Source organism: Aeromonas sp. OTU364 (genome assembly GCF_038440395.1).
Lineage (GTDB): Bacteria > Pseudomonadota > Gammaproteobacteria > Enterobacterales > Aeromonadaceae > Aeromonas.
This window is the reverse complement of the sequence record NZ_JASATR010000014.1, coordinates 53,670-109,667: the sequence shown is the minus strand read 5'-3', so window position 1 is coordinate 109,667 and position 55,998 is coordinate 53,670. Positions and strand designations below refer to the sequence as shown.

Here is a 55,998-nt window from a genome sequence, read left to right as displayed (position 1 = left end):
AGGCCAAGCTGCTGCTGCGCACCACCCGTCAGGTGCGGCTCACCGAGCTCGGCGAGATCTACTATCGTCACTGCCGCCAGCTGCTGGACAACCTCTACGAGGCGGAGCTGGCACTGGGGCGCCATCAGGCGGTGCCGCAAGGGTCTTTGCGGATCACGGCCCCCGTCTCCTATGGCGAGAGCCGCATCGCCCCCCTGGTGAACGACTTCATGGTGCGCTTCCCCCAGCTGGAGGTGACCCTCAACCTCACCAACCAGCTGCTGGATCTGGTGCATGAAGGCTACGATCTGGCGATCCGGCTCGGCCACCTCAAGGACTCGACCCTGGTGGCTCGCAAGCTGGCCCAGCGGGTGCCCTATGTGTGCGCCTCGCCGGCCTATACCGCCCGCCACGGCATGCCCAACAGCCTCTCGGAGCTCTCCCGCCACCACTGTCTGGTGGGCAACGGCGACGACTGGTTCTTCACCCTGGACGGCCGCCCCCATAGCGTGCGGGTGCACGGCCTGCTGCAGTGCAACAGCGGCCACGCCCTGCTGGACGCGGCGCTCAAGGGGATAGGCATCATCCAGCTGCCGGACTACTACGTGAGCGACCACCTGGCCCGGGGGGAGCTTGTCGAGCTGTTGCCGGAGCTGCGGGCGCCAGAGGAGGGGATCTGGGCCCTCTATCCCCACAACCGCCACCTCTCCCCCAAGGTGCGGCTGCTGGTGGACTACCTCGCCGAGCGGCTCAGCGATCCCGCCCAGCCGGCGCTGGTGCGCCCCATAGGCTGACGCCCGGATGACAACAGGCACCTCATAAAAAAGGTGCTGTCCTCACTGGGTATTGGAGGCCAGTCCAGAGGCTGGCCACCGCCGTGAGGGGCGCCATCATGGCTGCACCCTCGGCTATCCGCACCGACATGGCACAGCTTGACTCCCTTTGTCAGCCCCCCAGCCTGGGCTGTCATCGTCCTGTCCGGCGGGCACGCCCTGTGGAACCCCCTCGCCAGCACAAAGCTCCGTCCGCTCCCATGATACCGGCGCAGTAGACAGCAGATCCTGCAGCGGCCCCCACCGGACGGGGGGGCGGCCGCGCCAGATGGGCAAAATCGCCGGTCAGCCTCCTTGGCTAGACTGGACCGGTCGTCTTATGACACCCATTTGGCACTTTTGCCCGCCACTCTATCTGGAAGGATCCGATATGAAACCCTTGTTGACCGCCCTCCTGCTCCCCCTGCTGCCCCTCGCCGCACAGGCCGCCGACCCCGTCTGGATCACGGTCGGTGCCGACAGCGGCGTCGAACTCAAGCAGGTCAAGGCCAGGCTGGCCCCCCTGTTCAGCGCCAGCGGCGCCCCCATCCAGCTGGCCCAGGTCGAGGCGAGCGAACTCGGCACTCTCTCCCACCTGATGCACGAAGGGCATCAGCGCTGCGGCGGCTATGTGGTGCACAGCACCCTGGCCGACGCCCTGCAGAGCATGGCCCAGCCCATCAGCCAGAACCTGTTCAGCGCCCCGCCGCTGACCCAGGGGGCCAGCGTCAACCGGCTGCTGCCCCATCTGGATCAGGGCAAGATAGTCGGCACCATCAGCCAGCTCTCGAGCTGGCGCAACCGCTACTACACCACCACCACAGGGGTGCAGTCGGCGGACTGGGTAGCCGGCCAGTGGCAGAGTCTGAGCGCGACCCTGCCCTGGGCCAGCGTCAGCCGGGTCAAGCACAGCGGCTATCCGCAGCAATCCGTGGTGCTGACCCTCAAGGGCAGCCGCTACCCGGACGAAGTGGTGGTGCTCGGCGGCCACCTCGACTCCACCGCGGGATCGGCCCCCAACAGCCGTACCCTGGCGCCGGGCGCCGACGACGATGCCTCCGGCATCGCCACCCTGACCGAGGTGCTGCGGGTCATCGCCGAGCAAGGTCGTCAGCCGGAGCGCACCCTGCAGTTCATCGGCTATGCGGCGGAAGAGGTGGGGCTGCGCGGCTCCAAGGACATCGCCACCCGCTACAAGGCGGCCAACACCAAGGTGCTGGCGGCGCTGCAGCTGGACATGACCAACTACCAGGGCTCGGCGGAAGATATCGTCTTCATGACCGACTACACCGACCAGGGGCTGACCGGCTATCTGGCCCAGCTGCTCGACGCCTATCTGCCCCAGATCCGCTACGGCTATGACAGCTGCGGTTACGGCTGCTCGGATCACGCCTCCTGGCACAATCAGGGCTACCCGACCGCCATGCCGTTCGAGTCGCGCTTCAACGACTACAACCCCAAGATCCACACCGCCCAGGACACCTTGCAGAACTCGGATCCCTCGGCCGCCCACGCCCTCAAGTTCGCCCAGCTGGCCACCAGCTTCGCCATCGAGATGGGCAAGATAAACTGAGGCGCCAGGGGGATGAAGCACACAAAAAAAGGCCCACATTCGTGGGCCTTCTTGCATTTTTGGTATGGGCGAAGCGCTATTCCCGCTCCTTGACGTAGGGGGTGCCAAGGGCCTTGGGGGCCACCGCCTTGCCGATGAAGCCGGCCAGCAGGAAGACCGTCAAGATGTAGGGCAGCGCCTCTATGGCCTGCACCGGGATCGGGAAGTCGCCTATGCTGACCCCCTGCAACCGGATGGCGACCGCATCGAGGAAGCCGAACAGCAGGCAGGCCGCCATGGCGTTCCAGGGCCGCCACTTGCCGAACACCAGGGCCGCCAGCGCCATGAAGCCCTTGCCCGCGCTCATGTTGGGGATGAACTGGGCGGTCTGGGCCACCGCCAGATAGGTGCCCCCGATCCCCGCCAGCAGGCCGCCGATGATGAGCGCCGTGTAGCGCATCCGCACCACGGAGATACCAGCGGTATCCACCGCCGCCGGGGCTTCGCCCACCGCCCGCAGCCGCAGGCCGAAGCGGGTGCGGAACAGCACCCACCAGGCCAGGGGCACGGCGGCAAACGCCACGTACTCCAGCAGGGAGTGACCGCTCAGCAGCTCGCTGTAGAGCTGGCCGATGACGGGGACGTCATAGAGCTCCTTGGCGAAGGGCAGGTCGATGGGGGCGAAGCGGGCATCGCCGGAGAGCGCCGGGGTCTGACCCCCCTGATCGAACCAGTAGCGGCCCAGGGTGACGGTCAGACCGGCCGCCAGTATGTTGATGGCCATGCCGCTCACCACCTGATCCCCGCGGTGGGTGATGGTGGCGAAGCCGTGCAGCAGGGCGAACAGGATGGAGACACCCACCCCGGCACCCAGCCCAATCCAGGCGGAGCCGGAGACGGCGGCCGCGGCCGCACTGGCGAAGGCCGCCGCCAGCAGCTTGCCCTCCAGGGCGATGTTGACCACCCCGGAGCGCTCGCAAAACATCCCCGCCATGGCAGCCAGAATAAGCGGCGGCGCGGTACGTATGGTCGCATCCAGCATCAGGATCAGCATTTCGAACATGATCAGACTCCCTTCACTTGTGCGGTTGAGCGGTTGGCAAACGCCAGGTAGGCCTGCTCGATGCGCGGACGCAGCATGTGCTCAAGGGCTCCGCAGAACAGGATCACCAGACCCTGCAGCACCACCACTATGTTGCGATCCACCCCGAACTCGAAGCTGAGCTCGGCGCCACCCTGATAGAGGAAGCCGAACAGCAGGCTGGCGATGATGACGCCGACCGGGTGGTTGCGACCCATCAGGGCCACCGCTATGCCGGTGAAGCCGAAGCCTTCCACGAAGTTGAGCTTGATCTGGTGCAGCTCGCCCTGCAGCACGTTGAGGGCGAAGAAGCCCGCCAGCATGCCGGAGATCACCATGGCCAGGATCACCACCTTGGGGTAGGAGATGCCCGCATAGGCGGAGGCGCTCTGGCTGGCGCCCACCGAGCGGATCTCGTAGCCCCAGCGGGTATGCCAGATGAAGACCCACACCAGGGCCGCGCAGATCAGCGCCCAGAAGAAGCTGATGTTGAGGGGGCTGTTCGGCATCTCCACACCGAAACCGGCGGCCAGCTCGCTCATCTTCGGCAGCCAGCTCGCCACGGCGAACACCTTGCTCTCGGTGGCCATGGATCCTGGCGGCTTGAAGACGTCGACCAGCAGGTAGGCCATCAGGGAGGCGGCGATGAAGTTGAACATGATGGTGGTGATGACGATGTGGCTGCCCCGCTTGGCTTGCAGCCAGGCCGGGATGAAGGCCCAAGCCGCACCGAACAGGCCACCGGCTATGATGGCGAGCGGCAGCAGCAGCGCAAACGGCAGCACGTCCCCGAGCAGCAGACAGACCAGCCCCACCCCCAGGCCGCCGATATAGGCCTGCCCCTCACCGCCGATGTTGAACAGGCCGGCGTGGAAGGCCACCGCCACCGCCAGACCGGTGAAGATGAAGCCGGTGGCGTAGTAGAGGGTGAAGCCTATCCCCTCGCCGGTGCCGAAGGCGCCGTACCACATGATCTCGGCGGCATCGATCGGGTTGATGTCGAGGTAGTAGAACAGGATGGCCGACACCAGGAAGGCCAGCAGGATGTTGACCGCGGGCAGCACGCCCACGGAGATCCAGGCAGGAATACGTACTTGGCTCATCAGTGGGCCTCCTTGGCAATCTCGTCAGGCACGGGTGTGTTGACCATCATCAGACCCCATGTTTCACGGCAGGATACCTGGTTCATGATGTGGCTCCTTCGGGTTGGCTTGCCGCCACCTCGTCGGGAACGATATTTGCCATCATCAGACCTATGGTGCGCTCATCCGCCCTGGCGCCGTCCAGCTCGCCGACGATGCGGCCGTCGGCGATGACCAGGATGCGGTCGGACAGGCTCATGATCTCGTCGAGCTCCACCGACACCAGCAGCACCGCCTTGCCCTTGTCGCGCATGGCGATGATCTGCTGGTGGATGTACTCGATGGCGCCGATGTCGACGCCCCGGGTCGGCTGGCCGACCAGCAGCACATCCGGGTCCTGCTCCACTTCCCGGGCGATCACCAGCTTCTGCTGGTTGCCGCCGGAGAAGTTCGCGGTCTTGTGCTCCGGGCTCGGCGGGCGCACGTCCCACTTCTCCATCTTGGCCTGGCAATCCTGACGGATCGCCTCCTTGTCCTGCAGCCAGCCCTTGTTGTACTGGGTGCGGCGGTGATAACCGAGGATGAAGGCCTCTTTCGCCTCGAAGCGATTGATGAGCCCCATCTTGTGGCGGTCTTCCGGGATGTGGCCGAGGCCGAAGTTGCGCACCCGCTCCGGATCGGCCGGATGGCTCAGGCTCACCTCGTGGTTCTGGGCTCCGGCGATGGTGAAGCTGCCCTTGCTGGGCTTGAGGATGCCGCCGAGCAGGCTGAGCAGCTCGGACTGGCCGTTGCCGGAGACCCCGGCGATGCCGACCACTTCCCCGGCGCGCACCGCGAAGCTGACGGACTTGACCCGCTCCACCCCGGCGTCATCGACGTAAGAGAGGCCATCGACCTTGAGCTTGGCTTCGCCCGGCTGGGCGGTGCCCTTGTCGACCTTGAGGCGCACCTTGCGGCCCACCATCAGCTCGGCGAGCTGCTCCTTGTCGGTGTCCTTGGTGGCGACGTGGGCCACCATCTCCCCCCGGCGCATGATGGAGACCTGATCCGTGATGGCCAGGATCTCCCGCAGCTTGTGGGTGATGAGGATGATGGTCGCGCCCTGATCCCGCAGCTTTTTCAGCACCTCGAACAGGTGATCCGCCTCCTGCGGGGTCAGCACCCCGGTGGGTTCGTCGAGGATCAGGATGCGGGCGCCGCGATAGAGCGCCTTGAGGATCTCGACCCGCTGTTGCAGGCCCACCGGCAGATCCTCGACTTTCTCGTGCAGCGGCACCTCGAGACCATAGTCCCTGGCCAGCTCGCCGAGCAGTTTCTCGGCCGCAGCCAGGCTCTTGCCCAGGTGCCAGCCGTTTTCCGCGCCGAGGATCACGTTTTCTAAAACAGTAAAATTGTTCACCAGCATAAAGTGCTGGTGCACCATGCCCACCCCTGCGGCAATCGCATCTTGGGAGCCATGGGGTTTGAAGGGGTTGCCGTCGATCAGCATCTCGCCTTTGTCGGCGTGGTAGAAACCGTAGATGATGCTCATCAGGGTCGACTTGCCGGCGCCATTTTCGCCGACGATGCCGTGAATGCTGCCTTTACGAACCTGAAGGTCGATCTGCTTGTTGGCGTAAACCTCGCCAAAGCGCTTATCGATACCTCTTAATTCGATGGCATAGCGATCTGTCTGGTCCATGATGCAGTCCTTGCGGGTCATGAAGTAGAGACTAAAAACCGGCCCGTGCGGGCCGGTCTGGGTTGAGAGTCGTAGCAGAGACTCGGTACTCGCAGTATCAGTACTTACAGGAGTTGTCGCTCATGTAGTCGTGCACCTTGATCTTGCCGGCGATGATGTCGGCCTTGATGCTCTCGACCTTGGCCTTCATCTCCGGGGTGATCAGCTTGGCGTTGTTTTCGTCCAGCGCCCAGTCAACACCGCCTTCCGCCAGACCCAGGGTCTGGATGCCCGGCTTCCAGCTGCCCTTGGCGGCGTCATCCCAGGACTTGTACGCGGCCAGGCCAACATCCTTGACCATGGAGGTCAGCATGGTGCCAGGTTGCAGGTGGTTCTGGTTGGAATCCACGCCGATGGCCAGCTTGCCTTCATCCTTGGCAGCCTGATAGACACCGATGCCGGTACCGCCGGCGGCGGCATAGACCACGTCGGCGCCCTTGGCGAACTGGGACTTGGCGAGCTCCGCACCCTTGGCCGGGTCAGCAAAGGCCGCCGGGGTGGAGCCGGTCATGTTCTGGTACACGTCGATCTTCGGATTGATGTACTTGGCGCCCTGCTCGTAGCCGCACTGGAATTTGCGGATCAGCGGGATATCCATGCCGCCCACGAAGCCGACCTTGCCGCTCTTGGAGGCGATGGCTGCCAGGGCACCCACCAGGAAGGAGCCTTCATGTTCCTTGAAGATGAGGGACTGGACGTTCGGCTTGTCGACCACCATGTCGATGATGGTGAACTGGGTTTTCGGGAACTCGGTGGCGACCTTCTCTACCGCGGAGCCCATGTTGAAGCCGACGGCGACGATGGGACCGTTGCCACGGCTGGCCAGACGACGCAGACCCTGCTCGCGCTGGGCTTCGTTCTGGGGTTCGAACTCCTTGACCTTGACGCCTTTGTCCTTGTTGTAGACTTCGACGCCGTTGCGGAACACGGCTTCGTTGAAGGACTTGTCGAATTTGCCAGCGGTGTCATAGATGACGGCGGGCTCGGAGGCTGCCTGGGCAGAAAGGGCAGCGAGGGTGAGGGCGGCCACGGTGGCCAGCTTGAGCACTTTAGTCACGATCGTATCCTTGATTGTTATGTGAGGGTCCACAACCTGTCTTGGCAGGTCATAAAGCACGCTGGCTAACTGTAAGTGAGCCAGCCTGTGGGTCAAGGGGATCATAGAGGAAAAACGTTTGCGTTAACGGTTTGAAATATAAGCAAATTGCTTTATAAGTGTTTGTTTTTAGGTTTGTTTGCAGAGTTAAATGCTGCGATTAATAGGCGCCAAATGACATTTGTGTTTCTATTCATGAGGTTATACGCAAGCGTTTTCCTCCGGCGATGAAAAAAGAGGTGTCCATCGGCACCAAATCCGGCGGCCAGAGCGCTTCTCTCGGCAGGGGCGCGCAGGCGCCGCACCTCGACTTGGTCTCTGGCCGCTCAGGCCGTATAATCCCCGCCTGTATAAATAAACAGGAGTGGTGATGGACGTTTCAACCCTGCTCGACGGGCTCAACGACAAGCAAAGAGACGCGGTGGCGGCCCCTCGCAGCAATCTGCTGGTGCTGGCGGGCGCCGGCTCGGGCAAGACCCGGGTGCTGGTGCACCGTATCGCCTGGCTGATGCAGGTGGAGCGTTGCTCACCCTTCTCCATCATCGCCGTGACCTTCACCAACAAGGCGGCGGCCGAGATGCGCGGCCGGGTCGAGAAGGTGATAGGCGACGGCGTGCGCGGCATGTGGATAGGCACCTTCCACGGCATCGCCCACCGCCTGCTGCGGGCCCACCATCTGGATGCGGGGCTGCCCCAGGATTTCCAGATCCTCGACTCCGACGACCAGTACCGCCTCATTCGCCGGGTGCTCAAGGCGCTCAACCTCGACGAGAAGCACTGGGCCCCCCGCGCGGTGATGGGCTACATCAACGGCAAGAAGGACGAAGGCCTGCGCCCCGGCGACATCGACCTCTACGGCGACCCCGTCACCCGCACCTATCAGCAGATCTACAAGACCTATCAGGAGACCTGCGATCGCTCCGGGCTGGTGGACTTTGCCGAGCTGTTGCTGCGCGCCCACGAGCTGTGGCTGAACAAGCCCCACATCCTCGAACACTACCGCGACCGCTTCCAGAACATACTGGTGGACGAGTTCCAGGACACCAACGGCATCCAGTACGCCTGGCTGCGGATGCTGGCAGGGGAGTCCGGCAAGGTGATGATAGTCGGCGACGATGACCAGTCCATCTACGGCTGGCGCGGCGCCAAGATAGAGAACATCCAGCGCTTCCTGACCGACTATCAGGGGGCCGAGACCATCCGTCTGGAGCAGAACTACCGCTCCACCGCCAACATCCTCAAAGCCGCCAACAGCGTCATCGCCAACAACGCCGAGCGGCTCGGCAAGGAGCTGTGGACCGAGGGGGCCGAGGGGGATCCCATTTCCCTCTACGCCGCCTTCAACGAGGTGGACGAGGCCCGCTTCGTGGTCGGCCGCCTCAAGGACTGGAAGGAGAAGGGCGGCCTGCTCGCCGACTGCGCCATCCTCTATCGCTCCAACGCCCAGTCCCGGGTGCTGGAAGAGGCGCTGATGCAGGACGCCATGCCCTATCGCATCTACGGCGGCCTGCGCTTCTTCGAGCGCCAGGAAATCAAGGACGCCATGGCCTACCTGCGCCTCATCAACAACCGTGGCGACGACGCCAGCTTCGAGCGGGTCGTCAACACCCCGACCCGCGGCATCGGTGATCGCACCCTGGAGATACTGCGCAACAACGCCCGGGATCAGGGCCAGAACCTGTGGCAGTCGGCCAAGACCCTGCTCAACGACAAGGTGCTGACCGGTCGCGCCGGTAACGCGGTGCGCGGCTTCGTGGATCTCATCGATGCCCTGGAAGAACAGGTCGGCATGCTGCCCCTGCACCAGCAGGCGGATATCGCCATCCAGAATTCCGGCCTCAAGGCCATGTATCTGGCGGAAAAAGGCGAGAAATCCCAGGCGCGGGTGGAGAACCTGGACGAACTGGTCACCGCCTGCCGCCAGTACCAGCGCCCGGACGAGCTGGAGGAGATGAGCGATCTCTCCGCCTTCCTCGCCCATGCGGCGCTGGAGTCCGGTGAGAATCAGGCGGACGAATACGCCGATGCGGTGCAGCTGATGACCCTGCACAGCGCCAAGGGGCTGGAGTTCCCTCTGGTGCTGCTGGTGGGCGTGGAGGAGGGGATGTTCCCCAGCCAGCAATCCACCGAGGAGTCGGGCCGGCTCGAAGAGGAGCGCCGCCTCTGTTACGTGGGCATGACCCGCGCCATGGAGAAGCTCTACATCTGTTATGCCGAGAGCCGCCGCATCTACGGCCGCGAGATGTTCCACAAGCCGAGCCGCTTTATCCGCGAGATGCCCGCCGAGTGTCTGGAAGAGATCCGGCTGCGCACCCAGGTGAGCCGCCCCACCCAGTACGGCCGCTTCAGCCAGAACGAGGTGCAGCAGAGCTTTGACGCCAGCGGCATCAAGCTCGGCCAGCGGGTGCTCCATCCAAAATTCGGGGAAGGCATAGTGCTGAACTTCGAAGGGGTCGGCCAGCAGAGCCGGGTGCAGATCCAGTTCGACGACGTCGGCGCCAAGTGGCTGGTGACGGCGTATGCCAGATTGGAAGCGTTGTAATCCCCTCACCCTGACCCTCTCCCAACGGGAGAGGGGATCATCCCCGAGATAGCCTTTGCCTCCTTCTCCCATCGCGGGAGGGGAGCTTGCTCCCGAGATCGTCTTTGAGCCCTTCCCCCCTTGCGGGAGAGGGGCTTGTTCCCGAGATAGTCTTTGCCCCCTTCTCCCATGGCGGGAGAGGGGCCTGTTCCCGTGATCGTCTTTGCTCCCTTCTCCCCTTGCGGGAGAAGGGTTGGGGATGAGGGGGTTCGTAAATGGCTTTGTATCTTGGTACGGCTGGCGCCGTGCAGGACGCGAGGGCATGGCCCTCGACAGGGTTTCGCCCGCCCTTCGGGCTGGGGCGAGTGACTTTGGAAAGACCCGCTCTTTTCAAAAAATGCACCAAAGGTCTTCTCCCCCGCCAATCCGCTGGCTTCGCCAGTCCCCTCGGGCCTGAGCCAACGTCGGACGGGCCGCCGCAGACGGCACTTTGGCCTACGCCAACCATGGCTTCGGCCAAAGCCCGCTTCGAACATCCTTGTTCTCGCGCCAAATTGGGGTCGAGCTGTGCTCACCCTGACCCGATTTGGCCCCTGTCCGCTGCGGCTACGCCATCATCCCTGATGGCGTCCCTGACGTTGGCTCTGACCCTCGGCGGGTTGGAGGGGGGAATCAATACCGTGCCCACCTGCGGCTTGGGTGCTTAATACGAAATTCGGGCATGGGGTGGAACTCAACTTCGAAGGGGTCGGCCAGCAGAGCCGGGTGCAGATCCAGCTCGACGACGTTGGCGCCAAGCGGCTGGTGACGGCGTATGCCAGATTGGAGGCGCTCTGATTATCCCCTGCCTTTTAGTTGTATCAACCCAGCTTAGGTCGGGTTGTTTTTATAACTGTTATCAAAAATCTTTAAGGGGGGGGCCGTCTGTGTTTCACTATTCGAATCGAACCTCTCACTCCCAGTACGAGGCGTGACACAAATCACGGTCTAGATATTAATCTGTGTCCATAAGCATGATAAACATCTTATTATGATACAACCATCGTCTATTGCTTTATATAGAGTGTTGAGCCAAATTATTGCAAACCATTTTCGAATGATAACTGCGGCTTTATCATCTAGAGGATATATATGAGTAATAATGTCACTTCTAAATCAAATCCATTTGGTGATACTACAGCAGAAAATGATAGACCAATGCTGAGTAGTGCATTTATCGAGACCGCAGATTTTAGAGCATTAATCGAGACAGATGATAGAACAGTAGTGGTTGGAAGACGTGGGACAGGCAAAAGCGCATTGTTCATTCAGTTACATGAGCATTGGAAAAAAGATAGAAAAATATTGGTGTTAAGCTTCTCTCCTGATGACACACAAATAATCGGTTTTCGATCTATGTTAAAACCATTTACTGGGTCATTTAATTTAGCTCGTGCAGCAACTCGGTTATTATGGCGTTACGCTATATTAATGGAGATAGCATCACATATATCATCGCATTATAAACTTTCATCACACATTGCATCAGATGTAGTACTAAGTGAACACACTAAACGATGGATATCAGTGCATGGTGATATATTAAGGCGATGCAGGGTTATTGCGAAAGAATATTTAGATGAAACAAACCCAGAGGAATCCATTGGGGATTTGCAGTTTAATTTAAAAATATCTGAAATTGAAGCCAGTATTATAAAGCTTCTTACTGGTGCTGATCGGCGAGTTATTATATTAATGGATAAACTCGATGAGGCTTATGAGCCAGACAACCTAGGAATTGGAATCATTGCGGGACTTACATATGCCTCAATTGAATTAAACCAGAAAACCAATTGTATCAGACCAATTATATTTTTAAGAGACAATATATTTCGAGCCTTATCAAAGGAGGATCCGGATTACTCAAGAAATATTGAGGGGCAAGTTATTCGATTACACTGGGACTGGGCACAGTTATTGATGCTCTCTGCAAAAAGAATGAAGGTTGCATTTTGTCTAGATATTGAAAAGGATCAGCGAGTTTGGGATAGATGCGCTGCTGATGACCTAAAGGGGCGAAATGGATTTAAAAGATGTCTTCAGTTTACGCTGTACCGGCCAAGAGATTTACTTTCATTACTAAATGAGGCATTTTTTTCAGCCTTTAGAGAGGGGCGGCAAATAATTATAAGTTCTGATCTAGAATATGCCGCCAAATCTATTTCAATGGCAAGGTTGGAAGATTTGTGGAAAGAATATCAAAAAATATTTCCATCTATTCAGCTAATAACTAGCCTATTCAGAAATATTGAACCGGAATTAACCGTTTATACATGTTTAAAACGAATTGAAGCATCTCAAGAAGTAATTGATGATTGTGAAGATCCCAAAATAATTTCCGAGGTGAGATTATTAAAGTCAAGTGGGATACTACAGAGCCTATATAGTGTCGGATTCATCGGTATATATGACAAAAACACATCCTCTTTTTCATTTTGTCATGATGGCAGAACTCCCGATAAGGGATTCGAGAATGATGATCGTCTATTAATTCATCCATGCTATTGGCTAGGGTTAAATCTAAATAAAAATGCGCTTACTCCGGAAGAAGCTGAGGAAATAAATGATGAATATGATATCAGTGTGGTGTCTGAGAACTCAGCTATAAGAAATAAAACCATTGGCCAAATAACTACGCATTTAGATCAGATTCCTCATGGTGTTGAAGGTGCTGTTGAATTTGAACAGTGGTGCTTGGATGCATTAAGGATTGTATTTGCCTCGCACCTGACAGATATAAAAAAACATCCAAATGGTAGCGCGGTTCAAAGAAGAGACATTATAGGGACAAATGGAGGGAAATCTGATTTTTGGAAGAGAGTTTTAGAGGACTATAAGGCTAGGCAAGTTGTATTTGATGCAAAAAATTATTCTGATTTGGGCGCTTCAGAATATAGGCAATTACAATCATATTTGACTGGTGTCTATGGAAAGCTTGGATTCATAATTAATAGGGATGATGATGAAGTATTGAAAGCAGGCAAAGATTTAGACTGGACAAGAGAAATGCATCAGTCACATCAGGCTTTGATAATAAAACTGCCCGCTAAATTCATATCTAAATTATTACAGAAATTAAGAAATCCAGAAAAACATGATGCGATTGATAGCCAAATGGGGAAATTGCTTACTTTATACGAAACCTCATATATGGCGATAAAAAGTACTCAAAGAAAAAGAAGATAACAAACTCCGCAAGTTGTAGATTATTGGCCGTAGGTTCGATTTGTTAAGTAACACTCGAACATTGCGTTATGAGAGGTTTACTCCAGCATATCTACGGCCCATCTTCTCACCAATCCTGCGGATAGATGCTGCTTGCCACATAGAGATGGAAGGTGGAATACGGCCAATCGGCCACCCGGGTGACATGACCATGCTTGAGCGGGTTGATATGGGCGTCATCCATATGGAGGATTCTGCTCATCCTGGGTCAGGTGTTCCCAATAATGGCGTTGCCAGATGCCCCGCTCCCCGTGGCGTAAACGGGTCTGGCTTACCTCAACTGAAACGCCTTGACGATAAATTCGATAAAGAGCCGCACCTTGGGGGACTGCTCCTTGTGGAAGGGGTAGACGGCGAACAGGGCGTGGGGGTCGGGTTGCCAGTCGGGGAGCAGCTTCACCAGGGAGCCGTCCGCCAGTTCGCTCGACACGAACTCTTTGGGCACCAGGATCACCCCAAGCCCCTGCACGGCCGCCTGTTTCAGGGCGATGCCGTTGTTGGCGCAAAAGCTGGCGGGCTTCAATTCCACCGCCACGCTCTCCGCGTCCCGGGTGAAGAACCACTTGCGGGGGGAGGACGAGAGGCTGTAGAGCAGGCAGTTGTGGCCCTTGAGATCCTCAGGGCGGGCGGGCTGGCCCACCTCCTCGAGGTAGTCGGGGGCGGCGCAGAGCACTCGCCGCACCTCGCACAGGGGTTTGGCGCGCAGGGTGGAGTCATCGAGCGCAGCAGCCCCCCGGATCACCACATCCAGCCCCTGATCCACCAGGTCCATGTAGGCGTCGCTCAGGATCACCTCGATGCTGATCGCCGGATAGCGGCGCTGGAACTCGCAGATCAGCGGGTTGAGCCGGATCAGCCCGTAGGACATGGGCACGCCGACCCTCAGCCTGCCCCTGGGGGTGAAGGAGGCGGCCATGATGGACTGGTCGGCGGCCTCCAGGCTGTCCAGCACGCCGCATATCTGGCCGTAGTAGGCCATGCCGGATTCGGTGACGCTCAGCCGCCTTGTGGTGCGGTTGATCAGCGCAATGCCGAGAAAGGCTTCCAGCTCGTTGATGTTCTTGCTGACCGCCGCCTGAGAGAGGTGCAGGGCATCCGCCGCCGCCTTGAAGGTGCCCATCTCCACCACCCGGCGAAAGACGTTCAGCGCCGTGATCTTGTTCATCCTGCCCCCGTTAATTCACCACTGGTAAATGATGGTGCCATCATTGCGCACTTTAATCGCGATAGTGCGAATTGCAAGGGGGGCCATCGGCAGCCCGCCATCATGGAAACGCGGGGCATGACGAGGCGGCCGGGCTGCTGCCCGACCGCCTGCTCCATGGAGGAGGCTTATTGCGCCTTGCCCGGGGCGGGGGGCAGGGTGATGCCGACATCGGCCCAGGGGTTGGTGCCGAGCAGTTGGGCGTGGGGCACGTCGGCCTGGTAGCGCATGGTGAACGCCTCGGGGCCGTGGGCGAAGGCCACCAGCAGCCCCTGTTTGGCGTCCATCAGCCCGGCGTGCATGCCGAGCCCGTGATAGCTGACTCGCACGGCCTTGTCCTCCAGGCCCACCTTGTCTATCTGGAAGCGGGCAATGCTGCCGTCTTTGAGGGTAAAGCCCCAGCGGAAAGGCCCGCCGCTGACCACAGTCATCACCTCGTCGATGTCGGTGCCGTCCTCTGCGGAGTTGACGTGCATGCGGCCATATTTGCCGAGCACGGCGCTGCGGGTGTGCTCGTCCAGCGCCATCAGGTCATAGACCTTGGGGTAGGGGCCGACGCCTGTCTCTTCGGTGGCGACGCCGCCCCCTTGCACCGCGGGCTCGCGCCCTGCGAGCCTGGCCTGCTCCAGCAGCTCGGCCTGACTCAGGTTGAAGGCCGCAATCAGGGCGCCGTGCTCAGCCTTGGTCAAGGCGCGGCGGTGGGAGGCTTCGAGCAGCGGCCTGGCCGCGTCGGGAATGTCGACGGTGACCACGTTGACGCCTATGGGGTTGAGCACCCCGTTGACCGCCTCGACCCCGCTGACGGCGGGGCGGCCATCGCTGAACTGCACCGAGACAAGGTCGCTGGCGAAGGTGTTGAAAGAGAGGGCCGAGGCGATGGCGCCGGCCAGCAAAGCGACTTGGGGGAATTTCATATCAGACTCCTCGTTAAGGTTCGAGAAGCAGTCTAGGGCGCTGCAGTGTTCACTGAAATGGCACTCTGTTGATATGAAAATTCACTAGAAGTAATGAATGGCAGGGGGAGAGGGGGCGGGAGCTGCCGGCATGTGAGCGAGGCGCTCTCTGCCGGCGTGGGGGGGGCAGGAAGGGGGAAGGGGAGGTCTGCCGTCCATGCCGTACTACCGCCTGGGCAAATAAAAAGCAAAAGGTGATGATCCAGTCATTAGCGAGCTGCATATGCCCGTGGGGACCAACCAATGGAGAATGACCAGATGAAATGGATTCAACGTTGTGCCGCACTGGCTATGGTATTGGGTCTGGCCGCATGCGGAGGCAGTGAAAATGACAGCAGTCCGCCCAATGCCGCCATCAGGATCAGCCACTTAGCCCCGGATGCCCCCAAGGTGAATGTCAATGTCGACGGTGCGCCTTTGCTGACGGCCGTCGACTATGGCGCAAGCAGCGGGCTCAAGGCGGTTGCCGCTGGCAGCCACGAGGTGGCGGTAGACGGGATCTTGCCGAGCGGCACCGCGACCGTCATAGGGCCGGTCTCCCTCGACCTCAAACCCGACACCCAGTACGACGTGCTGGCAGTGGGCAAGCTGGCTGGCAGTGGTGATACCGCCTTCGGCCCGCTGGTGATTGAGCGACCGAACCAGGGGCCAACGGGGGGCGATATTCGCGTGCAGGTGCTGCATGCCGCACCGGGTGCTCCGGCCGTCGACATCCATGTCACCGCGCCGGGGGCCGCCCTGACCAGCCCGACGCTGGCCAATATTCCGTTCAAGACCCATAGCGACCCCCTCACTCTGCCGGCAGGCGAATACCAGATCAGGCTGACCCTGCCGGGGACAGTGGATGTGGTTTATGACTCAGGCCCACTGCCGCTCAATGCCGGGGCTGATCTGCTGATCGCGGCGATCGACAACCTGGGGGCGGGGCCAAGCCCGGTGCAGCTGCTCGCCATAGACGGTGCTGGCGCCACCCCCCTGCTGTCTGCCGATGAGCAGGCTCAGTTGAGGGTGGTCCATGGGGTTGCCGACGCCCCGGCCGTGGATATCCGGGTCAATGGCGTGGCGCCGACCGCAGCCCCGCTGCAGGGATTGGCGTTCAAGGGGAATACCGGCTATCTGGAGCTGGCCGCCGCCGATTATGACTTTGTGGTCACGCCAACCGGGGCCGCTACGCCGGAAGTCATCAATGCCGGCGACGTGCCGCTCAAGGCGGGGGTTCGCTACTCCCTGTTTGCCGTGGGCCAGTTGCTGGATCCTGCCGGTGAAACCATAGAGCCCTTGCTGCTGACCGACAGCGGTCGCGCGGTGGCGACGGAGGCACAACTTCGCGTGCTTCATGCGGCGCCCACGGCACCGGCGGTGGATGTCTATCTGACGACGGGGTCGGACATCAGCAGCGCCACCCCAGCACTCAAGGCGGTGCCCTTCAAGGGGGACAGCGGCTATCTTGCGGTTGCCGCCGGGGATTACCAGGTCACCGTCACCGCCTCGGGTGACAAGAGCCCGGTCATCGGCCCCCTGCCGGTCACCCTGGCCAATGGTCAGGTGCTGACAGCCGCGGCCCTGTCTGACAGCGTCGGTGGCGTGGATCCCGAGCTGCTGATCCTGGACGACGTCAGCAGCAAGTGATGCTCCTCTGCGAGCCAGCCGACTCGCAATCTGACCCAGACTGAGCCCTTCAGTCTGGGTCTTTTTATGGCCTGTCGACATCCTGGCGGAGCTGGAACCCTGGCTATCCGGGGTCGCGATCCAAAAGATGCTGCCAGCATCGAGCCGCAAGGCCCGGGTTGTGGTATGACTCGGGGCGTCACCAAACAGAACCTGTCGGAGGAAGAGACAATGCTGGCGTTGATCACCCAGGCTCACCAAACCTGTTATCCCAATCCCATCGCCTTTCGGGCCGGGGAGCGGGTGCGCACCGGCCACGAGGATGACGAATTTCCGGGCTGGGTGCGCACCTTTACCGCAGATGGCAACGAGGGGTGGGCGCCCCTGACGCTGCTGACCCCGACCGGCGCGGGGGAGGCGCTGGCGCGCCAGGACTATAGCGCCCGGGAGCTGGACGTGGCGGTGGGGGAGCGGGTGAGGGTGGAGCGGGAGCTGGCAGGCTGGCTCTGGGTTCACAACGACGCGGGGGGCTCAGGCTGGATACCGGCAAGCTGCATCGCCTCGCCGTCATAAGGTGGCGTCTGCTCAGGATATGGCTCGAGCCGAGAGAGGAGGGAGAAACCCGGCCACCGGGAGGGGCGCGGCGGCAGGGTGAATTGTAAAGAGTAGGGTGACGAAAAACGGGATCAGCCTAGTCTAATCAACTCGATGGGGGCGTAACGCTCCTGGCTGTTCGCCAGCAGCACGCACTTCTCGTGCTCCGCCTCATAGGGGGTCAGGTTGTCGGTGTGCGCCTCCTTCAGGGTGTCGACCGCGCCGGTGGCGGCAATCATCACCCGTTGGCCCAGGGTCAGCACATTGCGGTTTCTGTCGTAGATCTTCATGGCATTCTCCTTGTGGGATGGTCGCCCCGGCCCGTGCCGGGGCAACGGGCCCCAGACTACGCCCCTCGAAAAACGGGATGCCTGTCACAGATCAAAAAAAGGGGAAAGAGGGACTCGAAGCGGCGCTGGCGCGCTGGCAAGGGGTCGCCGAGGTCGCCACTGCCTGTCGCAGGGCGGGGAGGGCGCCCCCGCTTTTCATCCCCCCGGGCTCGAACTGCAAGGGGGATGCGCTATAGTGGAGCCGCTCGTTTAACTGCCTTCAACCAACCGAGAGTGCATTATGAATCGTGAAATTGCCGCCCAGTTCATCAAGATGCTGACCAACCTGGACCAGTGCCTGGCCAAGGCCGAGGCTCACGCCGAGGCGAAGAAGTTCAATGTGGAGAACTTCTTCAATGAGCGCCTCATCGTCGACATGCTGCCGCTGAGCAAGCAGGTGCTGATCTGCTGTGACAGCGCCCGCGCCCTGGTGGCCACCGCCAGTCTGAGCGAACCGCCGGTGCTGGGGGATGATCCCAAGACCATGGCGGATCTGCGCGCCCACGTGGCCAAGACCCTCGCCTATCTGCAGAGCAAGCTGGAGGCCGACTTCAGCCAGTATGCGAGCGGCCACTACTACCCCTACTGGGCCGGTGGCAAGGGAATGGACGGCCACAGCTGCGTGCACGAGTATGGCATCCCGAACTTCTACTTCCACCTGACCATGACCTATGCCCTGCTGCGCCAGGCCGGGGTGGATCTGGGCAAGCGGGATTACCTGGGTGGCCTGAACCTGCAATAAGAACCCATCCCATCGGGCTAGTTAACTCGCCATGTTGAACCCAGGCAGTGCTCGACATCCTCAGGTACTCCAGTACGCTCCGGTTTCTGCGCGCTGGCTGTGTCCAGACGGCCTTCGATAATGACGCCTATCGGGATAGGTGGTAAGCCGCTGCCCTGCCGGAATAAAGAGAGCCTGCCATCCGGCAGGCTCTCTGCTTTTTGGGGCTCCCGCATCCCCGGGATGGCGCCGGCTTATTCGCTCGGGAGCTCCGGCTCCACCAGGGCGGCGAGCTGGGTCAGGGACTCCTGCCAGCCGAGGTAGCACATCTCGACCGGGATGGCCGCCGGGATCCCCGCCTGTTCGATGGCGAGATCGGTGCCGCACAGCACCTGGGTGAGGGTGATGGTGACCTGCATCTCCCCGGGCAGATTGGGGTCGTCGAAGCGGTCTGTGTAGCGGATGCGCTTGCCCGGCTCCAGCTCGAGATACTCGCCGCCGAAGGCATGGCTGTGGCCGGTGGCGAAATTCGAGAATGCCATGCGAAAGCTGCCGCCGACGCTGGCCTCCAGCTGCGCCACCTTGCAGGTGAAGCCATGGGGCGGCAGCCATTTGGCCAGGGCGTCCGTCTCGATAAAGGCTCTGTATACCCGCATCGGCGGGGCCTTGAGTACGCGGTGCAGTGTCACGGTTCCAGTGGTCATGAGGGATACCTCCTCGGTGGGTCCGCAGCAAGAATAGTCGCCCACGCCGGAGTTGGCCGCTGCCGGGCTTTTTCAGCCGCCGAGGGCTATGGTGGCCAGTACTATGGCGACGCCTGCGGCGGCGAAGAGCACGCCTATCAGCATGGGGCGGGGGGAGCCGGCATAGCGGGCGAGTCCGTAACCAATCCCCATCAACATCAGCAGGGCGATGGCGTGGGAGAGGCGCAGGGCCGGAACGGGATCCTGCATGAAGATGAAGGGCAGCAACACGGGGAAGGTGGAGAGGAACACCATGAGGAAGACCCCCAGGCTGTTGAGCAGATCATTCCAGCGCCAGATGCCCCCCTGACCCAGCTCGGGGCGTTGTTGCAGACGCACCTGCCACTCCCTGAGTTCAGGGTCGCGGCAGATCGCCGCCAGCGGGCCGGGCAGGGCGTCTCGCAGCGCCGCTATCCCCCTCTCGTCACCGGGTGTCAGCAGGCGCAACTGCTGCAACAACCGCAGGGCTCGGCTTCGTTCGGTCAGGGTGGTGATGAGGTAGACGATGGCATCTATCATGCCCCAGGCGATGTTGCAGCCGATGCCGGCGATCAGCAGATCCCTGATCTCGGTGCGCCCCGCCTCGAGCGCGTTGAAGCACCCTGTGAAGGTGAGCACCATCAGCAGGCCGAACAGGATCTCCGAGTAGCGGGAGATGGGGTCTATGGGGGAAAAACGGGGTGGGTTCATGGGGCTGTCTCTGGATGGACGTTGAGACATGAGCATGGAAGCGGCCCACGGCAAGATCAAGGAGACCCGGTGCGCCAGCCAGGTGCCGTCAAGCCTGGCGCAGCGGATGGCCCCTGCTGCGGTCATGATCCCTGTCCTGCGTCGTACTTCTTCGCTAACACAGTGATTTTTCAGCGGATTGGCGAGGAGTTGATCAAGGTAGAGGTTATTGCCGCCGTTCGCTCATATAATCGCCGCCATGCAAGCGACTCGGAAGGATTCGATGACAAAGCTGATGGTGGCCCTGCTGGGGTTGTTTTACGGCTGCCTGGTGTGGGCCAACCCCGTTCCCTTCGTGGCCAGTCCGTCACCGGTGCAGGGGAAGATGGAGCCGCTGCTCTCCTGGTTCACCGGCGAGTTCTCCAGCCAGGAGCAGGCCGGTTACGACCCGCGTTTCACCAGCGCCGAGCTGCGCCTGGTGGAGATCTGGCCCGGAGAAGGCCCCTTTCGCTGGGTCTATGCCGAACAGTTCCTGACCGAGCGGGCGGTGCGCCCGTTCCGTCAGCGCATCTACCGTTTCTCCCCGCTGCCCGATGGCCGCATCCTGATGGCCGAGCTGACCATGCCGAGGGCCACGGATTTCGCCGGCGCCTGGCGTCAGCCCGAACTGCTCGACTCCCTCACCCCGCAACAGCTCTCCCTGCGCCAGGGCTGCGAGATCTGGCTGACCCGCCAGGCCAGCGGAGAGTACGCGGGCCACAGCAAGGTCGGCAGCTGCGCCACCGACTTTGGCGGCGCCACTACCCTGGTGCAGTACCTCTGGATAGGCCCCAACAGCGTCAGGCTGCTGGACAGGGCCTATGACAACGGCGCCCGCCAGCGCTGGGGCAGCCCGGGGGAGGGGTATCTCTACCTGCGCAAGGTAAAGCAACGGGGGGAGTGACCCGGGCGGCGCCGCATCACGTTGGCATCTCCCGCTGCTGGCGGTGCTCGCTGAGGTCGCCGCTTCGCAGCCGCTCGCCCGCCCAGCCCCGTTTATGTCGCGAGCCCGGGCCAGTGCGCCTGGAGGTCGATGAGGATGGAGAGGCTGACCGCCCCGAACAGCAGACCTGTGACCAGGTTCAGGGGCCGTTGCACCCGGCCGATCAGCCGCTGGGCCCGGGCGGTGGAGAGGCTCCAGGCCAGCAGCCCGAACCAGGCCAGGGAGAGCAGGAAGAGCTCCAGGATCAGCAGGCCCCGGGTCAGGCCATCCACCTGGGGTGTCACCATGGCCGCCAGCAATCCCATGAAGAACAGCAGCGCCTTGGGGTTGAGCAGGTTGGTGGCGATCCCGGCTCTTAGCCCCCGATTCCAGCCCTGCAACTCCCCGCCAGCCCGCAGTGCCTGGGTGGCGGCGCTGCGGCGCGCCGCCTTGATGGCCCCCCAGCCGAGCCAGCCCAGATAGAGGGCACCCACCACCTTCACCGCCAGGAACAGCCAGGGCTGGCTCGCGATCAGCAGGCTGATGCCGGTGAGGCTGAGGGTGGCGTGCAGCAGGATGGCGATGGCGATGCCAAGCGCGGCCCCGAGCGCCGTGGGCCTGTGCAGGCTGGTGCGCAGGATCAGCGCGAAATCCGGGCCCGGGCTCGCCAGGGCGATCAGGTGGATGAGACCTATGGTCAGAAACAGGCTGGTGAACATGGCATACCTCGCTACAAAGATGAGGCAGCAGCATGGGGGATGGGGGCAGGGGCTGGCTTGTAAAAGATTGCAGCGGGATCGGTCAGCCGGGGAGCATCTGCTGACGGTAGTCCGCCGGGGTCAGCCCGAAGGCCTGGCGGAAGCCGTGGTGGAAGTGGCTCTGATCGAAGAAACCGACCGCCAGCGCCACCTCGCTCACCGGCAGACCGCGGGCGAGCAGGTGCTTGCCGCGCTCGAGACGCAGCCGCTTGAGCCAGGCGTAGGGGGTCATGCCGGTCTTTTTCTTGAACTGGCGCAGGAAGGCGAAGCGATCCAGCCCGAACAGGGAGGCCAGATCCTCCAGGCTGTGGTGCCCGTCCAGCTGGCCCAGCAGGTAGTCGCGCAGGAATCTTATCTGGGGATCCGCCAGGGCATGGCGCTCCGGTGCCAGGTGCAGCAGCTCGCCGAGCAGGGCCAGGAGCTGGCTTTCCGCCAGCAGGGCGTCGGGCTCGGGCTGATCCAGATACATGTGCAGCCGGGCGAAGCCCTGATAGAGGTCGGGGCGGCTCTGCAGCCCCTTGTCGAAGAAGGGTTCCGGCTTGTCTGGCAGCCAGCGGGCCAGTTGCTCGGGGGCGATGGCGAACACCCGCACCTCGTACCCTTCCGGCAGCAGGCTGAGGCCGTCGTGCATCTCGTCCGGGTTGACGGTGGAGAGCTGGCCGCGCACCAGGTTGTGGCTGCTGCCCTTGTGGATGAACTTCTGGCCGCCCTGCTGCACCAGACCAATGTGGTAGTCCAGGTGCACGTGGCGGCCATAGCTGAACTCCCTGTGATGGGAGTGGGAGAGTTCAACCCCCGGCAGCAGCCGGGATTGCCAGTAGTGGATGCGGGATTGGGGGGCGTTCATCCCCTATTGATAACCCGAAAGCCGCCCCTTGGCTTGTAGATTATTGCGCCGGCGTCTCAGCCAGCCTCCTGGCGCCGCTTGCCGCTGCGCAACCCGTCCAGGCTGAACAGCACAAGGGCGCTCCAGATGCAGCCGAAGGTGATCATCTTGTCCAGCGCCAGCGCCTCCCCGTAGAGGGTGACCGCCAGGATGAACATCAGGCTGGGGCCTATGTACTGGAAGAAGCCCAGGGTGGAGAGCTTGAGCCGGGTGGCGGCGGCGGTGAAGCAGAGCAGGGGCGCCGTGGTCACGACCCCGGCGGCGATCAGCAGCAGGTTCAGGTGCCAGTCGTTTTGCGTGAGGTGGCTGGTGGGGCTGTCGGCGAATCCCCACAGGTAGATGGCCGCCGGCGGCAGCATGATCATGGTCTCGATCAGCAGGCCGGTGAGGGCATCCAGGGCCAGCTTCTTGCGGATCAGGCCATAGATGGCGAAGCTCGAGGCCAGCACCAGGGCTATCCAGGGCAGGGAGCCGAAGGCGATGAGCTGGACGGCAACCCCTATCACCGCCAGTCCCACCGCCCACCACTGCAGGCGGCGCAGCTTCTCGCTCAGAAACACCATGCCGAGCAGCACGTTGAACAGCGGGTTGATGTAGTAGCCGAGGCTGGCATCCAGCATGTGACCGTTGTTGATGGCCCAGATGAACAGCAGCCAGTTGCCACCGACGGTGACCGAGGTGAAGGCCAGGGTGAGCAGCACTTTTGGCTGGCGCAACACCGCCTGCACCTTGTGCCACTGGCGGCCGAGCAGGGTCAGCACCATCAGCAGGACGCAGGACCAGATCATGCGGTGGGTCAGGATCTCGGCGGCCGGGACGGCGGAAATGGTCTTGAAGTAGATGGGCGCCAGGCCCCAAAGGGTATAGGCGCACAAGGCATAGATGATGCCCTGACGCTGGATCTGTTGCTGCATGCGTGAATGTTGCCTTATGGCTTGTTGGGGGTGATGGAGATCACAAGGCAATGAGTGTAACGAGTACCGTAGCGGGATCAAAGAACCATGTTTTAATGTGAATTATTTTGCTCAAAATAAACTGAAGGATCTCTTTTTGAGTAATATAATTCTCAAAATATAAAAGATGTCATAGTTTTGAGCAAAATAACTCACATGGCGAGGCGTGATGGAACTGACTATCCAGATTTATGGTGACAAGGGGTGGTGTGATGCAGCCCGTTTGCGGCTGAATGAGGGAGGGAAGCGCTCGGTCCGGCTCGCCTATGAGTTTGATTATGCCCTTGAACATCTGCATCAAACACAGGGATGGCACGCCTGTGCCTTGAGGTACCCCATTGAGCTGATGATCCCTCATGATGGTGGCTGGTTTCGTTTTCTCGATGACATTATGCCAGCGGGCAGTGCGCGCCGTTACTGGGTCAGGCAGCTCGACATCGGACATTTGGGTGAAGAGGGACAAGACCGTACCCTTCTGGCTCTCGGTACTATTGCTCCGATCGGAAACTTGCGCATCAAGGAGGCTGTAGAGAGAGTCGCGACTCAGATACCCGAGCAGAGCCGGGTCACACAACTGCGCTTCCCTGTGGCGATGGTATTGGAACGTGATACCGACTTTCTGGAATATGCCCAGCAGATGGGGGCCGCCAGCGGTGGTGCGACTGGGGCCGGTGGAGAGGCTCCCAAGCTGTTGTTGCGACAAAATCGCAATCAGGAGGTGTGGATAGACACTTTTCAGGATGACCCCTACTGCCTGGATGAGTTCTATCTGGTCAAGTTCCCGCGTAACAATCGCAGCGCCATTGACCAGGATATCCTCAGAGCTGAGTATCACTATTATCAAGAACTTAATGCTTTGGGGATCGATACGATACCGATTCATGGCATGCGTCTTGACGAAGGGAGCAAATACCCTTCGTTGTGGCTTCCCCGCTTTGATGTAGCGGTGCAGGAGCAAAAATTGGTTCGCTTCGGAGTGGAATCTGTCTATAGCGTGATGGACGCTGCCCCAGGCTCGGACCTTAACCATCTGGATATTCTCGATACCTTGCTGCCCATGCTGGAGGGGGAGGCCCGACAGCGTAACACTCGTTTCAACAGCGCTGCATTTGTGATCGAGTGGGTCAGACGCGACTTGCTCAACGTGGTCTTTGGAAATTCGGACAACCATGGCCGCAATACGGCATTGCTCAAGAGCGACGAGGGGATCTGGCTCGCGCCAGTCTACGACTTTGCCCCCATGAAAGCCGATCCAGAGGGGATCCGTCGCACGACACAGTGGGGGTTGGGGCTCGAAGAGGGAGGGCAGTTTGATTGGGTGGCCATTGCGCAACGCCTGTCACACAGGGTTGAGCCTGACATCTTGTTGGCATCGTTGACCGAGCTGGCACTAAGGCTCAAGGGGTTACCGGAACGCTTGGCTCGACGTGGAGTGCCCGTTTCCATCCTGAATATGCCGACATTCAATTTCAATACGCTCGATGAAAGACTGACGGTCTGGATTGAGCAGTGGGGGGCATGAGGATGAAGAAACTATCTATAGAGGAGCGTGAGGAGCTGCTGCGTGAACTGTTGGTCAAGTTGCATCGTGGCGTCATCCACGAAGGCGACTTGCTACGCAAGTTGCGCAAAGAGATGCTAGGGATGGATCAGGAGGGCTATGCCAGTCTCATTGGAATCAGTCGACGCACCTTGTCAGCAATCGAACGCAATACTGCCACTCCTTCAATGAAGACGGTCGATCAAGTATTCCGGCCATTTGGATTGAAGATGAGGCTGACACCATTGAACTTGGGTTTGCAAAAACAGATTGCCGAACAACTGGTTGATGATGAGTAGGAATGATCAACGTCCACGGCGGATCTTCTCTACATCCATGAGCAACCACAGCATGAGCGCGATGGCGGAGATCCAGGGACCCCAGGTCACATAGGCCTCACCCTGCCCCAGCATGAAGAAAAGCAGCGGCAGACCCACTACCAGAAACAGTACACTTCCCAGAAAAAACAGCATTTTTATCTTTATATTTAAGGGCTTGTCTATTTGATGATTATATCGATTGAGGCCGTTGAGGAAAGGGTAAAAATGAAAAAGGGGGATTTCTCCCCCTTTGTTGTCTGATCTCGTCATATTCGACGCTAATCGAGCTGGATCCAGGTGCTTTTCAGCTCGGTGTACTTCTCCAGGGCGTGCAGTGACTTGTCGCGGCCGTTGCCGGACTGCTTGAAGCCGCCGAACGGCATCGTCATGTCGCCCCCATCCCAGTTGTTGACGAAGACGGTGCCGGCGCGCAGGGCGCGGGAGCCCTTGACCGCCTTGTTGAGATCCGCCGTCCAGATCGCCGCCGCTAGGCCGTAGTCGGTGTCGTTGCCAAGGGCGATGGCCTCTTCGAGGGTGTCGAAACCGGTCACCGCCAGCACAGGGCCGAAGATCTCCTCGCGGAAGATGCGCATCTTTGGGATCACGTCGTCAAAGATGGTGGGCTCGATATAGAAGCCGCCACTCTCTGTGTGGGTGCGCTTGCCCCCCAGCCGCAGTCTGGCGCCCTCCTGCTGGCCGATGGCGATGTAGTTCAGCACCTGCTCCATCTGGATGCCGTCCACCATGGCGCCGATGCGGGTGGCGGGGTCCAGCGGGTTGGCGGCTATCCACTCGCGGGCATGGGCCAGCAGGCGCTCCATGAACTGCGGCTTGATGCTGTTTTGCACCAGCAGGCGGGAGGCGGCGGTGCACACCTCGCCCTGGTTGTAGAAGATGGCTCCCACGGCACTCCTGGCGGCGGCGTCCAGATCAGGCGCATCCGCCAGCACTATGTTGGGGCTCTTGCCGCCACACTCCATAAAGGCGCGCTTGAGGTTGGACTTGCCGGAGCACTGCACCAGATGCTTGCCGATCCTGGTGGAGCCGGTGAAGGTGATGCAGTCCACGTCCATGTGCATGGCCAGCGCCTCGCCCACTGTGTGGCCAAAGCCCGGCAGCACGTTGAAGACGCCGTCCGGGATGCCCGCCTCTTTCGCAAGGCCGGCGATGCGCAGGGCGGTGAGGGGGGATTTTTCGGACGGCTTGAGGATGACGGAGTTGCCGGTGGCCAGCGCCGGGCCCAGCTTCCAGCAGGCCATCACCAGGGGGAAGTTCCAGGGCACGATGGCGGCCACCACCCCGAGCGCCTCCCGGGTCACCAGGGCCAGGGCGGACTCTTCCACCGGGGCGACCTGATCGTAGATCTTGTCGATGGCCTCGGCGTTCCAGGCGATGCAGTTGGCGGCGGCCGGGGCGTCATAGCCCATGGCATCGCCGATGGGCTTGCCCATGTCCAGGGACTCCAGCAGGGCCAGCTCCACCTGGTTGAGGCGCATCAGTTCGGCGAAGCGCTGCATGACGAGCTTGCGCTGTTTCGGGGAGAGCCCGCTCCAGCGCTTGTCATCGAAGGCGGCGCGGGCGGCCTGCACCGCCAGTTCGGCGTCGGCGGCGTCGCAGGAGGCTACCTTGGTCAGCAGCTGGCCGTTGGCCGGGTTGATGCAATCGAAGGTGGCGCCGTTGACGGCATCCCGGTAGCTGCCGTCGATAAAGGCTTGCGAGGGCAGGGTCAGATGGGCGGCCTTGTGTTGCCACTGGGCCAGGGTCAGGTCACTCATGTTCACTCCTTGAACCGGCAAAAAACGTCTTCGCGTATCAATATGCTAAACATCCTGCCGCTTGTAAATCCATCTTGTAACAATTCATTAAACACTTGCCGCTCGGTGCCCGAGGAAAGGCCCCGATCTGCGGCGGACCTTACCCAGGCAGCAGGGCCGTTTCGTGGAGGGGCAAGCGGCCCTGACCACCCATGGGGATCAGAAGCTGGCCGGGGTGTTGGCCGAGATCAGCATGCACTCCTGCTCCCCCACGTTGCGGAAGCGGTGCGGGGTGCGGCTGTCGAAGTAGTAGCCATCCCCGGGGGCCAGCAGGTGTACCTGCTCGCCGACGGTGACCTCCACCTGTCCCCTGATGACGATGCCGCACTCTTCCCCCTCGTGGCTCAGCATGTCGTCGCCGGTGTCGGCCCCCGGGGGCAGTACCTCCTGCATCATGCCGATGGCGCGGTTGGCCCGGCTGTGGCCCACCAGTCGATAGCTGATGGGGTGGGTGCCGAGATCCGGCATGTCGTCCGCGCGGAAGATCACCTCGGAATCCATCTCCGTCTCATCGGTGAAGAAGCTGGCCAGCGACATGGGGATGCCTTCCAGCACCTTGCGCAGCGACGCGACCGAGGGGCTCACCTGATTTTTCTCGATCTGGGAGATAAAACCGTTGGTCACACCGGAGCGCTTGGCCAGCTCGCGCTGGGAGAGGGCCGCCTTGGTGCGAACCGCCTTGAGGCGGTGACCGATATCCATCGATAGACACTCCTTGACTGTTTACTATTATTAAAATTGTGTTAAATATCTTATACCACCCCTGGGGGGTGACACCAAGCAGGGCGATGAAAGGCCCTTTTTTATGGATTCAGGTGTTTAATTTAATAGGCATCAGCCAAGTGTTACTAAACGCCTTAAGGATGAGGTGACCATGAAACCGATTAGCGACATCAATACCCCTTCCGACATGTCCGCCTTCTGGATGCCCTTCACCGCCAACCAGCAGTTCAAGGCGGCGCCGCGCATCCTGAAGTCGGCAGAGGGGATGTATTATCACTCAGAGGATGGCCGCAAGATACTGGATGGCACCGCCGGGCTCTGGTGTTGCAACGCGGGCCATGGTCGGCGTGAGATTGCCGAGGCGGTCTCCCAGCAGATCTCCCACCTCGATTTTGCCCCCACATTCCAGATGGGCCACCCTCTGCCGTTCGAGCTGGCCAACCGGCTGGTGGAGATAGCCCCCAAGGGCTTCGGCCACGTCTTCTATACCAACTCCGGTTCGGAATCCGTCGACACTGCGCTCAAGATAGCGCTGGCCTGGCAGCGGGCCCGCGGTCAGGGCACCCGCACCCGGCTCATAGGTCGCGAGCGCGGCTACCACGGGGTCGGCTTCGGCGGCATCTCGGTGGGGGGCATTCCCGGCAACCGCAAGTGGTTTGGCTCCCTGCTTGGGGGGGTGGATCACCTGCCCCACACCCTCAACATTGGGAAAAATGCTTTTACCAAGGGGCTACCGGAGGAAGATCTCACCCTGGCCGACGAGCTGGAGAAGATCGTCTTCCTCCATGATGCCAGCAACATAGCGGCCGTCATCGTCGAGCCCATCGCCGGCAGCACCGGCGTCATCATGCCCCCCAAGGGCTACCTCAAGCGCCTTCGGGAGATCTGCACCAAACACGGCATCCTGCTGATCTTCGACGAGGTGATCACCGGCTTCGGTCGCCTGGGCTCCCCCTTTGCCGCCCAGGAGTTCGACGTCATCCCCGACCTCATCACCTGCGCCAAGGGGCTCACCAACGGCGCCATCCCCATGGGCGCCGTGCTGGTCCAGAACCACATCTATGACGACATGATGGCCGCCGGCAAGGGCGCCATCGAGCTGTTCCACGGCTACACCTACTCGGGTCACCCTGTGGCCGCCGCCGCGGGTCTGGCGACCCTGGAGATCTACCGCAGCGAGAACCTGCTCCATCGCGCCGCCGATCTGGCGGGCTACTGGGAGGAGGCGGCCCATTCGTTGAAGGGCTGCAAGCATGTGAAGGATGTGCGCAACTACGGCCTGGTGGCGGGCATAGAGCTCGAATCCATGCCGGACGCGCCGGGCAAGCGCGCCTACGAGGTGTTCGTGCGCTGCTTCGAGAAGGGGGCGCTGATCCGGGTGACCGGCGACATCATAGCCCTGTCGCCACCCCTCATCATCGAGCGCAGCGAGATTGACGACCTCTTCACCCTGCTGCAGGACGTGTTGCAGACCCAGGAATAACGTTTCACCCGATTGCATGGCGCCCGCCGGGCGCCCTCTTCCTGTGCCTGATGCCCACGGCCGCGCGCAAGGATGACGCGAATGACCCATCACGGAGGATTTATGAGTTACAGGATCGACAACTTCATCGACGGCGAAACCACAGAGAGTCGCAGCGAGCGTTTCGGCGCCATCTTCGATCCGGCCACCGGCCAGCAGCAGGGCACTGTGGCCCTCTCCACCGCCGCCGAGTGTCTCGATGCCATCGCCAGCGCCGAGCGCGCCTTCGCCGACTGGTCCCAGACCCCGCCGCTGGTGCGGGCACGGGTGATGTTCCGCTTCAAGGAGCTGATGGAGCAGCACAGGGACGAGCTGGCCCGCCTCATCAGCCGCGAGCACGGCAAGGTGTTCTCCGACGCCCAGGGGGAGCTGACCCGGGGGCTGGAGGTGGTGGAGTTTGCCTGCGGCATTCCCCATCTGCTCAAGGGGGAGCACTCCCTCAACGTGGGCCGGGGGGTGGACAGCCACTCCATGATGCAGCCGGTGGGGGTCTGCGCCGGCATCACGCCGTTCAACTTCCCGGCCATGGTGCCGCTGTGGATGTTCCCGGTGGCGCTGGCCTGCGGCAACAGCTTCATCCTCAAGCCGTCCGAGAAGGATCCCTCGCTGGCCCTGCGCATGGCCGAGCTGCTCAAGCAGGCCGGTCTGCCGGACGGGGTGCTGAACGTGGTCAACGGCGACAAGGAGGTGGTGGACGTGCTGCTGACCGATCCGCGTGTACAGGCGGTCTCCTTCGTCGGCTCCACTCCCATAGCCCAGTACATCTATGCCACCGCCTCGGCCCACGGCAAGCGGGTACAGGCCCTGGGCGGCGCCAAGAACCACATGCTGGTGATGCCGGATGCGGATCTCGATCAAGCGGTCTCCGCCCTGATGGGGGCGGCCTACGGCGCGGCCGGTGAGCGCTGCATGGCGATCTCGGTGGCCCTGGTGGTCGGCGATGCCACCGCCGATGCCCTGGTCGCGAAACTCTCGCCCCTGGTGGCGGCCCTGCGGGTCGGACCCGGCCTCGGCCAGAGCCCGGAGAACGAGATGGGCCCCCTCATCAGTCGCGAGCACCTGGCCAAGGTGCGCGGCTACGTGGATCAGGGGGTGACAGAGGGGGCCGAACTGGTGGTCGATGGTCGCGGTGTCAGCCACGGTGAGGGCTACTTTATCGGCGGCAGCCTGTTCGACCGGGTCGGCCCCGAGATGCGTATCTACCGGGAGGAGATCTTCGGCCCCGTGCTCGCCATAGTGCGGGCGCCGGACTACGAGACGGCGCTGCGCCTCATCAACGAACACGAGTACGGCAACGGCACCGCCATCTTTACCTGCGACGGGGATACCGCAAGGGACTTCACCACGCGGGTTCAGGTCGGTATGGTAGGGGTGAACGTACCCATCCCTGTGCCCATGGCGTTTCACAGCTTCGGTGGCTGGAAGCTATCCATCTTCGGGCCGCTCAACATGCACGGGCCGGACGGGGTGCGCTTCTATACCCGGATGAAGACGGTGACTGCCCGCTGGCCCCAGAGCCTGCGGGCCGGCGCCGAGTTCTCCATGCCGACCATGAAATGATCAACATGCAGCAGCTAGCCCTGGCATGGCCCGGCGGAAGGAGTCCGCCGGCGTGTCCCGCTATCCCTGTGAAGGAGTGACAGATGCGACTGGGAATTCTCGATTGTGACCGGCTGGACCCCGACTTGGTTGGGAGTTTCGGCCCCGTTTACTCCGAGATGTTTATCAAGGGATTCCGGGCGCTGGCCCCGGCGTTGGAATACAGGGTCTGGTCGGCGCTCGACGGCGAGCTGCCGAGCGACTTGAACGAATGCGATGCCTGGCTCATCACCGGCTCGCGCCACGATGCCTACAGCGACATCCCCTGGATCCTGGCGCTGCGCGACTGGATCCGGCGGGCCCACGATGCCAACGTCAAGCTGGCCGGCATCTGCTTCGGTCATCAGGTGATCGCCCAGGCGCTGGGGGGAGAGGTGGTGAAGTCCACCAAGGGCTGGGGGCTGGGGGTCTCGGTTCACCTCATGCAGGAGGCGAAACCCTGGATGCAGCCGGGGCTCGAGACCATACGGATCCTGGCCAGTCACCAGGATCAGGTGGAGCAGCTGCCACCGGGGGCGACCCTGCTGGCGGGCAACGACTTCTGCCCGAACTTCATGTTCCTGCAGGGGGATCACATAGTCGCCATCCAGGGTCATCCGGAGTTTTCGGTGGAGTACAACCGGGCACTGATAGAGCGGCGGCGAGATCGGTTGCCCGACGAACACTACCAGAGCAGCCTCTCCTCCCTGGAGGGAGAAGTGGACTCGGCCACCATGATGCAGTGGCTGCTGCAGTTCCTCGGCATGCTGCCGGTCGGGCCTGCCGTGCGCTGAGCGTCCGTTTGTCATATCCACCCTGCAGATGCTAGATTTTGTAGCAAAATGAAGGATCAAGCGGTGATATGCCGAGCTCGGATGGTACACTGGCCGCCATTTGTGGCGGCCTTGTCCATCTGACGACAGCCGCGCCAGCCTGTGAGGGTGCAACCTTGAAACTACAGCAGTTGAAGTATCTGATCGCGGTGCGGGACCACAATCTCAACGTCTCCGTCGCTTCCGATGCGCTCTATACCAGCCAGCCTGGGGTGAGCAAGCAGATCGGCTTGCTGGAGAGCGAGCTGGGGGTGCGCATCTTCGAGCGTCGCGGCAAGCACCTGCACAGGATCACCCCTGTGGGGGAGGAGATCATCAAGTGCGCCGAGGCCATGCTCAACATAGAGAGCAAGATCAAGGCCATCTCCCGGGAGTATCTGGACCCGACGGTGGGCACCCTCAACATCCACACCACCCACACCATAGCCCGCTACCTGCTGCCGAAAAGCGTCACCTATTTCACCAAGAAGTACCCCAAGATCTCGTTCCACCTGCACCCCGTGATGTCGGCCACCAAGGAGCAGATCAGCAAGGGTTACTCGGATTTTTCCATCGTGGCCCACGAGATAGGCTTCGACAAGGAGCTGATCGCGCTGCCCGCCTATCTCTGGACCCTGTCGCTGGTGGTGCCCCAGGATCACCCCCTGGCCAAGGTGAAGAAACCGACCCTGGAGCAGCTCTGCCAGTACCCCATCCTCAGCTACGAGAGTGGCGCCACCGGGCGTCAGGTACAGGACAGGGTGTTCCAGGCGGCCGGCCTCAGCCCCAACTACTACATGACGGTGATGGATGCGGGGGTCATCAAGCGCTACGTGGAGCTGGGCTTTGGCATCGGCATCATCTCGTCGCTGGTGGCCAACGACACCGATGCCCCCGGCCTGGTGGCCATCAATCTGGAGCACCTGTTCGAGCCCTGCCCGGCCCAGCTCTGCTTCAGCAAGAGCATCCTCTTGCAGAACTATATGTATGACTTCATCAGCTCCTTCTCCCCCCATCTCACCAAGGAGATGATCCAGAACGTGATGCAGCAGCCGACCCAGGCGCGCATCGACGAACTGCTGGTCGGTGTGGAGCTGCCCGTCTACTGAGTCGTCTTCCGTGACAGATCCGGTGCCGCTGGGTGCCGGATCCTGCCCGCCCTGCCGAGGTCCCCATGTCCCGCATCCTGCTGCTTGCCAATCTCAACTGTGATCATGTGCTCTCCCTGGCCGAACCCCTGGTGGCCGGGGCGCGCCTGCAATACGTGGATCAGGGACGCAGGCTCGGCGGCGGCGCCGCCAACACCGGCATAGGGCTGGTGTGGGCGGGGCACGAGGTCATCATCGCCTCCCGCATCGGGCTGGACGAGACCGGCGACTGGCTGCTGGAGCAGGCGGCGGGCCATGGGCTGGACTGCTCCCACGTGGAGCGCTTCGGCGGCGAGACGGGGGAGCTGCTGGTGCTGGTGGACTCCACCGGGGAGCGCACCATTCTGAGGCGGCCGCGTCGCCCGGATCTGCCCGGCGACCTGCCGCTGGAGGGGGTGGACTGCCTCTATGTGAACTACCCCGGCACCGCCATCATCGGCTACATGCGCCAGATGCTGGGCAAGAGTTTCGTGGTGGCCCAGTATCCCAAGGGCGGGCAGGCTCGCCGCCCCTGCCACGTGCTGGTAGCCTCCCGCGCCGATCTCGCCGAGGTGGACGACCCCTGGCAGCATGCCCGCCAACTCGCAGGGGATCAGCTCGAATGGCTGGTGCTGACCGAGGGCAAGGCGGGGGCCGTGGCCATCCACGGCGAGGAGCAGGTGCGGGTGGCGGCGCGGCCTGTGTCCGTGGTCGACACCACGGGGGCGGGGGATGCCTTCGCCGGCGGCCTTATCCACGGTCTGGCCCGCGGCATGGCGATGAGGGATGCCCTGCAGTGTGCGGTGGACTGGGGCGCCTTCGCGGTCGCCTCCGAGAGCTCCATCCCCTCCCAGGCCCTGAAAACCTGGCTGAAGCATCCCCACTGACAGCCGCGAACCGGCCCGCTCGCCGGCCTGTGGCCCCGTACCTGCCGATGGAATTTAGCCGCCGGAAATGGCCAAAACCCCGCCCCGAGCCGGCAAGTTTGCGATCAATCAAAGAAAGTGTCGATTTATGTACATCTTCGTCGACACCCGCCAGAGCTGCTCTTAACCTTGTCACTCCACGACCCGGCTGAAGACGCGACACCTGTGCGGGCGCACGTGCAGTCTCACCTCTCTGGCCACTGGCTGTCGTCCTGATTTCTGGCTTGTAGTAAGAGGCAAGTGCGACCATGCAACTCACACGATTTACCGACTATGCCCTGCGTACCCTGACCTTTCTGGCCATCCAGCCCGGTGATCGCCTGTCGACCATCACGGAAGTGGCCGACACCTTCGCCATCTCCCGCAACCACGTGGTCAAGATAGTGCATCAGCTCGGCATCAAGGGGTACATCGAAACGGTACGTGGCAAGCATGGCGGCATCCGTCTCGGCCGCTCCGCCGTCTCCATCAACCTGCGCGACGTGGTGATGGACATGGAACACGTGCTCTGCCCGGTGGACTGCAAGCGCGAGAACTGCCGCCTCTCCGGCGGTTGCCGCATCCAGGGCATACTGCGCCGCGCCATGAACGCCTTCCTCGAGGTGCTGGGGGAATACACCCTGGCGGATGCGGTGCGGGATCCGACCCGGCTGTGCCACCTGCTGGGGATAGAGCAGGACAATATCCTGACCATGGCCTGAGGGTCAGGTGAAAGGGCCCCGAGGGCCCTTTTTGCTGTCTGGCATGCATGCTGGGGACGGATCTGGGGGCGTCGGGATGCCGGAGCCGTCAGAGCTGGGGGATCAGGGTGATGGCGCCGTGCAGGCAGGCGAGGCCACAGGCACCGCAACCGTCGCAGGCCGCCATGTTGACGCTCACCCCCTCGCTGCTGGCCTTGATCGCCTGCTGGGGGCAGGCATCCTCGCACAGCAGGCAGTAGAACCCCTGACGGGCCTGACAGCTCGCCTCTATCCTGACCCGGGTCTGTACCTGACGGCCGAGCCTCAGATCCAGCGCCCCGGTGGGACAGGCTCTGGCGCAGCTGCCACAGTAGCTGCACTGGCCGCAGGCGAGATCCAGCACTGGGGTGCCGGCGATGGGGGTGCCGACATATTCGGGCTGGTCGGCGGGTTTGAGCAGGCTGTTGGGGCAGGCCTTGAAGCAGTCGCCGCAGCGGCGGCACAGGGCGAGGAATTGCGACTCTTCGATGGCCCAGGGCGGGCGCGCCTCGTGGCAAACCATGTCCGGTTTGCGGGTGCCCCCCAGTGCGTGTGTCAGCCAGCGACAGAAAAAATGAGTCATGCCCACCCCTATACCTATTAGGGGTTAATTTTATCCAGTTTTCCGTCGGCAAGCCAGAGAATAGCGCCGGCCAGGATCGCAAGCCGGGTTGCCCTTGTGTAAGCTAGGCGGGTCTTTTTGCGGGATCTGATGAACTCATGTGGTTATTTCTGTGGCGTGCTTCTCTGCTGTATATCTTCCCCCTGCTGATGTGGGCCTACTGCCACATCAAGGAGATCGAGTTCACCGAGCTCGACACCGGGGTCAACAGTCACAAGTGGGTGGTGCTGGCCGCCTACCTCATCTATGTCCTGTTCTGGTTGCTGCTCAACCGTTACCTCGAACTCTTCCTGCGCCAGCGGAGTCGCCGATGACAGGGTTGTCTGCACGAGTTGATCTCCAGCGCTTCCTGCGTCGGCGGAGTCGGCGATGATCCCGATGACGACCTGGCTGCCTGCCGTGCTGGCCGGTCTGCTGGCCCTGCTCCTCGGCTGGCTGGCGGGGCGTCGCACGGCCCGTGAGGAGGCACTGCTCATTGAGGAGCGCCATCAGGCGTTGCAGGACAGGTTCGACGAGCTGCAGGACGAGAAGATGCTGGGCCAGCAGAAGCTGGAGCAGCAGCAGGCCCTGTTGCTCAAGCTCACCGCCCGCCTCAAGGATGCCGAAGCCACCCTGCGCAGCGAGCGCATCGCCAGCGCCGAGAAGCTGCAACTGCAACAGCAGGCGGAGGCTCGCCTCAGCCAGCAGTTCGAAAACCTCGCCAACCGTATCTTCGAACAAAACTCAGGTAACTTCCGCGAACTGAACCAGAACAGCCTGGATCTGCTGCTGACACCCCTGAAGGAGCAGCTCGAGGGCTTTCGTCGCCAGGTGGGGGAGACCCACGCCCAGGAGACGGCCCAGCGCCACAGCCTCAGGTTCGAGCTGGAGCGCCTCGCCGAGCTCAATGCCCGCATGACCGAAGAGGCCGCGGCCCTGACCCGGGCCCTCAAGGGGGACAGCAAGCAGCAGGGCAACTGGGGGGAGGTGGTGCTGGCCCGCATCCTCTCCGAGTGCGGCCTGCGCGAAGGCCACGAGTACCACACCCAGGTCAATATCGAGGTGGACAAGGGCAAGCGCTATCAGCCCGACGTCATCGTCCACCTGCCCCAGGACAAGGACATCATCATAGACGCCAAGGTGTCGCTGACCGCCTACGAACGCTGGTACAACGCGGGGGACGAACTGGAGAGGGCGGTGGCGCTCAAGGAGCATGTCGCCTCGGTGCGCAACCACATCCGCGAGCTGGGCCGCAAGGATTACCAGCAGCTGCCCGGGGTGCGCACCCTGGATTACGTGCTGATGTTCGTGGCGGTGGAGCCTGCCTTCCTCACCGCCCTGGAGGCCGACCCCTCCCTGGTGCGTTACGGGCTGGATCACAACATTCTGCTGGTGAGCCCCACCAACTTGATGGTGGCACTGCGCACCATAGAGAACCTGTGGCGCTACGAGCGGCAGAACCAGAACTCGCGCCAGATAGCGGAGCGGGCCGGTCGCCTCTACGAGAAGCTGCGGCTGTTCGTGGAGGAGATGCAGCAGATGGGGGGCAGCCTGCACAAGGCGCAGGAGAGCTACGACAAGGCGATGGGGCGACTGGTCAACGGCCGTGGCAACCTGATCGCCCAGGCCGAGCGTTTTCGCGAGCTGGGGGTCGAGGTCACCAAGCCCCTGCCGGAGCCCCTGGTCAACCGCGCGCTGGAGCGGGAAGACTCCGCCGACTGACGCAACGGCGACGGTCGAACTCAGACAAAAAGGGCAGCCCGCGGGCTGCCCTTTTTGTCATGGTGATCCGCCACGCCGGCCTCATTGCCGCCAGAACGAGGGGAAGCAGATCACCGCCACCGTCAGGATCTCGAGCCGCCCCAGCAGCATGCCGAACGACAGTATCCACTTGGCCGAGTCCGGCAGGCTGGCGAAGTTGGTGCTGGGCCCGATGACGGGGCCCATGCCCGGGCCCACGTTGGCCACCGCGGTGATGGAGCCCGAGATGGCTGTCAGGGGATCCAGGCCGATGGCGGCAAGCAGGGCGGCGATCAGCAATATGACGGCGAAGTAGACCAGCACGAAGGAGATCAGGGAGCGGATGATGGCGTCGTTCACCGGACGGCCATTGTACTTCTGGGGGAAGACGCCGGAGGGGTGCATCAGCTGGCGCATCTGCTTCTTGAACAGGGCGAAGGCCACCTGCACCCGGAAGATCTTGAGACCGCCCGAGGTGGAGCCGGAGCAGGCGCCGAGCGCCAGCAGGATCATGAAGATGATACTGGTGAGCGGGCCCCAGGTACCGAAGTCGCCGAGGCCATAGCCTGTGGTGGTAACCACCGAGACAATATTGAAACTACTGATGCGCAGGGCATCCATAAAGCCGTAGATGTCCCTGAACCACAGATAGAAGGTGACGATGAGGGTCACCCAGACCACCAGCCAGAAGAAGCCCTGTACCTGGGCATCCTTGAGCAGGCTGTTGTCACGGCGCGATAGCGCCTGCACATAGAGCAGGAAGGGCAGGCCGCCGAGGAACATGAAGAGGGTGCCGATCCAGTGCGCCTCGTTGGAGAAGTGGGACATGGATTGGTCCGAAGTGGAGTAGCCCCCGGTGCTGAGGGTCGTCATGGCGTGGTTGACCGCCTCGAACAGCGTCATGCCGCTCACCCAGTAGGCGAGGAAGCAGAGCATGGAGAGCACCAGATAGACCACCACTATGTTGTTGGCCACCGTCTTGGCGCGGGGCGCGCTCTTGTCCGACCAATCCGAACTCTCGGTCTGGAACAGTTTCATGCCGCCGACGTTGAGGTAGGGCAGCACGGCCACCGCCATCACGATGAAGCCCACGCCCCCGAGCCACTGCAGGATGGAGCGCCACAGCAAGATGCTGTGGGCCATGCCGTCGAGCCCCGACAGCACTGTGGATCCCGTGGTGGTGACCCCTGACATTGTCTCGAAGTAGGCGTCGGCAAAGCCGATATGGGTGATGAAGACGAAGGGCAGGGCGCCGAAGATGCAGGCCACCACCCAGACCGAGGTGGTGAGCAGGAACATCTCCCTTACCCCGAGGTGAAACTCGGCCTTGCGCCCGTAGTGCAGGCAGAGCAGGGCGGCGCCGTGGGTGATGAGCACGGACTTGAGAAACTCGACGAAACCCTCGGAGCCGGTGAGCAGCGCCAGCAGGGTGGGCAGCCACATGAAGAGGGCCAGCTTGGAGAGCACCAGCCCGAGGGTGAAGACGATGGGACGCAGCTTGATCATGCAAGATAACCTGGTCGTTGATTGAAAAAAGACCCGGACCTTCCCTCTGGGAAGTGTCCGGGTCTGAATGTCGCAGCCTGTTGCATGGAGTGCTTACAGGAAGAAAGGGCTGGGCTGGAACAGGCGTTCCACTTCCGGGATGTACTTCTTGTCCACCAGGAACATCACCACATGGTCATCCTGCTGGATCTGGGTGCGATCGTGGGCGATCAGCACCTCATCCCCCCGGACCACGGCGCCGATCGTGGTGCCCGGCGGCAGTTTGAGCTCGCCCACCGTCTTGCCCACCACCTTGGAGGTGTTCTCGTCACCGTGGGCGATGGCCTCGATGGCTTCGGCGGCGCCGCGGCGCAGGCTGTAGACGTTGGCGATGTCGGCACGGCGCACATGGGTCAGCAGGGCCGAGATGGTGGCCTGCTGGGGCGAGATGGCGATGTCGATGGAGCCGCCTTGCACCAGATCCACATAGGCCCCGCGCTGGATCAGCACCATTGTCTTCTTGGCACCCATCTTCTTGGCGAGCAGGGCCGACATGATGTTGGCCTCGTCCTCGTTGGTCACCGCGATGAAGACGTCGATCTGATCGATGTGCTCCTCCGCCAGCAGCTCCTGATCCGCCGCGTCGCCGCAGAAGACTATGGTGTGTTCCAGGTTCTCCGAGAGCTGCTCCGCCCGCTTCTGGTTGCGCTCGATGAGCTTGACGCTGTAGCGCTTCTCCAGCTGGCGGGCTAGGCCGGCACCTATGTTGCCGCCCCCGACTATCATGATGCGGCGATAGGGGCTCTCTAGGCGTTGCAGCTCCGACATCACGGCCCGGATGTGGCCGGCGGCGGCGACGAAGAACACCTCGTCATCCGCCTCTATGATGGTGGTGCCTTGCGGGCGGATGGAGCGACCCTGGCGGAAGATGGCGGCTACCCGGGTCTCGATGTTCGGCATGTGATCCCGCAGGGTGGAGAGGGCATTGCCCACCAGGGGGCCACCGTAGTAGGCCTTGACCGCCACTAGGCCCACCTTACCGCCTGCAAAATCAACCACCTGCAGTGCACCCGGATACTCGATGAGACGACGCACATAGTCGGTCACCAGCTGTTCGGGGGCGATCAGGTGATCCACAGGCACGGATTCCGGCAGGAACAGGCGATCCCGCTCCACCAGATAGGCGGGGGAGCGGATCCGCGCCACCTTGTTCGGGGTGTTGAACAGGGAGTAGGCCACCTGACAGGCGATCATGTTGGTCTCGTCACTGTTGGTGACCGCGACCAGCATGTCCGCATCCTGGGCCCCCGCCTCCCGCAGCACCCTGGGGTGGGCGCCGTGGCCGTTCACCACCCGCAGGTCGAACTTGTCCTGCAGCTCCCGCAGGCGGTCGCTGTCGGTGTCGACTATGGTGATGTCGTTGTTCTCGCCGGCGAGGTTTTCCGCCAGGGTGCCACCCACCTGACCCGCACCCAGAATGATGATTTTCATATGGACATCTTACTCAAGATTGTTGCTTCGAAACGAGGCAAGCCAGCCTGTCGCCCGGACTCGGCATCCGGCTGCACGGCCTACAGCTTGATCAGCTTGGCATAATAGAAGCCGTCCATCTCCGCCTCGCCGGGCAGGAACTGACGACCCGGGCAATCCGGGTTGTCCTGCTGGTGCAGCGGCACCAGACGGGCATCCTTGGTGTCAGCCAGGAAGGCGCGGATCTGGTCACGGTTCTCTTCCGGCAGCACCGAGCAGGTGGCATAGAGCAGGGTGCCGCCGCTCTTCAGCTTCGCCCAGAGGGCATTGAGAATGCGGCGCTGCAGCTCGGCCAGTTCGCGGATGTCCTGATCCCGGCGCAGCCACTTGATGTCCGGATGGCGGCGGATGACGCCGGTGGCTGAGCAGGGGGCATCCAGCAGGATGCGGTCGAACTGGCCCTCTGGCCACCACAGATCCGGGGTGCTGGCATCCCCGTGGATCACCCGGGCGGTGAGGCCGATGCGATCCAGGTTCTCCTGCACCCGGGTGAGGCGGTTCTCGTCGGCATCCACGGCCACCACACCGGCGAGGGCGGGCTGCAGCTCCAGCAGGTGAGCCGTCTTGCCGCCGGGGGCGGCGCAGGCGTCCAGCACCCAGTCACCCGGCTGGGGATCGAGCAGGCGTGCGGCCTGCTGGGCGGCACCGTCCTGCACCGAGCAGTCACCGGTTTCGAAGCCGGGCAGCTTGGTCACATCGCAAGGGCGTTCCAGCAGGATGCAGTCCTCACCCTCTTCGCCGGCCACCGCATTGATGCCCACTTCGGCCATGCGGGCCAGCATCTGCTCGCGGCTCTGGCGCTGGCTGTTGTTGCGGATCCACATGGGGGGGCGCTGGTTGTTGGCCTCCATGATGAACTCCCAATCTTCGGGATAGGCCTGACGCAGACGCTTGGTGAGCCACTCGGGGTGACCGAGGCGGATGCTGGGCACCCGGTCGATGCGCAGCAGTATGACTTCGGCGCTGCGCTGGAAGTTGCGCAGCACACCGTTGATGAGGCCGCGCAGTGAGGTGCCCTTGAGCAGCTTGACGGCATTGACGGTCTCGGCCACGGCGGCATGAGCCGGAATGCGGGTGTAGATGAGCTGATAGAGACCGACCAGGATCAGATAGTGGAAGATGCGGCTCTTGTTCTTGAGCGGCTTGTCCATCATCTCGCTCACCGCCGCGTCGAGACGGGGCAACCAGCGCAGGGTGCCGTAGCAGAGTTCTTGCAGGAGGGCGCGATCGCGAGGCGCCACCTTCTCCTGGGCAGCAGGCAGAACAGCGGAGAGGGATTGGCCCTGATCCAGCACCTGTTGAATAACGAGAGCGGCCTGTGCACGTGTTTTCATAGAGTTACCTTAGATGCGCAAGTCGGGGCCTGGGCCCCGCTTGTGTCAATTCAATCCAGTTCAATGCAATTGCGTGCCGGGTTCAAACCAGTCGCGGCGAGAGTTGAGCAGATCCGGGACGGACATGGCCTTCTTGCCGGGCGGTTGCAGGGTCAGCAGACGCAGCACCCCCTTGCCGGTGGCGACGTCGATCCCCTGCTTGTCGGCCTTGAGCAGGGTACCGGCGCTCTGGCCATGGTCGCTGTCGATGACCTCGGCCTGCCACACCTTGATGGTCTGCTCCGCGACTTCGAACCAGCTGATGGGCCAGGGATTGAAGGCACGGATGCAGCGCTCGATGGCGACGGCCTCCATGGACCAGTCGATGCGCGCCTCTTCCTTGGAGAGCTTCTGGGCATAGTTGGCCAGCGCATCGTCCTGCACCTCGGCAGCTGTGTCACCGGCGGCCATGGCATCAAGGGTGTCGACCAGCGCCTGCGGGCCCAGCTCGGCCAGCTTGTCGTAGAGGCTGGCGGAGGTCTCATCACTGGCGATGGGGCAGCTCACCTTGCGGATCATGGCACCGGTATCCAGCCCCACATCCATCTGCATGATGGTGACGCCGGTTTCGCTATCACCGGCCCAGATGGCGCGTTGGATGGGGGCGGCACCGCGCCAGCGTGGCAGCAGGGAGCCGTGCACGTTGAGGCAGCCAAGCCGCGGGGTGTCGAGCACCGCCTTGGGCAGGATCAGGCCATAGGCCACCACCACCATGAGATCGGCGCCAAGGGCGGCCAGCTCGGCCTGGGCCTCTTCATTGCGCAGGGACGCCGGCTGATAGACCGGCAGATCGTGGGCCAGGGCCAGCTCCTTGACCGGGCTGGCGGTCAGTTTCTGACCACGGCCCGCGGGCTTGTCGGGCTGGGTGTAAACGGCGACGACCTCATGGTCGGAAGACAACAACGCCGCCAGGTGACGGGCGGCGAAGTCGGGGGTACCGGCAAAAATCAGTTTCAGCTTGTTCAATGGGGCAGATCCTCAGAGGACTTTGCGATCTTCGCGGGCCATCTTTTCCAGCTTCTGACGGATGCGCTGGCGCTTGAGCGGGGACAAGTAATCCACAAACAGCTTGCCCACCAGATGATCCATCTCATGCTGTATGCAGATAGCGAGCAGATCGTCCGCTTCCAGCTCGAATGGCTTGCCGTGGCGATCCAGCGCCCGGACCTTGACCCACTCGGCGCGCGGCACCAGGGCGCGGCTGCCGGGGACCGAGAGGCAACCCTCTTCGATACCGGTGCTGCCTGACTGCTCCAGGATCTCCGGGTTGATCAGCACCAGCTGATCTTCACGGTCTTCAGAGACGTCGATGACGATGATGCGCTGATGAATGTCGACCTGAGTCGCGGCCAGGCCTATGCCTTCCTCCGCATACATGGTTTCGAACATATCATCTACAATCTGTTGTAACTCGGGTGTAATGGTCTCGACAGGGGCTGCGACTGTGCGCAGGCGCTCATCGGGGAAACGCAATACATCTAGAATGGCCATAGTTTTTTCTTTAGTTTCATGTAAACGCAGTCAATATTGACGTAATTCTAGTCATTTACGTCGACAAAAAACAGCAACACTTTGCGTGCAGAAGTAACAGGGAGTGTTATGCATCTGAAGCAAATCATCCTCGCCTGTCTGGCGACAGCCCTGGCCAATGGTGCCATGGCACAGCAGTTGACGCTGAAATCCGGCTATCCCGAGAGTTATGTGGTGCAGAAGGGGGATACCCTCTGGGATATCTCGGGCCAGTATCTGGCCGAACCCTGGCTCTGGCCACGTCTCTGGAACATCAATCCCCAGATTGCCAATCCACACTGGATTTACCCAGGCGACGTGCTGCAACTGAGCTGGGTCAATGGCGAGCCGCGTCTGGGCAAGGCCAGCCAGGGCGGCAAGCAGGTTATTCACCTGTCTCCCAAGAATCGCTACGAGAACAAGGCCAATCCCATTCCGACCCTGCCCCTCAGCGAGATAGTGCCCTTCCTGCAAACCGATCACATTCTGGCCGACAGCCAGCAGAGCAAGGATCTGCCCTATGTGCTTGGCAATAACGACAAGCATATCGGCATGCTGGAGGGGGACACCCTCTACGTACATGGGGCGCTGAATCCGGGTCAGAGTTACGGCCTCTATCGCCCCGGGGTGACTTACAAGGACAAGCTGACCGGTGAGCAGCTCGGCCAGGAGGCGATTTTTGTCGGCACTGTGCGGGCGGAGGATCGCCAGGCCAACGACAGCACCAGAGTCACGCTGACGCACAGCAGGCGCGAGGTGTATCAGGGAGACAAGGTCATCCCGTTGCCACCGCAGGAGAGCCTCTCTGCCGTCTTCATGCCAAAGGCGGCGCCAGTGATTTCCCCCGGTTATGTGATAGAGCTGCCGAGCAAGGTGCGCGGAGGAGGCAAGTTCGACGTTGTCCTCATCAACAAGGGGCTGCGGGATCAGATTGCGCCAGGCGATGTGCTCGAGATTTTGCGTCCGGGAGCCGAGATGGTGGAAAAGAATGGCAAGGTCTCGTATCGGGAATATGCTTCCGTCTATGACAAGGCATTCCACTCTGCTGGCAAGTCGTCCCTGCCCGCCGAAGCGGTTGCCAGGGTCATGCTGTTCAAGGTGTATGACAAGCTGAGTTATGGCCTCATCCTGCAGAGCCAGGACCTGGTCAGCTCGGGTTATCAGGTCAGTAACTTCTGACGTGTCACTTCCACTCGGGCGGCTGTCGCTGTGGCTGACGCTGGATGCGGTGACCGGCATAGGCCCGGTCACCGCCGCCCGCCTGCTGGCCCATTTTGGTGGCGACATCACCGCTCTGTTTGACTCAGACGATGGCACCCTGCGATCGCTTGGTCTGCAGAGCGCCCAAATTCAGCAGATGAGATGGTCCCTGCCGGTTGTAGATCAGGGGCTGAACTGGGTCGAAGCGCCTGGCAATCACCTCCTTTGTCTCGATGACCCCGCCTATCCTGCCTTGCTTAAAGAGATCCCCGCTGCCCCCTTGCTGCTCTATTGCCGCGGGGATCTCGCTGCCCTTTCCCTGCCACAGCTGGCGATGGTGGGAACTCGTCACCCCACCTATGCAGGCAAGGACAACGCCGCCCGTTTGTGTGCCGAGCTGGTGGAGAGCGGCCTGGCGATCACCTCCGGATTGGCGCTGGGCATTGATGGCATCTGTCACCAGCACGCCTTGGCATCGGGCGGTGTGACGCTGGCGGTGCTGGGCTCCGGGCTTGACTGCCTCTATCCAAAGCGCCATCAGGGCCTGGCGATGCAGATCCTCGAGTACGGCGGCCTGCTTGTCTCCGAGCTGGCGCCGGACCAGGGACCGCTGGCGGAACATTTCCCTCGCCGCAATCGCATCATCAGTGGCCTGTCACTGGGCACCCTGGTGGTGGAAGCGGCCGAGCAGAGCGGCTCACTCATCACGGCCCGCTACGCGCTGGAGCAGGGCCGCGAGGTCTTTGCCGTACCGGGCGCACCGCAAAATACCCAGGCCGCTGGGTGCAATCGCCTGCTTCAGCAAGGGGCCAAGCTGGTATTGAATGCGGCAGATGTCATGGAAGAGCTGCCTGCCCTTGTGCCGTTTAAGGGGCCGGCGAACCCTTCTCCCGAGCCATTGCATAATAGCAAATTGCCTTATGCCGATTTGTTGGATAACGTAGATTATGAGACCACGAGCGTGGATACCGTTGCCGAGCGGGCCCAGCTTCCTGTCGAAGTGGTATTGGGCAGGTTGGTAGAGCTGGAGCTGGCCGGTGCAGTGATGGCGGTAGCCGGTGGATACGTCAGAGCGAGGAGGGCGAATCATGTTTGATGTATTGATGTACCTTTTCGAGACCTACATCCACAGCGATGCAGATGTGATGGTCGAGCAGGATGAACTCACCGACGAACTTAGCCGGGCCGGTTTCAATCAGGACGAGATTGAGAAGGCGCTCAACTGGCTGGAACGACTGGCCAATCTGCATGACAGCGAGCGGGAGGTGTATGTCACCGCCAGCGCGCAAGGTTCGATGCGGATCTACGCCCCGCAAGAGCTGGCTCGCCTCAGCACAGAGTGCCGTGGTTTCCTGCTGTTCCTGGAACAGGCCCAGGTGCTTAACGCCGAAACCCGCGAGATCTGTATCGAGCGCTTGCTGGAGCTGGACAAGCCGGATATCGAGCTGGATGACCTGAAGTGGGTCGTCATGATGGTGCTGTTCAACGTCCCGGGCAGTGAGAATGCCTACCAGCAGATGGAGGAGCTGGTGTTTGACGAGTCAGACGGTGTCATTCACTGACAGTCCGGTGCCGCGCTGGTAGAATTCAGGTCATCTGGATTCCAAGGCGCGGCCCATGTCAAAAATCGATCATCACCTCTTTTCTGCCCACGAACATGTATTCGAGCGGGAGCCGTGCCCGCAGTGTGGTGCCGAGCTGGTGATCCGTCAGGGCAAGCATGGCCCCTTCCTGGGCTGTTCGGCCTACCCCTCCTGTGATTACATTCGTTCCCTGACGCCCTCCGGCCGCGACATCGAAAAGGTGCTCGAAGGATCGGCCTGCCCCGATTGTGGCCAGCCGCTGGCGATCAAGAAGGGGCGCTACGGTCTGTTCGTGGGCTGTACCCAGTATCCAGCCTGCCAGCATATCGAGTCCCTGCAGGAGAGCGACGATACCCAGATCCTCTGCCCCGAGTGCGGCAAGGGTCATCTGGTGAGCCGCACCTCCCGCTATGGCAAACAGTTTTACTCCTGTGATGCCTATCCACACTGCAAATATGTGGTGAACGACAAGCCGATCCCCATGCCCTGCCCCGCGTGTGGCTGGGGCATCATGATCGAGAAGAAAGTGAGGGGGAGTCTGCGCTGGGTCTGTCCGCAAAAGAAATGCTGTCATCAGATTGAGCGGGTATAATCCTGCCGCCATAAGCCGGCAGGCAGCTTGCTGGCAAGGGAGTGTTTCATCTGGATTTATCACCTTGCCGTGAACCGCCCCTTTATGGCCGTGCCGTTGGGCGCCGATCCCGATGTTGCCGCACCGCCAGCCTCTTGACCTGCCCGGCATCGCAGGCGCTGCACTGGCCGATGATGAGCCGGCGCTCTGGCGGGTCAAACGTCTGAATGTACTGAAGAGGTGAGGGCACCAAGGTCCCTCATGTCGGTTCAACTTACAACCCAGTGATGAGAGGTGGCAGCCCGGCTGTCGCATTTTTTCTATGCCAAACGAATTTGAACAAGCGATCGCTGCCCTGCACCGCGAAGGGGTGATCGCCTATGCCACCGAGGCCGTCTTTGGCCTGGGATGTGATCCCGACTCCGAGGCCGCGGTTTGGCGCCTGCTGGCCATTAAGCAGCGTCCGGTGGAGAAGGGCCTGATCCTGATCGCCGCCGATCTGGCCCAACTGCAAGATTACATCGACCTGAGCCAGCTCAGCAGCGAGCAGCTTGCGCACGTGCAGGCGAGCTGGCCCGGCCCCTTCACCTGGATCATGCCTGCCCGTGCGACCACGCCGGCCTGGCTGACCGGACAGTTCGATACCCTGGCGGTGCGTGTCACGGCCCATCCTCAGGTGCAGGCCCTGTGCCGCGCCTTTGGCAAACCCCTGGTCTCGACCAGTGCCAACCTGACCGGCGAGGAGCCTGCCCGTCGGGTGGCCGAGATTGGTGAACTGCTGGCAAGCCAGCTGGCTTATATCCTGCCCGGTGAAGTCGGGGGACAAGCCAATCCATCCGAGATCAAGGACGCCCGTACCGGCGCCATCATTCGTTCCTCCTGAGGGGCGGCAAGTGCCTGATTTGCAGTCATGACGGGCGATGTGCTCATGGCGTGACACCACAATATAAAATGGACGGGACGATCAAGATCCTGCCTGACTGGAGACAAGATGAGCAAACCGGATGTGGCCCAGGTCAAAGCCTTCCTGCTGCAGTTGCAGGACGAGATCTGTCGGGGACTAGAGCTGGCTGATGGCGCCGGACACTTCGTGGAGGATGCCTGGCGCCGTGAAGGCGGTGGTGGAGGCCGTACCAGGGTGCTGCGCCATGGCGCTGTGATCGAGCAGGGCGGGGTCAACTTCTCCCATGTCTATGGTGATGCCATGCCGGCGTCGGCGACCGCTCACCGCCCCGAACTAGCTGGTCGCAAGTTCGAGGCCATGGGGGTCTCGCTGGTGATCCATCCGCATAACCCCTATGTGCCGACCAGCCATGCCAACGTCCGTTTCTTCATCGCCGAGAAAGAGGGCGAGGCGCCCATCTGGTGGTTTGGCGGCGGTTTCGATTTGACGCCCTTCTATCCGTTTGCCGAGGATGTGCAGCACTGGCATCAGGTCTCCCACGATCTCTGTCAGCCTTTTGGCGACCAGATCTACCCCGAGTTCAAATCCTGGTGCGATCGCTACTTCTTCCTCAAGCATCGCAACGAGACCCGGGGTGTGGGCGGCCTCTTCTTCGATGATCTGAACCGCTGGCCCTTTGCCGACAGCTTCGCCTTCATGCAGGCGGTAGGTCGGGGTTATCTCGATGCCTATCTGCCCATCGTCGAGCGACGCAAGGCGCTGCCCTATGGCGAGCGGGAGCGGGCCTTCCAGCTCTATCGCCGCGGCCGTTATGTGGAGTTCAATCTGGTGTATGACAGGGGCACCCTGTTCGGGTTGCAAACCGGGGGACGCACCGAGTCGATCCTGATGTCGATGCCCCCCCTGGCTCGCTGGGAGTACGACTGGCAGCCGGAGGCGGGCAGCCCCGAGGCCTTGCTCTATACCGACTACCTCACGCCACGAGAGTGGCTGTGACTCGAGGGGCCATGACGGGCCCCTTTTTACTGGCCGATATTCGGCTTGTTCCCGATTGAGAAAACCCGTTAAATCGGGTGATCACCCTCTGATGGAACTCTTTGATGGATCGTTATCTGGTTTTTGGCCACCCGGTGCGCCACAGCAAGTCCCCCTTCATTCATACCCTGTTCGCCAGACAGACCCAGCAAGAGCTGGAGTATGGGCTGGCCGAGCCCGCCGTCGACGAGTTTGCAGCTACCCTGCGCAGCTTCTTTGCCCAGGGAGGCAAGGGGTGCAATGTCACAGTGCCTTTCAAGGAGCAGGCATTCGCCCTGGTCGATCGACTGAGTCCAAGGGCCAAGCGGGCAGGCGCGGTCAATACCATCAAGCTGACCGATGATGGCGTGCTGCTGGGGGACAACACCGATGGCGCCGGGCTGGTAGCCGATCTCAAGTCCCATGGGGTGACGCTGGCAGGCAGCCGGATCCTGTTGCTGGGGGCCGGTGGGGCGGCTCGCGGTGCGCTGGCGCCGCTGCTGGCGGAGAAGCCGGGCGAGTTGGTCATCGCCAACCGCACTCATGGAAAAGCGCAGCAGCTGGCTGCCGAATTTCAGGATCTGGGTGCGCTCAGTGCCAAGACTTACGAGCAGTTGGCGGGGCCGTTCGATCTTATCATCAATTCCACCTCCGCCAGTCTGCAAGGGGAGTTGCCACCGCTGGCGCCTGCCCTGATCCACGCCGATATCGCCATTTACGACATGATGTACGGTGCGACAGACACGGCCTTCATCGGCTGGGCCAAGCAGCATGGCGCCCGTCAGACCATGGATGGGCTCGGCATGCTGGTGGAACAGGCTGCCGAAGCCTTTACCGTGTGGCGCGGCATCCGGCCTGGCACCAAGCAGGTGTTGAGAGAGTTGAAGCGCAACCTGGGCACCTTGTAGGTCGGTTCGCTTACCAAGCCGGCTGGGGGTGGAACAACCGCGAATGTGCAGCCCCGCAGACGAGCTCTGGCAACCTCACCCTCTGGTATCTGAGCAGAACCTCTCTCATCCTCGGGGAAAAGTGCTCCCCTCGGGTAGGAGAGTGAAATTGGCACTATTTTTAAATTGGATTTAAATCGATAAATAACAATGTGTTATGGTGTTTTCAAGCTCGCGTTGTTCGCGTTTATCAAGTTTTTTCTCAAAGCAGCGGAACTTGTGCGAAATGGTGCTGACTAACTAGATAGTTGAGGAAGTGCTAGCTAGTCACCTTTATAACTCCCCGGTATTTATACTGGGGATTTTTTTATCTTTTTGAAAAATATAGAAATTTACCTCATCCATTCTAAGTGAAACTAAATTACATAAATTACTTTCACTTTCTGCTGCTTTGCTGTACAGTTATCAGCGTAGGGTACAGAGGTAAGATGTTCTATCTTTCAGACCTTTTATTTCACGTAATTGAATGTGGCTGAATAGCAGCCCCGATGAGTCATCGTCGGGGTGTTTTTTTATGCGAATCATTTAGAGTAAATGCTTTAAATTGGGCGATCTTTTGTTAGAATAGGGATGTTTCTTGAGGAAAACCAATCGTCTTTGTTCTCGAGAACTCGCTTTTTCCCAATTTTTTGAACTCATTTCTTCAGGCCGGTCCGCGACAGCGAGACTGGCCTCATTTTTATCCCTTCCTATCCCATTGTTGTAATAAATTTTCAGTTTCGTTGATGTTAGGCATTATTCCCGGCTTGTCTGGCAGGAGAGATGAAAACGGTGTCAAGGAGGGGGTAAGTTAATTTTCACAACAGCCTAACGTTCTATCTCTCTGATTAGAAGGACTTATAAGCAATAGGGATGAGTTGTAACAGAAGGGGGCGTGGGGGCTGGCCCGGGCAGGGGAAAACTGAAAGTCTTTCAATCAGCGGAGGGCCAACTCCGCTCATTGCAGCAAGAAGAGGAGCGATTTACTCCTCGATCTGGTGGTCTTCTTCTGTGTCGGTTGGAGTTGCCTCGGCATTGGACAGATACCAGCCGCTCAGGGTCTGGGCCAGCTTCTCGACGCCTATGTTGTTGAGGGAGGAGAAGGCTTCAACCTGGATCTGCGGACCCAGTTCGGCTACTGCCTGGCGCACCTTGATCACCTGGTTGTTGCGGGGACCCGGGCTCAGTTTGTCTGCCTTGGTCAGCAGCAGCATCACAGGCAGTTCGCGGTGTGAGCTCCACTCCAGCATGTTCATGTCGGTCTCTTTGAGCGGATGGCGAATGTCCATCAGGATCACCAGACCTTTCAAGGATTCGCGGCGCTGCAGGTATTCAGCCAGTGACTTTTGCCACTTGAGCTTCATTTCCAGCGGAACCTGCGCATAACCGTAGCCCGGCAAGTCGACCAGGCGCTTGCCCGGCTCCAGTTCAAACAGGTTGATCAGCTGGGTACGACCCGGTGTCTTACTGGTCCGTGCCAGGTTCTTGTGTTTGGTCAAGGTATTCAATGCAGATGATTTACCGGCGTTGGAACGCCCGGCAAACGCAATCTCGACACCCCCATCATTTGGCAGGTGGCGGATGTCGGGTGCGCTGGTCACAAAATGCACCTTATTGAAATTTAGAGTTTGTGTATCCAACGTAAATTCCCCATAGAGATAGAGGGTTATAGAGTTACTTTTTTGTGAAATCGTGTAAAATGGCGTCGCTTAAACGCGTTTATTTTAACATGCCTTCGGCGGCATGGGATCTGGAAGCCTAATAACGAGAAAGTTGGAACGCCATGAAGAACCTAGTCATTACACTTGCTCTGATGGTTGGCGTAACTGGGATGGCACAAGCCAAGGGCGATGCCGCTGCGGGACAAACCAAGGCTGCCGTCTGTGCGGCCTGTCATGGACCGGACGGCAACAGCCCAGTCGACATGTATCCCAAGATTGCTGGTCAGCACGCATCATATATCAAAAAACAATTAGTTGAACTGAAGGCTGCAGCTTCTGGCCAAACTGGTCGGGTTGCTCCCATCATGGGACCCATGGCGTTGCCTCTGTCCGATCAGGACATGGACGACCTGGCCGCCTACTTCTCCAGCCAGAAGGTGACTCCGGTTGCCGTGCCCGATGACGTGGTTGCCGCAGGCAAGGCGCTCTATATGGGAGGCGACATGGGACGTGGTCTGGCCGCTTGTACCGCCTGCCATGGTCCGCGCGGTTCCGGCGTCGAGCAGGCCAAGTATCCCAGCTTGTCGGGGCAGCACCCTGCGTATATCAAGGCGCAGCTCACCGCCTTCCGTGCGGCAGCCCGTGACAATGACCCCAATGGCATGATGCGGGATGTGGCCAAGAAGCTGACGGATCAGGACATCGAGGCGCTCTCCAGATACGTGGCGGGTCTGCACTGATAAGGTCCTGAATCTAGCTTGTTGAAAATAACAGGGAACTATCAAGGTTCCCTGTTCTCTTTTGGGGCTTCCGGTGCCATGTCTGCAAATGCCCTGCATTGTTGTAAGAGATCCCCCATTTCCGAGTCCGGTCGGGGCTGAAACAGTGTTCGGCCTCTGAAACAGAAGCTATAATTTTCAATATGTTAAGAATGAGATGGCCACTTATCTTCGTTTGAAAGCATGCCGGGTGGATTGAGCCCCGCAGCGAAATTGTTACAGTGAGCCTATGGAATGACCGGGCGAGCTGTTGGCGTTCGGGTTGGACAGAGAGTCGGCTCAGCAGGCAAGTGATGAGCAGGAGAGTCAGAGACCAGGATGGTGACCGCCAGGGATGAGCGGGGCTGCGGGAGGCAACCACCCCAGAAAGACGACCGGATGTTGTCCGCATGGGTCAGACAAGCACACGCACATTCAGGATCGAGCAACAAGGGTCAGGAAGACCTAACGACATGATGCGCAGAGGTACGCCCAGGGATAAGGCGATTTGCAGCCAGGGAATGGGACTCGCATGACAGGATCAAGGCAGCTTCGGCTGCCTTTTTTCTGCTGGGTCATTAACCCGCCAAGGCATTCTGTGTCAAAATACCAGCAACATGCCCAGAGGATGCCGATTCTGCGGTGTTCAGCGACCGAATATGGTCGAATTGGTGCGGGATCCCACTCTTGTTCCAGATTTACTGTTCCCCGCTTCAGCATCCTCCCCGGACGAAACAATCCCGGGGGTTTCAATCCAGTTATTTGTCGGAGTCATTCATGTCGGCCAAACAACCCACCCGCAAGCCTACCGGCAAGCGCAAAGAATCAGATGCCAGTGCCCTGGAAGGCCGCGAGCGCAAACGCGCCGCCAAGCGCAAGGGCTTGAAGGCGGGCTCCCGTCAGCAGGTCGAGCAGGGCAAGAAGGGCGGTAGTGGCAAGCAAGCCAAGGATCCGCGCATCGGCTCCCGCAAGCCGGTCGTGCTGATCGTGGAAGAGAAGCAGAGCAAGCCGGTGGCGCCCAAGCCGCAAAAAGAGAAGAAGTTGGTGATGACGCCCGAGCAGGAGCTTGCCTCCATCGAGAACGATGATCGCCTGAACGATCTGCTGGATCGACTGGATGCCGGTGAAACCCTGGAAGCGGCCGAGCAGGCCTGGGTCGATCAGCGCGTCGATCGCTATCAGGAGCTGATGGACGAGCTCGGCATCATAGACACCGACGAAGATGACGACGGTGATTTTGACGAGGTCGAGTATGAAGAGCCGAGACAGCCGGCCTCCGAGGAGGAGCTGTGGGAGCGTTTCAGCCAGGTTGACTATCAGCCCGAACCCAAGCCAGAGCCGAAGAAGAAGTGATGAGTGGATGGATGCTGGCCGCCCTGCTGGGGGGCCTTGTCTTGCTGGGGCTGGCTGTCTATGCCGGCACCCTGCTGGCGCGTCTCAAGCGTCAGCACGACATGCAGCGGCAGGCCATCGCGGCCCGCAACGAGCGCATCCTCGACAGCGTCAGGGTGATCGCCCATGCGGTACGGGATGGTCAGTGCGACTACTCGGAGGGGGCCATCCGGCTGACCAACCTGCTGGACGCCTTGCAGATCAAGGGTGGACGGGCCTTTGCCAGTGAATTCCCCGGTCTCTATGGCCTCTACGAGAAGGTGAAGGAGATGCCGACTCACGAGGCGAGGCGAGCCCTCAAGCGCAACGAAGTGATGAAGATGGATCTCGAGCGCAGCGGCTACGAGGCCGAGCTGGAGGCGCAGATCCTCAAGGATGTCGCCCGACTGAAGGACTTTCAGCTAAACCGGTGAGCCCTGGATAACAAAGAAAGAGGAAGCAAGCGTGCAAGCAGAACAGATTGTGTGGGATCAGGCCCTGATCGAGAAATATAACTACAGCGGCCCGCGTTACACCTCCTATCCCACCGCGCTGGAGTTCAACGAGGGCTTCGGTTATCCGGACTTCGTCCAGGCCGCGGGCCAGTATCCGGCGCGCAATCTGTCGCTCTACGTGCATATCCCCTTCTGCCACAAGCTCTGCTACTACTGCGGCTGCAACAAGGTGATCACCCGTCACCAGCACAAGGCCGATCAATACCTCGATTACCTCGAGCAGGAGATCAAGGCGCAAGCCCCCCTGTTCAAGAACCGGCTAGTGACCCAGCTGCACTGGGGCGGCGGCACCCCCACCTATCTGAACGAGGGGCAGACCCGTCGCCTGATGGCCATCTTGCGGGAGCACTTCCACTTCGCCGAGGAGGGGGAGATCAGCATAGAGGTGGACCCGCGCGAGATCGAACTCTCCATGCTGGACGTGTTGCGGGAGCTGGGTTTCAACCGCATCAGCCTCGGCGTGCAGGATTTCAACAAGGCGGTTCAGGTCGCGGTCAACCGGGAGCAGGACAACGACTTCATCCGCGCCATGCTGGAGCGCGCCCGGGCATTGGGGTTCCGCTCCACCAACCTGGATCTCATTTACGGCCTGCCGCACCAGAACCGGGAGAGCTTCCACCACACCCTGGAGGAAGTGCTCAAGACGGATCCGGCCCGCCTCTCCATCTTCAACTATGCCCATCTGCCGAGCCGCTTCGCCGCCCAGCACAAGCTGAAGGAGGAGGACATGCCGGCCCCCCGGGAGAAGCTGGCCATGCTGCAGGACACCATCGCCTTCCTCACCGGTCAGGGTTATCAGTTCATCGGCATGGATCACTTCGCCAAGCCAGATGACGAGCTGGCGGTGGCCCAGCGCGAGGGCAAGCTGCACCGCAACTTCCAGGGCTACACCACCCAGGGGGATTGCGATCTGCTGGGGCTGGGGGTCTCTTCCATCAGCATGATGGGGGATGCCTATTCCCAGAATCAGAAGGACCTCAAAACCTATTACGCCCAGGTGGAGACGCTCGGCCACGCCCAGTGGAAGGGGTGTTCCCTCAACCGGGACGACCTGATCCGCCGTGAGGTGATCAAGCGCCTCATCTGCGATTTTCGCCTGAACTTCGCCGCCGTCGAGCAGGCCCATGGCCTGGTCTTCCGGGAATACTTCGCCGAGGATCTCAAGCTGCTGCAGACCTTCATCGACGATGGTCTGGTGCGCCTGACAGACGACGGCCTTGAGGTGGTCTCCACCGGTCAGCTGCTCATTCGCAACATCTGCATGTGCTTCGATGTCTATTTGCGCAGCAAGGCGCGCCAGCAGCAGTTCTCCCGAGTGATCTGAGCCCTCGGCCAGGTTCTCTACATAAAAAAAACCGCCTTTCGGCGGTTTTTTTATTGGGCTTGCCCCTGCTCAACGCTGAGCCGCGCGGGCACTCAATTCGGCCTTCTCGCCATCGCTCAGGAAGGCCAGGGTCAGGCCGTTCTGCTGGGCGGTGCGGATCTCGCTTATCGTCATGCCGGCGGCCGGGGCGGCCACCTCGTATTCGTGGGGCAGGTCGATGCCTTCCACTGCGGGATCGTCGGTGTTGAGGCAGGCCAGCACGCCGGCGGCCAGGAACTGGCGGATCGGGTGCTCGGTCAGGCTGGCGACCGTGGTGGTCTGGATGTTGGAGGTGAGGCAGGACTCGATGCCGATGCGGTGCTCCGCCAGATAGGCCATCAGGGCCGGATCCTGGATGGCCTTGACGCCGTGGCCGATGCGCTCGGCGCCAAGATCTCGAATGGCCTGCCACATGCTTTCGGGGCCCGCCGCTTCACCGGCATGCACTGTCACCCGCATGCCCGCATCCCGCACCTTGCGAAAATGTTCGGTGAAGAGTGTGCCCGGGAAGCCCAGCTCGTCACCGGCCAGATCGATGGCGACCAGCTTGTCGCGGTGGGCCAGACAGGCGGCCAGCTCCTGACTGCACTGTTCGGTGCCGAAGGTGCGGCTCATGATGCCGATGAGGTTGGTCTTGATGCCGAAGTCGCGGCTGCCGGCGGCCACTCCGTCTATGATGGCTTCCACCACGCCCTGCGGGTGCAGCTTGTGGGCCATCGCCATGTAGGCGGGGCTGAAGCGCAGCTCGGCATAGTCGATGCCGGCACGCAGCAGATCTTCCACGTTCTCGTAGGCGACCCGGCGGCAGGCATCGTAATCGGCCAGCACGGCCACGCCCCAGTCCAGCTTCTTCAGGAAGGCCACCAGACTCGGCTCGTTCTCGACGATCTGCACGTGAGGGCGCAGGGCTTCCAGCTCATCGGCCGGCAGCTGGATGTTGTGCAGGCGACCCAGCTCGAGAATGGTCTGCGGACGGATGTTGCCATCCAGATGGCGGTGCAGGTCGGTCAGGGGGAGGGATCTGTCAATCATGGTGGCGCCTTCTGCGAGTCGGGTTGGAAAGCCTGTCATTCTAGGCGGGGATCTTGAAAAAGATACCCCGTTTGCAGGCAAACGGGGTCTGATTGGTCAGGCTTTCCCTCAAGGCGTGATGGGAATCGTTTTTCCCGCAGACTCAGGGAATGTCGAGTTCCTTGAGCTTGCGGGTCAGGGTATTGCGACCCCAGCCAAGCAGGCGGGCGGCCTCCTGCTTGTGGCCATGGGTGTGCTCCAGTGCCGTCTCCAGCATGATCCGCTCGAACTGGGGCATGGCATCCGCCAGGATGTC

General features: G+C 61.2%; 55 protein-coding genes (2 of these 55 running past the window's edge). 31 read left to right on the top strand and 24 right to left on the bottom strand.

What is annotated here, in order from left to right; all coding sequences use genetic code 11:
- Positions 1-773 carry the 3' portion of a LysR substrate-binding domain-containing protein gene (locus tag AAHB08_RS14620; protein WP_342059313.1) on the top strand. Its footprint begins 133 nt before the window's first position, so only the last 773 of its 906 coding nucleotides appear in the window; its start codon lies beyond the left edge, outside the window; its stop codon occupies positions 771-773.
- 409 nt (positions 774-1,182) lie between these two features.
- Positions 1,183-2,364: a M28 family metallopeptidase gene (locus tag AAHB08_RS14615; RefSeq protein ID WP_342059312.1), complete on the top strand. Its 1,182-nt coding sequence runs from the start codon at positions 1,183-1,185 to the stop codon at positions 2,362-2,364.
- 76 nt (positions 2,365-2,440) lie between these two features.
- Here the strand turns inward: AAHB08_RS14615 and AAHB08_RS14610 are convergent, their stop codons facing one another.
- The 4 genes from AAHB08_RS14610 to AAHB08_RS14595 all read right to left on the bottom strand — a co-directional run bounded on the left by AAHB08_RS14610 (position 2,441) and on the right by AAHB08_RS14595 (position 7,283).
- Positions 2,441-3,406 carry an ABC transporter permease gene (locus tag AAHB08_RS14610; RefSeq protein WP_025325295.1) on the bottom strand — a complete coding sequence of 322 codons (966 nt, stop codon included), beginning with the start codon at positions 3,404-3,406 and terminating at the stop codon, positions 2,441-2,443.
- A gap of 2 nt (positions 3,407-3,408) precedes the next feature.
- A complete protein-coding gene (locus AAHB08_RS14605) occupies positions 3,409-4,527 on the bottom strand; it encodes an ABC transporter permease (protein ID WP_202047911.1) in 1,119 nt (372 codons plus the stop codon).
- A gap of 82 nt (positions 4,528-4,609) precedes the next feature.
- Positions 4,610-6,187, bottom strand: a complete 1,578-nt coding sequence (locus tag AAHB08_RS14600; RefSeq protein WP_342059311.1) for an ABC transporter ATP-binding protein — start codon at positions 6,185-6,187, stop codon at positions 4,610-4,612.
- A 97-nt stretch (positions 6,188-6,284) separates the two neighbouring features.
- Positions 6,285-7,283, bottom strand: coding sequence for a BMP family lipoprotein (locus AAHB08_RS14595; protein WP_005326140.1), 999 nt, complete (start codon positions 7,281-7,283; stop codon positions 6,285-6,287).
- A gap of 409 nt (positions 7,284-7,692) precedes the next feature.
- Here AAHB08_RS14595 and uvrD point away from each other — a divergent pair, with 409 nt between their 5' ends.
- The 3 genes from uvrD to AAHB08_RS14580 all read left to right on the top strand — a co-directional run bounded on the left by uvrD (position 7,693) and on the right by AAHB08_RS14580 (position 13,068).
- A complete protein-coding gene (gene uvrD / locus AAHB08_RS14590) occupies positions 7,693-9,864 on the top strand; it encodes a DNA helicase II (protein ID WP_342059310.1) in 2,172 nt (723 codons plus the stop codon).
- A 705-nt stretch (positions 9,865-10,569) separates the two neighbouring features.
- The gene (locus AAHB08_RS14585) at positions 10,570-10,680 is read left to right on the top strand and encodes a DNA helicase II (protein ID WP_342059309.1); all 111 of its coding nucleotides are present in this window, start codon (positions 10,570-10,572) and stop codon (positions 10,678-10,680) included.
- Positions 10,681-10,974: 294 nt separating this feature from the next.
- A complete protein-coding gene (locus tag AAHB08_RS14580; RefSeq protein WP_342059308.1) occupies positions 10,975-13,068 on the top strand; it encodes a P-loop ATPase, Sll1717 family in 2,094 nt (697 codons plus the stop codon).
- Positions 13,069-13,378: 310 nt separating this feature from the next.
- Here the strand turns inward: AAHB08_RS14580 and AAHB08_RS14575 are convergent, their stop codons facing one another.
- Both AAHB08_RS14575 and AAHB08_RS14570 read right to left on the bottom strand, forming a co-directional pair.
- Positions 13,379-14,272 carry a LysR family transcriptional regulator gene (locus AAHB08_RS14575; RefSeq protein WP_342059307.1) on the bottom strand — a complete coding sequence of 298 codons (894 nt, stop codon included), beginning with the start codon at positions 14,270-14,272 and terminating at the stop codon, positions 13,379-13,381.
- A 167-nt stretch (positions 14,273-14,439) separates the two neighbouring features.
- Positions 14,440-15,225 (bottom strand): hypothetical protein, encoded by a 786-nt coding sequence (locus AAHB08_RS14570; protein ID WP_342059306.1) that lies wholly within the window; start codon positions 15,223-15,225, stop codon positions 14,440-14,442.
- A 297-nt stretch (positions 15,226-15,522) separates the two neighbouring features.
- On the opposite strand from AAHB08_RS14570, the gene AAHB08_RS14565 reads away from it, so the two are divergent.
- Both AAHB08_RS14565 and AAHB08_RS14560 read left to right on the top strand, forming a co-directional pair.
- Positions 15,523-16,893 (top strand): DUF4397 domain-containing protein, encoded by a 1,371-nt coding sequence (locus AAHB08_RS14565; RefSeq protein ID WP_342059305.1) that lies wholly within the window; start codon positions 15,523-15,525, stop codon positions 16,891-16,893.
- Positions 16,894-17,103: 210 nt separating this feature from the next.
- The gene (locus tag AAHB08_RS14560; protein ID WP_342059304.1) at positions 17,104-17,445 is read left to right on the top strand and encodes an SH3 domain-containing protein; all 342 of its coding nucleotides are present in this window, start codon (positions 17,104-17,106) and stop codon (positions 17,443-17,445) included.
- 113 nt (positions 17,446-17,558) lie between these two features.
- Here AAHB08_RS14560 and ydfZ read toward each other — a convergent pair whose 3' ends face one another.
- Complete coding sequence (gene ydfZ, locus AAHB08_RS14555) at positions 17,559-17,756, bottom strand: putative selenium delivery protein YdfZ (RefSeq protein WP_043132242.1); 198 nt, start codon at positions 17,754-17,756, stop codon at positions 17,559-17,561.
- Positions 17,757-18,036: 280 nt separating this feature from the next.
- On the opposite strand from ydfZ, the gene AAHB08_RS14550 reads away from it, so the two are divergent.
- The gene (locus tag AAHB08_RS14550; RefSeq protein WP_139437593.1) at positions 18,037-18,537 is read left to right on the top strand and encodes a DUF1993 domain-containing protein; all 501 of its coding nucleotides are present in this window, start codon (positions 18,037-18,039) and stop codon (positions 18,535-18,537) included.
- Between the two features lie 233 nt (positions 18,538-18,770).
- Here the strand turns inward: AAHB08_RS14550 and AAHB08_RS14545 are convergent, their stop codons facing one another.
- Complete coding sequence (locus tag AAHB08_RS14545; RefSeq protein WP_342059303.1) at positions 18,771-19,220, bottom strand: SRPBCC family protein; 450 nt, start codon at positions 19,218-19,220, stop codon at positions 18,771-18,773.
- Between the two features lie 72 nt (positions 19,221-19,292).
- Positions 19,293-19,949, bottom strand: a complete 657-nt coding sequence (locus AAHB08_RS14540) for a hypothetical protein (protein ID WP_342059302.1) — start codon at positions 19,947-19,949, stop codon at positions 19,293-19,295.
- 28 nt (positions 19,950-19,977) lie between these two features.
- Between AAHB08_RS14540 and AAHB08_RS14535 the strand changes: the two genes are divergently transcribed.
- Together AAHB08_RS14535 and AAHB08_RS14530 are read left to right on the top strand one after the other, a co-directional pair.
- On the top strand, positions 19,978-20,115 hold the full coding sequence (locus tag AAHB08_RS14535; protein ID WP_342059301.1) for a hypothetical protein: 138 nt from the start codon (positions 19,978-19,980) through the stop codon (positions 20,113-20,115).
- Between the two features lie 96 nt (positions 20,116-20,211).
- Entirely contained in the window at positions 20,212-20,871 is a 660-nt protein-coding gene (locus tag AAHB08_RS14530) for a chromophore lyase CpcT/CpeT (protein WP_193558742.1), read from the top strand.
- 92 nt (positions 20,872-20,963) lie between these two features.
- On the opposite strand, the gene AAHB08_RS14525 is transcribed toward AAHB08_RS14530, so the two are convergent.
- From AAHB08_RS14525 to rarD, 3 genes are all read right to left on the bottom strand, one after another.
- Complete coding sequence (locus AAHB08_RS14525) at positions 20,964-21,608, bottom strand: LysE family translocator (protein ID WP_139437599.1); 645 nt, start codon at positions 21,606-21,608, stop codon at positions 20,964-20,966.
- 82 nt (positions 21,609-21,690) lie between these two features.
- Positions 21,691-22,494 carry an AraC family transcriptional regulator gene (locus AAHB08_RS14520; protein ID WP_342059300.1) on the bottom strand — a complete coding sequence of 268 codons (804 nt, stop codon included), beginning with the start codon at positions 22,492-22,494 and terminating at the stop codon, positions 21,691-21,693.
- A 56-nt stretch (positions 22,495-22,550) separates the two neighbouring features.
- Complete coding sequence (rarD, locus tag AAHB08_RS14515; protein WP_342059299.1) at positions 22,551-23,447, bottom strand: EamA family transporter RarD; 897 nt, start codon at positions 23,445-23,447, stop codon at positions 22,551-22,553.
- 208 nt (positions 23,448-23,655) lie between these two features.
- Here rarD and AAHB08_RS14510 point away from each other — a divergent pair, with 208 nt between their 5' ends.
- Together AAHB08_RS14510 and AAHB08_RS14505 are read left to right on the top strand one after the other, a co-directional pair.
- Positions 23,656-25,008: a type II toxin-antitoxin system HipA family toxin gene (locus tag AAHB08_RS14510; protein ID WP_342059298.1), complete on the top strand. Its 1,353-nt coding sequence runs from the start codon at positions 23,656-23,658 to the stop codon at positions 25,006-25,008.
- 2 nt (positions 25,009-25,010) lie between these two features.
- On the top strand, positions 25,011-25,325 hold the full coding sequence (locus AAHB08_RS14505; protein WP_236661792.1) for a helix-turn-helix transcriptional regulator: 315 nt from the start codon (positions 25,011-25,013) through the stop codon (positions 25,323-25,325).
- Positions 25,326-25,331: 6 nt separating this feature from the next.
- Here the strand turns inward: AAHB08_RS14505 and AAHB08_RS14500 are convergent, their stop codons facing one another.
- The 3 genes from AAHB08_RS14500 to AAHB08_RS14490 form a co-directional block, all read right to left on the bottom strand.
- Complete coding sequence (locus tag AAHB08_RS14500; RefSeq protein ID WP_139437609.1) at positions 25,332-25,616, bottom strand: hypothetical protein; 285 nt, start codon at positions 25,614-25,616, stop codon at positions 25,332-25,334.
- An 8-nt stretch (positions 25,617-25,624) separates the two neighbouring features.
- Positions 25,625-27,121 carry an aldehyde dehydrogenase gene (locus tag AAHB08_RS14495; RefSeq protein ID WP_342059297.1) on the bottom strand — a complete coding sequence of 499 codons (1,497 nt, stop codon included), beginning with the start codon at positions 27,119-27,121 and terminating at the stop codon, positions 25,625-25,627.
- 198 nt (positions 27,122-27,319) lie between these two features.
- The gene (locus tag AAHB08_RS14490; RefSeq protein ID WP_139437613.1) at positions 27,320-27,862 is read right to left on the bottom strand and encodes a cupin domain-containing protein; all 543 of its coding nucleotides are present in this window, start codon (positions 27,860-27,862) and stop codon (positions 27,320-27,322) included.
- Positions 27,863-28,034: 172 nt separating this feature from the next.
- On the opposite strand from AAHB08_RS14490, the gene AAHB08_RS14485 reads away from it, so the two are divergent.
- From AAHB08_RS14485 to AAHB08_RS14460, 6 genes are all read left to right on the top strand, one after another.
- Positions 28,035-29,366 (top strand): aspartate aminotransferase family protein, encoded by a 1,332-nt coding sequence (locus tag AAHB08_RS14485; protein ID WP_342059296.1) that lies wholly within the window; start codon positions 28,035-28,037, stop codon positions 29,364-29,366.
- Positions 29,367-29,468: 102 nt separating this feature from the next.
- Positions 29,469-30,965: a CoA-acylating methylmalonate-semialdehyde dehydrogenase gene (locus tag AAHB08_RS14480; protein WP_342059295.1), complete on the top strand. Its 1,497-nt coding sequence runs from the start codon at positions 29,469-29,471 to the stop codon at positions 30,963-30,965.
- 83 nt (positions 30,966-31,048) lie between these two features.
- Positions 31,049-31,777, top strand: coding sequence for a glutamine amidotransferase-related protein (locus AAHB08_RS14475; RefSeq protein ID WP_342059294.1), 729 nt, complete (start codon positions 31,049-31,051; stop codon positions 31,775-31,777).
- 155 nt (positions 31,778-31,932) lie between these two features.
- Positions 31,933-32,904 carry a LysR substrate-binding domain-containing protein gene (locus AAHB08_RS14470; protein ID WP_005326177.1) on the top strand — a complete coding sequence of 324 codons (972 nt, stop codon included), beginning with the start codon at positions 31,933-31,935 and terminating at the stop codon, positions 32,902-32,904.
- A gap of 65 nt (positions 32,905-32,969) precedes the next feature.
- Positions 32,970-33,809: a PfkB family carbohydrate kinase gene (locus tag AAHB08_RS14465; protein ID WP_265435563.1), complete on the top strand. Its 840-nt coding sequence runs from the start codon at positions 32,970-32,972 to the stop codon at positions 33,807-33,809.
- Between the two features lie 287 nt (positions 33,810-34,096).
- Positions 34,097-34,549 (top strand): Rrf2 family transcriptional regulator, encoded by a 453-nt coding sequence (locus AAHB08_RS14460; protein ID WP_005326180.1) that lies wholly within the window; start codon positions 34,097-34,099, stop codon positions 34,547-34,549.
- Between the two features lie 88 nt (positions 34,550-34,637).
- Here AAHB08_RS14460 and AAHB08_RS14455 read toward each other — a convergent pair whose 3' ends face one another.
- A complete protein-coding gene (locus AAHB08_RS14455; protein WP_342059293.1) occupies positions 34,638-35,150 on the bottom strand; it encodes a ferredoxin-type protein NapF in 513 nt (170 codons plus the stop codon).
- 137 nt (positions 35,151-35,287) lie between these two features.
- Between AAHB08_RS14455 and AAHB08_RS14450 the strand changes: the two genes are divergently transcribed.
- Complete coding sequence (locus AAHB08_RS14450; protein WP_139437624.1) at positions 35,288-35,503, top strand: hypothetical protein; 216 nt, start codon at positions 35,288-35,290, stop codon at positions 35,501-35,503.
- Between the two features lie 55 nt (positions 35,504-35,558).
- Positions 35,559-36,890 carry a DNA recombination protein RmuC gene (gene rmuC, locus AAHB08_RS14445; protein WP_342059292.1) on the top strand — a complete coding sequence of 444 codons (1,332 nt, stop codon included), beginning with the start codon at positions 35,559-35,561 and terminating at the stop codon, positions 36,888-36,890.
- A gap of 81 nt (positions 36,891-36,971) precedes the next feature.
- Here the strand turns inward: rmuC and AAHB08_RS14440 are convergent, their stop codons facing one another.
- The 5 genes from AAHB08_RS14440 to def form a co-directional block, all read right to left on the bottom strand.
- Positions 36,972-38,414: a TrkH family potassium uptake protein gene (locus tag AAHB08_RS14440; RefSeq protein WP_139437627.1), complete on the bottom strand. Its 1,443-nt coding sequence runs from the start codon at positions 38,412-38,414 to the stop codon at positions 36,972-36,974.
- A 93-nt stretch (positions 38,415-38,507) separates the two neighbouring features.
- Positions 38,508-39,884 carry a Trk system potassium transporter TrkA gene (gene trkA / locus AAHB08_RS14435; protein WP_139437629.1) on the bottom strand — a complete coding sequence of 459 codons (1,377 nt, stop codon included), beginning with the start codon at positions 39,882-39,884 and terminating at the stop codon, positions 38,508-38,510.
- An 80-nt stretch (positions 39,885-39,964) separates the two neighbouring features.
- Positions 39,965-41,257 carry a 16S rRNA (cytosine(967)-C(5))-methyltransferase RsmB gene (gene rsmB, locus AAHB08_RS14430; RefSeq protein WP_139437631.1) on the bottom strand — a complete coding sequence of 431 codons (1,293 nt, stop codon included), beginning with the start codon at positions 41,255-41,257 and terminating at the stop codon, positions 39,965-39,967.
- A gap of 60 nt (positions 41,258-41,317) precedes the next feature.
- The gene (gene fmt, locus AAHB08_RS14425; protein ID WP_342059291.1) at positions 41,318-42,262 is read right to left on the bottom strand and encodes a methionyl-tRNA formyltransferase; all 945 of its coding nucleotides are present in this window, start codon (positions 42,260-42,262) and stop codon (positions 41,318-41,320) included.
- A 12-nt stretch (positions 42,263-42,274) separates the two neighbouring features.
- Entirely contained in the window at positions 42,275-42,787 is a 513-nt protein-coding gene (def, locus tag AAHB08_RS14420) for a peptide deformylase (protein WP_025325337.1), read from the bottom strand.
- A gap of 108 nt (positions 42,788-42,895) precedes the next feature.
- Between def and AAHB08_RS14415 the strand changes: the two genes are divergently transcribed.
- From AAHB08_RS14415 to aroE, 7 genes are all read left to right on the top strand, one after another.
- On the top strand, positions 42,896-43,984 hold the full coding sequence (locus AAHB08_RS14415) for a LysM peptidoglycan-binding domain-containing protein (RefSeq protein WP_342059290.1): 1,089 nt from the start codon (positions 42,896-42,898) through the stop codon (positions 43,982-43,984).
- Between the two features lies 1 nt (position 43,985).
- The gene (gene dprA / locus AAHB08_RS14410; protein ID WP_342059289.1) at positions 43,986-45,101 is read left to right on the top strand and encodes a DNA-processing protein DprA; all 1,116 of its coding nucleotides are present in this window, start codon (positions 43,986-43,988) and stop codon (positions 45,099-45,101) included.
- Positions 45,094-45,567: a DUF494 family protein gene (locus AAHB08_RS14405; protein WP_025325340.1), complete on the top strand. Its 474-nt coding sequence runs from the start codon at positions 45,094-45,096 to the stop codon at positions 45,565-45,567. Before dprA ends, AAHB08_RS14405 begins: the two co-directional genes overlap by 8 nt.
- A 55-nt stretch (positions 45,568-45,622) precedes the next feature.
- Entirely contained in the window at positions 45,623-46,180 is a 558-nt protein-coding gene (locus AAHB08_RS14400; RefSeq protein ID WP_342059288.1) for a DNA topoisomerase family protein, read from the top strand.
- Positions 46,181-46,481: 301 nt separating this feature from the next.
- Positions 46,482-47,042 carry a Sua5/YciO/YrdC/YwlC family protein gene (locus AAHB08_RS14395; protein WP_342059287.1) on the top strand — a complete coding sequence of 187 codons (561 nt, stop codon included), beginning with the start codon at positions 46,482-46,484 and terminating at the stop codon, positions 47,040-47,042.
- 108 nt (positions 47,043-47,150) lie between these two features.
- On the top strand, positions 47,151-48,059 hold the full coding sequence (hemF, locus tag AAHB08_RS14390) for an oxygen-dependent coproporphyrinogen oxidase (RefSeq protein ID WP_342059286.1): 909 nt from the start codon (positions 47,151-47,153) through the stop codon (positions 48,057-48,059).
- Positions 48,060-48,163: 104 nt separating this feature from the next.
- Positions 48,164-48,985 (top strand): shikimate dehydrogenase, encoded by an 822-nt coding sequence (gene aroE, locus AAHB08_RS14385; RefSeq protein WP_265435570.1) that lies wholly within the window; start codon positions 48,164-48,166, stop codon positions 48,983-48,985.
- 1,001 nt (positions 48,986-49,986) lie between these two features.
- Here the strand turns inward: aroE and yihA are convergent.
- On the bottom strand, positions 49,987-50,643 hold the full coding sequence (gene yihA / locus AAHB08_RS14380) for a ribosome biogenesis GTP-binding protein YihA/YsxC (protein ID WP_202047937.1): 657 nt from the start codon (positions 50,641-50,643) through the stop codon (positions 49,987-49,989).
- Between the two features lie 143 nt (positions 50,644-50,786).
- On the opposite strand from yihA, the gene AAHB08_RS14375 reads away from it, so the two are divergent.
- From AAHB08_RS14375 to hemN, 4 genes are all read left to right on the top strand, one after another.
- Positions 50,787-51,404, top strand: a complete 618-nt coding sequence (locus AAHB08_RS14375) for a c-type cytochrome (RefSeq protein ID WP_342059285.1) — start codon at positions 50,787-50,789, stop codon at positions 51,402-51,404.
- 795 nt (positions 51,405-52,199) lie between these two features.
- Positions 52,200-52,775 (top strand): Der GTPase-activating protein YihI, encoded by a 576-nt coding sequence (gene yihI / locus AAHB08_RS14370; RefSeq protein ID WP_139437654.1) that lies wholly within the window; start codon positions 52,200-52,202, stop codon positions 52,773-52,775.
- Between the two features lie 11 nt (positions 52,776-52,786).
- Positions 52,787-53,227 (top strand): DUF2489 domain-containing protein, encoded by a 441-nt coding sequence (locus tag AAHB08_RS14365; RefSeq protein ID WP_342059324.1) that lies wholly within the window; start codon positions 52,787-52,789, stop codon positions 53,225-53,227.
- A gap of 31 nt (positions 53,228-53,258) precedes the next feature.
- On the top strand, positions 53,259-54,632 hold the full coding sequence (gene hemN, locus AAHB08_RS14360) for an oxygen-independent coproporphyrinogen III oxidase (protein WP_342059284.1): 1,374 nt from the start codon (positions 53,259-53,261) through the stop codon (positions 54,630-54,632).
- Positions 54,633-54,701: 69 nt separating this feature from the next.
- On the opposite strand, the gene add is transcribed toward hemN, so the two are convergent.
- Together add and glnG are read right to left on the bottom strand one after the other, a co-directional pair.
- Positions 54,702-55,703 (bottom strand): adenosine deaminase, encoded by a 1,002-nt coding sequence (gene add, locus AAHB08_RS14355; RefSeq protein ID WP_342059283.1) that lies wholly within the window; start codon positions 55,701-55,703, stop codon positions 54,702-54,704.
- Positions 55,704-55,845: 142 nt separating this feature from the next.
- Positions 55,846-55,998, bottom strand: partial view of a nitrogen regulation protein NR(I) gene (glnG, locus tag AAHB08_RS14350; protein WP_106885257.1) — the 3' end only. The gene runs 1,266 nt beyond the window's last position; 153 of the gene's 1,419 nt are visible here — the last part of the coding sequence; its start codon lies beyond the right edge, outside the window — the gene reads right to left on this strand; it ends in the stop codon at positions 55,846-55,848.

Excerpts from the sequence above, each read along its gene's own strand:
- AAHB08_RS14615 (WP_342059312.1), top strand. The coding sequence starts at position 1,183 with ATGAAACCCTTGTTGACCGCCCTCCTGCTCCCCCTGCTGCCCCTCGCC.
- AAHB08_RS14610 (WP_025325295.1), bottom strand. The coding sequence starts at position 3,406 with ATGTTCGAAATGCTGATCCTGATGCTGGATGCGACCATACGTACCGCG.
- AAHB08_RS14605 (WP_202047911.1), bottom strand. The coding sequence starts at position 4,527 with ATGAGCCAAGTACGTATTCCTGCCTGGATCTCCGTGGGCGTGCTGCCC.
- AAHB08_RS14600 (WP_342059311.1), bottom strand. The coding sequence starts at position 6,187 with ATGGACCAGACAGATCGCTATGCCATCGAATTAAGAGGTATCGATAAG.
- uvrD (WP_342059310.1), top strand. The coding sequence starts at position 7,693 with ATGGACGTTTCAACCCTGCTCGACGGGCTCAACGACAAGCAAAGAGAC.
- AAHB08_RS14580 (WP_342059308.1), top strand. The coding sequence starts at position 10,975 with ATGAGTAATAATGTCACTTCTAAATCAAATCCATTTGGTGATACTACA.
- AAHB08_RS14575 (WP_342059307.1), bottom strand. The coding sequence starts at position 14,272 with ATGAACAAGATCACGGCGCTGAACGTCTTTCGCCGGGTGGTGGAGATG.
- AAHB08_RS14570 (WP_342059306.1), bottom strand. The coding sequence starts at position 15,225 with ATGAAATTCCCCCAAGTCGCTTTGCTGGCCGGCGCCATCGCCTCGGCC.
- AAHB08_RS14565 (WP_342059305.1), top strand. The coding sequence starts at position 15,523 with ATGAAATGGATTCAACGTTGTGCCGCACTGGCTATGGTATTGGGTCTG.
- AAHB08_RS14560 (WP_342059304.1), top strand. The coding sequence starts at position 17,104 with ATGCTGGCGTTGATCACCCAGGCTCACCAAACCTGTTATCCCAATCCC.
- ydfZ (WP_043132242.1), bottom strand. The coding sequence starts at position 17,756 with ATGAAGATCTACGACAGAAACCGCAATGTGCTGACCCTGGGCCAACGG.
- AAHB08_RS14550 (WP_139437593.1), top strand. The coding sequence starts at position 18,037 with ATGAATCGTGAAATTGCCGCCCAGTTCATCAAGATGCTGACCAACCTG.
- AAHB08_RS14545 (WP_342059303.1), bottom strand. The coding sequence starts at position 19,220 with ATGACCACTGGAACCGTGACACTGCACCGCGTACTCAAGGCCCCGCCG.
- AAHB08_RS14540 (WP_342059302.1), bottom strand. The coding sequence starts at position 19,949 with ATGAACCCACCCCGTTTTTCCCCCATAGACCCCATCTCCCGCTACTCG.
- AAHB08_RS14535 (WP_342059301.1), top strand. The coding sequence starts at position 19,978 with ATGAGCATGGAAGCGGCCCACGGCAAGATCAAGGAGACCCGGTGCGCC.
- AAHB08_RS14530 (WP_193558742.1), top strand. The coding sequence starts at position 20,212 with ATGACAAAGCTGATGGTGGCCCTGCTGGGGTTGTTTTACGGCTGCCTG.
- AAHB08_RS14525 (WP_139437599.1), bottom strand. The coding sequence starts at position 21,608 with ATGTTCACCAGCCTGTTTCTGACCATAGGTCTCATCCACCTGATCGCC.
- AAHB08_RS14520 (WP_342059300.1), bottom strand. The coding sequence starts at position 22,494 with ATGAACGCCCCCCAATCCCGCATCCACTACTGGCAATCCCGGCTGCTG.
- rarD (WP_342059299.1), bottom strand. The coding sequence starts at position 23,447 with ATGCAGCAACAGATCCAGCGTCAGGGCATCATCTATGCCTTGTGCGCC.
- AAHB08_RS14510 (WP_342059298.1), top strand. The coding sequence starts at position 23,656 with ATGGAACTGACTATCCAGATTTATGGTGACAAGGGGTGGTGTGATGCA.
- AAHB08_RS14505 (WP_236661792.1), top strand. The coding sequence starts at position 25,011 with ATGAAGAAACTATCTATAGAGGAGCGTGAGGAGCTGCTGCGTGAACTG.
- AAHB08_RS14500 (WP_139437609.1), bottom strand. The coding sequence starts at position 25,616 with ATGACGAGATCAGACAACAAAGGGGGAGAAATCCCCCTTTTTCATTTT.
- AAHB08_RS14495 (WP_342059297.1), bottom strand. The coding sequence starts at position 27,121 with ATGAGTGACCTGACCCTGGCCCAGTGGCAACACAAGGCCGCCCATCTG.
- AAHB08_RS14490 (WP_139437613.1), bottom strand. The coding sequence starts at position 27,862 with ATGGATATCGGTCACCGCCTCAAGGCGGTTCGCACCAAGGCGGCCCTC.
- AAHB08_RS14485 (WP_342059296.1), top strand. The coding sequence starts at position 28,035 with ATGAAACCGATTAGCGACATCAATACCCCTTCCGACATGTCCGCCTTC.
- AAHB08_RS14480 (WP_342059295.1), top strand. The coding sequence starts at position 29,469 with ATGAGTTACAGGATCGACAACTTCATCGACGGCGAAACCACAGAGAGT.
- AAHB08_RS14475 (WP_342059294.1), top strand. The coding sequence starts at position 31,049 with ATGCGACTGGGAATTCTCGATTGTGACCGGCTGGACCCCGACTTGGTT.
- AAHB08_RS14465 (WP_265435563.1), top strand. The coding sequence starts at position 32,970 with ATGTCCCGCATCCTGCTGCTTGCCAATCTCAACTGTGATCATGTGCTC.
- AAHB08_RS14460 (WP_005326180.1), top strand. The coding sequence starts at position 34,097 with ATGCAACTCACACGATTTACCGACTATGCCCTGCGTACCCTGACCTTT.
- AAHB08_RS14455 (WP_342059293.1), bottom strand. The coding sequence starts at position 35,150 with ATGACTCATTTTTTCTGTCGCTGGCTGACACACGCACTGGGGGGCACC.
- AAHB08_RS14450 (WP_139437624.1), top strand. The coding sequence starts at position 35,288 with ATGTGGTTATTTCTGTGGCGTGCTTCTCTGCTGTATATCTTCCCCCTG.
- rmuC (WP_342059292.1), top strand. The coding sequence starts at position 35,559 with ATGATCCCGATGACGACCTGGCTGCCTGCCGTGCTGGCCGGTCTGCTG.
- AAHB08_RS14440 (WP_139437627.1), bottom strand. The coding sequence starts at position 38,414 with ATGATCAAGCTGCGTCCCATCGTCTTCACCCTCGGGCTGGTGCTCTCC.
- trkA (WP_139437629.1), bottom strand. The coding sequence starts at position 39,884 with ATGAAAATCATCATTCTGGGTGCGGGTCAGGTGGGTGGCACCCTGGCG.
- rsmB (WP_139437631.1), bottom strand. The coding sequence starts at position 41,257 with ATGAAAACACGTGCACAGGCCGCTCTCGTTATTCAACAGGTGCTGGAT.
- def (WP_025325337.1), bottom strand. The coding sequence starts at position 42,787 with ATGGCCATTCTAGATGTATTGCGTTTCCCCGATGAGCGCCTGCGCACA.
- AAHB08_RS14415 (WP_342059290.1), top strand. The coding sequence starts at position 42,896 with ATGCATCTGAAGCAAATCATCCTCGCCTGTCTGGCGACAGCCCTGGCC.
- AAHB08_RS14405 (WP_025325340.1), top strand. The coding sequence starts at position 45,094 with ATGTTTGATGTATTGATGTACCTTTTCGAGACCTACATCCACAGCGAT.
- AAHB08_RS14400 (WP_342059288.1), top strand. The coding sequence starts at position 45,623 with ATGTCAAAAATCGATCATCACCTCTTTTCTGCCCACGAACATGTATTC.
- AAHB08_RS14395 (WP_342059287.1), top strand. The coding sequence starts at position 46,482 with ATGCCAAACGAATTTGAACAAGCGATCGCTGCCCTGCACCGCGAAGGG.
- hemF (WP_342059286.1), top strand. The coding sequence starts at position 47,151 with ATGAGCAAACCGGATGTGGCCCAGGTCAAAGCCTTCCTGCTGCAGTTG.
- aroE (WP_265435570.1), top strand. The coding sequence starts at position 48,164 with ATGGATCGTTATCTGGTTTTTGGCCACCCGGTGCGCCACAGCAAGTCC.
- AAHB08_RS14375 (WP_342059285.1), top strand. The coding sequence starts at position 50,787 with ATGAAGAACCTAGTCATTACACTTGCTCTGATGGTTGGCGTAACTGGG.
- yihI (WP_139437654.1), top strand. The coding sequence starts at position 52,200 with ATGTCGGCCAAACAACCCACCCGCAAGCCTACCGGCAAGCGCAAAGAA.
- AAHB08_RS14365 (WP_342059324.1), top strand. The coding sequence starts at position 52,787 with ATGCTGGCCGCCCTGCTGGGGGGCCTTGTCTTGCTGGGGCTGGCTGTC.
- add (WP_342059283.1), bottom strand. The coding sequence starts at position 55,703 with ATGATTGACAGATCCCTCCCCCTGACCGACCTGCACCGCCATCTGGAT.